The organism is Microvirga terrae, from assembly GCF_013307435.2.
In the GTDB taxonomy this organism is placed as follows: domain Bacteria; phylum Pseudomonadota; class Alphaproteobacteria; order Rhizobiales; family Beijerinckiaceae; genus Microvirga; species Microvirga terrae.
The window spans coordinates 3,194,524-3,250,757 of record NZ_CP102845.1 but is presented as its reverse complement, the minus strand read 5'-3'; the positions used below and the strand labels follow the sequence as shown (position 1 = coordinate 3,250,757).

At 65.2% G+C, this 56,234-nt stretch carries 56 protein-coding genes (2 of these 56 only partly in view); 40 read left to right on the top strand and 16 right to left on the bottom strand.

Going from position 1 to position 56,234, the window contains the following annotated elements; genetic code table 11:
* The 4 genes from HPT29_RS15290 to HPT29_RS15275 all read right to left on the bottom strand — a co-directional run.
* Positions 1-1,274: the 5' portion of a peptidase domain-containing ABC transporter gene (locus HPT29_RS15290; RefSeq protein WP_210272177.1), read on the bottom strand. The gene continues 907 nt to the left of window position 1, outside the view; 1,274 of the gene's 2,181 nt are visible here — the first part of the coding sequence; the start codon lies at positions 1,272-1,274; the stop codon falls past the left edge of the window.
* Positions 1,271-2,521 (bottom strand): beta-barrel domain-containing protein, encoded by a 1,251-nt coding sequence (locus HPT29_RS15285; RefSeq protein WP_173948210.1) that lies wholly within the window; start codon positions 2,519-2,521, stop codon positions 1,271-1,273. Before HPT29_RS15285 ends, HPT29_RS15290 begins: the two co-directional genes overlap by 4 nt.
* A 333-nt stretch (positions 2,522-2,854) precedes the next feature.
* A complete protein-coding gene (locus HPT29_RS15280) occupies positions 2,855-3,265 on the bottom strand; it encodes a hypothetical protein (RefSeq protein ID WP_173948209.1) in 411 nt (136 codons plus the stop codon).
* Between the two features lie 118 nt (positions 3,266-3,383).
* Positions 3,384-3,527, bottom strand: coding sequence for a hypothetical protein (locus HPT29_RS15275; RefSeq protein WP_173948208.1), 144 nt, complete (start codon positions 3,525-3,527; stop codon positions 3,384-3,386).
* 730 nt (positions 3,528-4,257) lie between these two features.
* Between HPT29_RS15275 and aspS the strand changes: the two genes are divergently transcribed.
* Complete coding sequence (gene aspS / locus HPT29_RS15270; RefSeq protein WP_173948245.1) at positions 4,258-6,066, top strand: aspartate--tRNA ligase; 1,809 nt, start codon at positions 4,258-4,260, stop codon at positions 6,064-6,066.
* The gene (locus HPT29_RS15265; RefSeq protein WP_173948207.1) at positions 6,063-6,917 is read left to right on the top strand and encodes a glycosyltransferase family 2 protein; all 855 of its coding nucleotides are present in this window, start codon (positions 6,063-6,065) and stop codon (positions 6,915-6,917) included. Before aspS ends, HPT29_RS15265 begins: the two co-directional genes overlap by 4 nt.
* 133 nt (positions 6,918-7,050) lie before the next feature.
* Here HPT29_RS15265 and HPT29_RS15260 read toward each other — a convergent pair whose 3' ends face one another.
* Entirely contained in the window at positions 7,051-7,671 is a 621-nt protein-coding gene (locus HPT29_RS15260) for a CatB-related O-acetyltransferase (RefSeq protein ID WP_173948206.1), read from the bottom strand.
* Positions 7,672-7,770: 99 nt separating this feature from the next.
* Here HPT29_RS15260 and HPT29_RS15255 point away from each other — a divergent pair, with 99 nt between their 5' ends.
* Positions 7,771-10,074, top strand: coding sequence for an NADP-dependent malic enzyme (locus HPT29_RS15255; protein ID WP_173948205.1), 2,304 nt, complete (start codon positions 7,771-7,773; stop codon positions 10,072-10,074).
* 246 nt (positions 10,075-10,320) lie between these two features.
* Here the strand turns inward: HPT29_RS15255 and HPT29_RS15250 are convergent, their stop codons facing one another.
* Positions 10,321-12,180, bottom strand: a complete 1,860-nt coding sequence (locus tag HPT29_RS15250) for an aq_1923 C-terminal domain (protein ID WP_173948204.1) — start codon at positions 12,178-12,180, stop codon at positions 10,321-10,323.
* An 81-nt stretch (positions 12,181-12,261) separates the two neighbouring features.
* Entirely contained in the window at positions 12,262-12,588 is a 327-nt protein-coding gene (gene erpA, locus HPT29_RS15245) for an iron-sulfur cluster insertion protein ErpA (RefSeq protein WP_173948203.1), read from the bottom strand.
* 88 nt (positions 12,589-12,676) lie between these two features.
* Between erpA and HPT29_RS15240 the strand changes: the two genes are divergently transcribed.
* The 14 genes from HPT29_RS15240 to HPT29_RS15175 all read left to right on the top strand — a co-directional run bounded on the left by HPT29_RS15240 (position 12,677) and on the right by HPT29_RS15175 (position 27,155).
* On the top strand, positions 12,677-13,891 hold the full coding sequence (locus tag HPT29_RS15240) for a deoxyguanosinetriphosphate triphosphohydrolase (RefSeq protein WP_173948202.1): 1,215 nt from the start codon (positions 12,677-12,679) through the stop codon (positions 13,889-13,891).
* 106 nt (positions 13,892-13,997) lie between these two features.
* Positions 13,998-15,758: an arginine--tRNA ligase gene (gene argS / locus HPT29_RS15235; protein WP_173948201.1), complete on the top strand. Its 1,761-nt coding sequence runs from the start codon at positions 13,998-14,000 to the stop codon at positions 15,756-15,758.
* A 107-nt stretch (positions 15,759-15,865) separates the two neighbouring features.
* On the top strand, positions 15,866-17,293 hold the full coding sequence (locus HPT29_RS15230) for an SPOR domain-containing protein (protein ID WP_173948200.1): 1,428 nt from the start codon (positions 15,866-15,868) through the stop codon (positions 17,291-17,293).
* A 58-nt stretch (positions 17,294-17,351) separates the two neighbouring features.
* Positions 17,352-18,371 carry a beta-N-acetylhexosaminidase gene (gene nagZ, locus HPT29_RS15225; RefSeq protein ID WP_173948199.1) on the top strand — a complete coding sequence of 340 codons (1,020 nt, stop codon included), beginning with the start codon at positions 17,352-17,354 and terminating at the stop codon, positions 18,369-18,371.
* 40 nt (positions 18,372-18,411) lie between these two features.
* Positions 18,412-19,212 (top strand): segregation and condensation protein A, encoded by an 801-nt coding sequence (locus tag HPT29_RS15220; protein ID WP_173948198.1) that lies wholly within the window; start codon positions 18,412-18,414, stop codon positions 19,210-19,212.
* A 13-nt stretch (positions 19,213-19,225) separates the two neighbouring features.
* Entirely contained in the window at positions 19,226-19,933 is a 708-nt protein-coding gene (scpB, locus tag HPT29_RS15215; RefSeq protein WP_371823203.1) for an SMC-Scp complex subunit ScpB, read from the top strand.
* Entirely contained in the window at positions 19,930-21,054 is a 1,125-nt protein-coding gene (locus HPT29_RS15210; RefSeq protein ID WP_173948196.1) for an ABC transporter ATP-binding protein, read from the top strand. The genes scpB and HPT29_RS15210 overlap by 4 nt, the downstream gene beginning before the upstream one ends.
* Before the next feature lie 57 nt (positions 21,055-21,111).
* Complete coding sequence (locus tag HPT29_RS15205; RefSeq protein ID WP_173948195.1) at positions 21,112-21,354, top strand: twin-arginine translocase TatA/TatE family subunit; 243 nt, start codon at positions 21,112-21,114, stop codon at positions 21,352-21,354.
* 73 nt (positions 21,355-21,427) lie between these two features.
* A complete protein-coding gene (tatB, locus tag HPT29_RS15200) occupies positions 21,428-22,054 on the top strand; it encodes a Sec-independent protein translocase protein TatB (RefSeq protein ID WP_173948194.1) in 627 nt (208 codons plus the stop codon).
* The gene (tatC, locus tag HPT29_RS15195; protein WP_173948193.1) at positions 22,051-22,854 is read left to right on the top strand and encodes a twin-arginine translocase subunit TatC; all 804 of its coding nucleotides are present in this window, start codon (positions 22,051-22,053) and stop codon (positions 22,852-22,854) included. Before tatB ends, tatC begins: the two co-directional genes overlap by 4 nt.
* Before the next feature lie 105 nt (positions 22,855-22,959).
* Complete coding sequence (gene serS, locus HPT29_RS15190) at positions 22,960-24,321, top strand: serine--tRNA ligase (protein ID WP_173948192.1); 1,362 nt, start codon at positions 22,960-22,962, stop codon at positions 24,319-24,321.
* A 1-nt stretch (position 24,322) separates the two neighbouring features.
* Positions 24,323-25,087: a 5'/3'-nucleotidase SurE gene (gene surE / locus HPT29_RS15185; RefSeq protein ID WP_173948191.1), complete on the top strand. Its 765-nt coding sequence runs from the start codon at positions 24,323-24,325 to the stop codon at positions 25,085-25,087.
* A 25-nt stretch (positions 25,088-25,112) separates the two neighbouring features.
* Entirely contained in the window at positions 25,113-25,784 is a 672-nt protein-coding gene (locus tag HPT29_RS15180; protein ID WP_247654588.1) for a protein-L-isoaspartate O-methyltransferase family protein, read from the top strand.
* A 345-nt stretch (positions 25,785-26,129) separates the two neighbouring features.
* Positions 26,130-27,155 carry a peptidoglycan DD-metalloendopeptidase family protein gene (locus HPT29_RS15175; protein ID WP_259060051.1) on the top strand — a complete coding sequence of 342 codons (1,026 nt, stop codon included), beginning with the start codon at positions 26,130-26,132 and terminating at the stop codon, positions 27,153-27,155.
* Between the two features lie 87 nt (positions 27,156-27,242).
* Here the strand turns inward: HPT29_RS15175 and HPT29_RS15170 are convergent, their stop codons facing one another.
* Positions 27,243-28,124 (bottom strand): ATP-binding protein, encoded by an 882-nt coding sequence (locus HPT29_RS15170; RefSeq protein WP_432807252.1) that lies wholly within the window; start codon positions 28,122-28,124, stop codon positions 27,243-27,245.
* A 304-nt stretch (positions 28,125-28,428) separates the two neighbouring features.
* Between HPT29_RS15170 and yajC the strand changes: the two genes are divergently transcribed.
* The 5 genes from yajC (at position 28,429) to HPT29_RS15145 (ending at position 32,645) form a co-directional block, all read left to right on the top strand.
* A complete protein-coding gene (yajC, locus tag HPT29_RS15165; RefSeq protein WP_247654589.1) occupies positions 28,429-28,761 on the top strand; it encodes a preprotein translocase subunit YajC in 333 nt (110 codons plus the stop codon).
* Positions 28,762-28,851: 90 nt separating this feature from the next.
* Positions 28,852-30,459 (top strand): protein translocase subunit SecD, encoded by a 1,608-nt coding sequence (secD, locus tag HPT29_RS15160; protein WP_173948187.1) that lies wholly within the window; start codon positions 28,852-28,854, stop codon positions 30,457-30,459.
* A gap of 12 nt (positions 30,460-30,471) precedes the next feature.
* A complete protein-coding gene (gene secF, locus HPT29_RS15155; RefSeq protein WP_173948186.1) occupies positions 30,472-31,410 on the top strand; it encodes a protein translocase subunit SecF in 939 nt (312 codons plus the stop codon).
* Positions 31,411-31,414: 4 nt separating this feature from the next.
* Positions 31,415-31,801, top strand: coding sequence for an Mth938-like domain-containing protein (locus HPT29_RS15150; protein ID WP_173948185.1), 387 nt, complete (start codon positions 31,415-31,417; stop codon positions 31,799-31,801).
* A 1-nt stretch (position 31,802) separates the two neighbouring features.
* Positions 31,803-32,645, top strand: coding sequence for a phytoene/squalene synthase family protein (locus HPT29_RS15145; protein WP_173948184.1), 843 nt, complete (start codon positions 31,803-31,805; stop codon positions 32,643-32,645).
* 166 nt (positions 32,646-32,811) lie between these two features.
* Here the strand turns inward: HPT29_RS15145 and trmFO are convergent, their stop codons facing one another.
* Complete coding sequence (gene trmFO, locus HPT29_RS15140; protein ID WP_173948183.1) at positions 32,812-34,230, bottom strand: methylenetetrahydrofolate--tRNA-(uracil(54)-C(5))-methyltransferase (FADH(2)-oxidizing) TrmFO; 1,419 nt, start codon at positions 34,228-34,230, stop codon at positions 32,812-32,814.
* A gap of 86 nt (positions 34,231-34,316) precedes the next feature.
* On the opposite strand from trmFO, the gene HPT29_RS15135 reads away from it, so the two are divergent.
* On the top strand, positions 34,317-35,075 hold the full coding sequence (locus tag HPT29_RS15135; RefSeq protein WP_173948182.1) for a glucose 1-dehydrogenase: 759 nt from the start codon (positions 34,317-34,319) through the stop codon (positions 35,073-35,075).
* A 79-nt stretch (positions 35,076-35,154) separates the two neighbouring features.
* Here HPT29_RS15135 and HPT29_RS15130 read toward each other — a convergent pair whose 3' ends face one another.
* Complete coding sequence (locus HPT29_RS15130) at positions 35,155-35,310, bottom strand: DUF1127 domain-containing protein (protein ID WP_173948181.1); 156 nt, start codon at positions 35,308-35,310, stop codon at positions 35,155-35,157.
* A 258-nt stretch (positions 35,311-35,568) separates the two neighbouring features.
* Entirely contained in the window at positions 35,569-36,453 is an 885-nt protein-coding gene (locus tag HPT29_RS15125) for a calcium-binding protein (protein WP_173948180.1), read from the bottom strand.
* A 292-nt stretch (positions 36,454-36,745) separates the two neighbouring features.
* Between HPT29_RS15125 and HPT29_RS15120 the strand changes: the two genes are divergently transcribed.
* A complete protein-coding gene (locus tag HPT29_RS15120) occupies positions 36,746-37,573 on the top strand; it encodes a hypothetical protein (RefSeq protein WP_173948179.1) in 828 nt (275 codons plus the stop codon).
* 82 nt (positions 37,574-37,655) lie between these two features.
* Positions 37,656-37,976 carry a hypothetical protein gene (locus HPT29_RS15115; RefSeq protein WP_173948178.1) on the top strand — a complete coding sequence of 107 codons (321 nt, stop codon included), beginning with the start codon at positions 37,656-37,658 and terminating at the stop codon, positions 37,974-37,976.
* A gap of 48 nt (positions 37,977-38,024) precedes the next feature.
* Here HPT29_RS15115 and HPT29_RS15110 read toward each other — a convergent pair whose 3' ends face one another.
* Together HPT29_RS15110 and HPT29_RS15105 are read right to left on the bottom strand one after the other, a co-directional pair.
* On the bottom strand, positions 38,025-38,309 hold the full coding sequence (locus HPT29_RS15110; protein ID WP_173948177.1) for a porin: 285 nt from the start codon (positions 38,307-38,309) through the stop codon (positions 38,025-38,027).
* 54 nt (positions 38,310-38,363) lie between these two features.
* Positions 38,364-38,918 (bottom strand): DUF2231 domain-containing protein, encoded by a 555-nt coding sequence (locus HPT29_RS15105; RefSeq protein ID WP_173948176.1) that lies wholly within the window; start codon positions 38,916-38,918, stop codon positions 38,364-38,366.
* Between the two features lie 224 nt (positions 38,919-39,142).
* Between HPT29_RS15105 and HPT29_RS15100 the strand changes: the two genes are divergently transcribed.
* Entirely contained in the window at positions 39,143-40,267 is a 1,125-nt protein-coding gene (locus HPT29_RS15100) for a GGDEF domain-containing protein (protein WP_173948175.1), read from the top strand.
* Between the two features lie 15 nt (positions 40,268-40,282).
* Here HPT29_RS15100 and HPT29_RS15095 read toward each other — a convergent pair whose 3' ends face one another.
* The gene (locus HPT29_RS15095) at positions 40,283-42,019 is read right to left on the bottom strand and encodes a right-handed parallel beta-helix repeat-containing protein (protein ID WP_173948174.1); all 1,737 of its coding nucleotides are present in this window, start codon (positions 42,017-42,019) and stop codon (positions 40,283-40,285) included.
* A gap of 541 nt (positions 42,020-42,560) precedes the next feature.
* Here HPT29_RS15095 and HPT29_RS15090 point away from each other — a divergent pair.
* From HPT29_RS15090 to HPT29_RS15075, 5 genes are all read left to right on the top strand, one after another.
* Positions 42,561-42,776, top strand: a complete 216-nt coding sequence (locus HPT29_RS15090) for a DUF6894 family protein (protein WP_173948173.1) — start codon at positions 42,561-42,563, stop codon at positions 42,774-42,776.
* A complete protein-coding gene (locus HPT29_RS28835; RefSeq protein ID WP_432807251.1) occupies positions 42,707-42,961 on the top strand; it encodes a DUF6894 family protein in 255 nt (84 codons plus the stop codon). Before HPT29_RS15090 ends, HPT29_RS28835 begins: the two co-directional genes overlap by 70 nt.
* 389 nt (positions 42,962-43,350) lie before the next feature.
* Entirely contained in the window at positions 43,351-43,773 is a 423-nt protein-coding gene (locus HPT29_RS15085) for a hypothetical protein (protein WP_259060048.1), read from the top strand.
* Between the two features lie 84 nt (positions 43,774-43,857).
* Entirely contained in the window at positions 43,858-44,085 is a 228-nt protein-coding gene (locus HPT29_RS15080) for a DUF6894 family protein (protein WP_259060046.1), read from the top strand.
* Positions 44,086-44,324: 239 nt separating this feature from the next.
* Complete coding sequence (locus HPT29_RS15075; RefSeq protein ID WP_173948171.1) at positions 44,325-45,326, top strand: hypothetical protein; 1,002 nt, start codon at positions 44,325-44,327, stop codon at positions 45,324-45,326.
* A gap of 75 nt (positions 45,327-45,401) precedes the next feature.
* Here the strand turns inward: HPT29_RS15075 and HPT29_RS15070 are convergent, their stop codons facing one another.
* Positions 45,402-46,211 carry a class I SAM-dependent methyltransferase gene (locus HPT29_RS15070; RefSeq protein WP_173948170.1) on the bottom strand — a complete coding sequence of 270 codons (810 nt, stop codon included), beginning with the start codon at positions 46,209-46,211 and terminating at the stop codon, positions 45,402-45,404.
* 224 nt (positions 46,212-46,435) lie between these two features.
* Here HPT29_RS15070 and HPT29_RS15065 point away from each other — a divergent pair, with 224 nt between their 5' ends.
* Complete coding sequence (locus tag HPT29_RS15065; protein ID WP_173948169.1) at positions 46,436-47,212, top strand: bestrophin-like domain; 777 nt, start codon at positions 46,436-46,438, stop codon at positions 47,210-47,212.
* 65 nt (positions 47,213-47,277) lie between these two features.
* Positions 47,278-48,348 (top strand): NAD(P)H-dependent flavin oxidoreductase, encoded by a 1,071-nt coding sequence (locus HPT29_RS15060; protein ID WP_173948168.1) that lies wholly within the window; start codon positions 47,278-47,280, stop codon positions 48,346-48,348.
* A gap of 12 nt (positions 48,349-48,360) precedes the next feature.
* Here HPT29_RS15060 and uvrA read toward each other — a convergent pair whose 3' ends face one another.
* Positions 48,361-51,342 carry an excinuclease ABC subunit UvrA gene (uvrA, locus tag HPT29_RS15055; RefSeq protein WP_173948167.1) on the bottom strand — a complete coding sequence of 994 codons (2,982 nt, stop codon included), beginning with the start codon at positions 51,340-51,342 and terminating at the stop codon, positions 48,361-48,363.
* A gap of 308 nt (positions 51,343-51,650) precedes the next feature.
* Between uvrA and HPT29_RS15050 the strand changes: the two genes are divergently transcribed.
* From HPT29_RS15050 to HPT29_RS15020, 7 genes are all read left to right on the top strand, one after another.
* Entirely contained in the window at positions 51,651-51,938 is a 288-nt protein-coding gene (locus tag HPT29_RS15050) for a hypothetical protein (protein WP_173948166.1), read from the top strand.
* A gap of 102 nt (positions 51,939-52,040) precedes the next feature.
* Positions 52,041-52,952, top strand: coding sequence for a calcium-binding protein (locus HPT29_RS15045; protein WP_173948165.1), 912 nt, complete (start codon positions 52,041-52,043; stop codon positions 52,950-52,952).
* A gap of 26 nt (positions 52,953-52,978) precedes the next feature.
* Entirely contained in the window at positions 52,979-53,311 is a 333-nt protein-coding gene (locus HPT29_RS15040; protein WP_173948164.1) for a hypothetical protein, read from the top strand.
* A gap of 224 nt (positions 53,312-53,535) precedes the next feature.
* A complete protein-coding gene (gene ssb, locus HPT29_RS15035; protein WP_285892592.1) occupies positions 53,536-54,072 on the top strand; it encodes a single-stranded DNA-binding protein in 537 nt (178 codons plus the stop codon).
* A gap of 265 nt (positions 54,073-54,337) precedes the next feature.
* The gene (locus tag HPT29_RS15030; RefSeq protein ID WP_210271867.1) at positions 54,338-54,538 is read left to right on the top strand and encodes a DUF6894 family protein; all 201 of its coding nucleotides are present in this window, start codon (positions 54,338-54,340) and stop codon (positions 54,536-54,538) included.
* A gap of 154 nt (positions 54,539-54,692) precedes the next feature.
* A complete protein-coding gene (locus tag HPT29_RS15025; RefSeq protein WP_173945041.1) occupies positions 54,693-55,811 on the top strand; it encodes a M20 family metallopeptidase in 1,119 nt (372 codons plus the stop codon).
* Positions 55,812-55,815: 4 nt separating this feature from the next.
* Positions 55,816-56,234 carry the 5' portion of an RNA pyrophosphohydrolase gene (locus HPT29_RS15020; protein WP_173945039.1) on the top strand. Its footprint extends 85 nt past the window's final position, so the window shows 419 of its 504 coding nt (coding positions 1-419); it begins with the start codon at positions 55,816-55,818; the stop codon falls past the right edge of the window.

Below are 56,234 nucleotides of genomic sequence, written 5' to 3'. Positions count from 1 at the left end.
ATCCCGACGCTCATGTCTCCCGCCATGACGGCGCGGGCGCCCAGGTAGACGACGAGCACGTTCTCAAGTCCATAGAGCAGCTGATGCGCAGAGCTGAACCCGATCGTGACCCGCGTCTGCCGGATACCCTTGTTGATGCTGTCGGCATGGCGGTTCTGCCAGAGCGCCTCCCGGTCGGCTTCGCGGCCGAAGATCTTGATGCTCTGAATGCCCCGGATGGTCTCGATGAAAATCGAGCTCTCCTTCGCGCCCGCCTCGATTGCTTCCTCCTGCAGGCGGCGCACGAAATGATACGAGGTCAGTCTCAGCAAGGCATAGAGAACGAGAACTCCGAAAACGACGAGCGAAAGGGCAGGGCTGTAGACCAGGATCATGATCAGCGTCAGAACGCCCATGATGCCGTCGACGATCGCGCCGATCAGCCCCTGCGAGAACAGATTCTGGATCGGCACGGTTGCTCCGAAGCGCGACACGACATCTCCGATATGCCGTTTCTCGAACCACTCGAGCGGAAGCCGCACGAGATGGTTGAAGAGGTTAGCGCTCATCTGGAAGTTCAGCGCGTTGCCGAGAAACATGAGCACCTGCGATCGCAGCCAGGATGCCCCGACATTGATCAGGAGCAGCAGCGTGAAGCCCAAGGCGAGAGCCGTCAGAAGTCCGCTGTCGCCCTTCAGGATCGCGTCGTCGACGACGAGTTGCATATAGAACGGGCCGGCGAGCGCAAGGATCTGCAGGATCGCGGAAAGCAGCAGCGCTTGCCCGAGGGCACGACCCAAGCCATCGAGGCGCCCCCAGAACGAAGAGAGCGGGATTTTGGTGACATCCTTTCGTTTCTCGAAGCTCTCCGTCGGGCTCAACTCAAGGGCGATGCCGGTAAAATGCCGTCCTGCCTCGCTCAAGCTGTATGAGCGAAGGCCCGAAGCCGGGTCATGAACCACGATCCGCCGGCTCGTCGCCTCCTTCAGGACCACGAAGTGATTCATGTCCCAATGAAGGATGCAGGGGGTTTTGATCTTCTTGAGCTGCTCCGGCTCCAGCCGGAGTCCTCGTCCCGTCATACCGACCCGTTGAGCCAGCGTAAGGACATCCCGCAGCGTGGTGCCTTTCAGGGAGACCGAGAACCTGGCCCGCAGGCTCACCAGATCGGTCTCATGTCCGTGATAGGACGCGATCATCGCGAGGCAGGCGAGGCCGCATTCTGCCGCCTCGGTCTGGAGAAGGACCGGTAGTCGCGGGCCATTCAGGAAATCGATCTTGTCGAGCAGGGTCACATGCGTCCCCGGAGGCTCAGGATGGGCTCGAGAAGCCAGGCCAGCAGCGAACGTTCCTCCAGAACGATGTCGGCCTGCAGCGCCATGTCCGGCTGCAGGGGCACCGCTCGTCCAAAGGCCTGGATACCCTGCTGCCTCAGCCGGACGGCCACACGGTATGTCGGCTCCTTCGGAGTCACGGCACCGAAAACCTCGCTTGGAGCGAGGACCGCCTGCGAGACGGTTTCGATGGACCCGTCCAGAGTGCCGAAGCGCTGATAGGGAAAAGCATCGATCATGAGGCGGACCTGCTGGCCCGGTTGCACGAAGCCGATCGCGCGGCTCGGAACGAAGAGTTCCGCTTTGAGCTCTGCGCCTTCGGGCACGATGGTGAGGACGGGGCGGCTCGCATCCACGAGTTGCCCGGGAGTGATCTGGAGGGCCGTGACGCGCCCGGCGACGGGGGCCCTGATCACCTGACTGCCGCGAGACTCGATTTCGGTGCGCTCGCGCTCGCGATCAGCGAGAGTCAGACCGAGTTGCGAGACACGATCGTTTTGCTGCACCGGCAATTGCTCGCGCTGGAGTTGTGCCTGCTCCAGGTCCCTGTCGATTGCGGCGAGCTGGCGGTCGAGATCGGCCAGGCTCTGGCGGCTGGAAAGGTGGACGGCTTCTTGCTCTTGAAGCGCGACCTTCGTGCCGCTGCCCTTTTGGAAAAGTTCGGCGAGGGTCTGCCGCCGCTCCGAGGCTGCCTGCACCAGTTGAGCCTGCAAATCGCGCTGGGCGAGCACGGCCAGCCGTTGTGCCTTCACGCTCTGGATGCCAGCCTCGAGCCGAACGATCTCGTTCGCAACGCGGGCCGGATCCGAAGCGATCTGCTCCTTGAGCAATCGAATTTGCGCGTCGAGAGACGCGATCAGGGCTGCCGAGACGGTGCCGCCACCCTCTAGGCCCTGCTGAGCATCAATCGTGAAGAGCGCCTGTCCTGGGGCGACGCGATCGCCGTCGCGCACCCTGAGGGCGGTGATGACGCCGACTCGCCTTGCCGAGACGCGAACAAGCCCGGCCGTGGAGATCAGTGCCCCGGTGGCCGTCTCCTTTCGCGCATAGCCGGCCGTGACGACGAAGGCAGCCGCTGCGCCCGTCGTGAGAGCCAGAAAGGTACAGAGGATCCGCCACGAGACAGGAGCAGCCGGCATCGAGGCTGCCGTATGCTCGCTGCTCGCGAAAACCTGCGGGCGAAAGAACTGATCCTTCAATGCCGTCATTCCGTTTCAAAACGAAATAAAGTTTCACAACGATGACGGTTTTGCAAGAGATCTCGCTTCATGATGGACCCGATTCATCTCACCGGAAATCCGAAGCCGCCGCCCCCGCCACCAAAGCCAAAGAAGCCCGGCGCATTCCCTTGCTGCTGAGCAGGGAAACAAGCGGGCGCGCAGCTTGACGGCGATGGTGGCGCATCCTCTTCCAGCGGGACTTCATGACCGAGTTGCTGCTTGCTCGGCTTCACCGCTCACGGCGGACAAGGACTGCGAGACGCAGATCTGCCGACGACGCCTCTCCGGCGCCGTTGTGCGTTCGCGGTGCGGTCGCCCGCTTTAGCCGGAGGGGAAGCGGTCGGTTGCCGGCGCGTGGAGCGACGCACCTTGCGCGGCCGCCTTCCTGCGCGCCTTGGCCTGACGCTCCGCGCGCCTCATGAGCCAGTCGAGGATGTTGTGCTCGACCACGAGACCGGTTTCCGCATCCTCCAGACGTTGGATCCGGTCGACCCTGAAGCCGCGATAGCTGTCCTCGGACAGGATGTCGATGCCGCCGAGCAGCATCTTGCCGGGGCCTACCTTCAGCTCGCGCGCCAGCACCCAGCGCCGGCTCGCGTTGCCAGCCTGGTCGACATAGTCGAGCTCCAGCGCGCCGTCGAACGGATAGACGTGCCAATTGCCCTCGATCCGCTCCTCGACGGGAGCGTTCCGGGCCGGTCTCAGCAGGGATGTGGCGAGGGTGTTAACCATAGGAAGAATATGGTAATTCACCCTTTGTTCTGCAAGGATTTCGGACGTCTGGGAGGGGAAAATTCCACTGGAATCCACATCCATTTCCGAAGGGACTCGCTCGGGTCCGAGTGACGCTCTAGGGCTGGTGCGACAGGCTCACGGCGTCCGTGTCCACGAGGCGTGCGACGGCCGCTAGCAGGAGAATCGCCGTGAGGACGCCGCTCGCGAGCAGGACGAACCGAAAAAAGTACTCGACGAAATCCTCAAGCGACCGCTTCATTGCACCTCACTTAGAACCCTTCTAGAGAAGCGGTCCACAGGGCGCCTTAACCTGTGTTAGGGCCAAGCCTCGAGGCGGCGCGAGCGTCGACGTGCCGGTTCGGGGCGGGACGCCTGAACCGCCTTGTCCGCGGACAGTCGTGGCTGTTCCGTTGGGCGGAGGGCGTCCTTGAAGCGGGCGATGTGCTCCGGCGCACGCGAGAACGGGGTACTCCCGGGGGGACCATTGTGAGGAATCGCCGAACAGGACAGAATTCCCGTCATCTCCTCGACAGGTGACGCCATGCAGGCCCTTTTCATCGCCTCCCTCTATCTCAGTGTGACCCTCACGACCTTCATGCTGATCGTCAGCCTGACGAACCTCGCGGGTCCGGTCCTCGGCCTGACGATCCACTGAGCGGCGTCACGGAGAGAACGCAGGGGCGGGGGCTGTGTACCCCGTTCCCCCAGCGCCTGGTCCTGCCGCAACGATGCACCCGGCGCCACGGCCTGGCTTGTCACCGCCATCGCGACAGGAAGAAACACGAGGCTTTCAGAATCGGGACCACTGAAACCTGGCCGTTGATGGCGCCGAGGGGCCGGCAGGGCTGCGGAGGTCGGATACTCTCGGCTCCGCCTGTCCCGGAGGGCGCCTGCGCCTGTCACATTTCATCCTTCCGCCTTGACTTCCCCCGCCTCCCATGGATGTTGCGCTTCAAACCGAACCAGCAGGCCTCTCCATGTCCGCCTCCATGCACCGTTACCGTTCCCACACCTGCGGCGCGCTCCGCGAATCCGATGTCGGCCAGGTCGCCCGGCTCTCCGGCTGGTGCCACCGCATCCGCGACCATGGCGGTGTGCTGTTCATCGACCTGCGCGACCATTACGGCATGACGCAATGCGTGATCGATCCGGATTCCCCGGCCTTCAAGCAGGCGGAAGCCGCGCGCTCGGAATGGGTGATCCGCGTCGACGGCAAGGTGCGCAAGCGCCCGGCCGGCACCGAGAACCCGGAACTGCCCACCGGCACGGTCGAGGTCTACATCACCGACATGGAGGTGCTTGGTCCGGCGGCCGAGCTGCCGATGCCGGTCTTCGGCGACCAGGACTACCCGGAGGAGACCCGTCTCACGTACCGGTATCTGGACCTGCGCCGCGAGAAGCTGCACGCCAACATCATGAAGCGCGGGGCGATCATCAACAGCCTGCGCTCGCGCATGCAGCAGAGCGGCTTCTTCGAGTTCACGACGCCGATCCTGACCGCCTCCTCGCCGGAGGGCGCGCGCGACTTCCTGGTGCCGTCGCGCATCCATCCCGGCAAGTTCTACGCCCTGCCGCAGGCGCCGCAGCAGTTCAAGCAGCTGATCATGATCTCCGGCTTCGACCGGTACTTCCAGATCGCGCCCTGCTTCCGCGATGAGGATCCGCGCGCCGATCGCCTGCCGGGCGAGTTCTACCAGCTCGACGTGGAAATGAGCTTCGTCACCCAGGAGGACATCTTCCAGACCATGGAGCCGGTGATCCGCGACACCTTCAAGGAGTTCGCGGACGGCAAGCCGGTCACCGACGTCTTCCCGCGCATCCCGTATTTCGAGTCCATGCTGAAATACGGCAACGACAAGCCCGACCTGCGCAACCCGCTGATCATCGCGGACGTGTCGGAGGTGTTCACCCGCGAGGACGTGACCTTCAACGCGTTCAAGAACGTGATCAAGTCGGGCGGCGTCGTGCGTGCCATCCCGGCGCCGGGTGCCGCCGCGCAGCCGCGCTCGTTCTTCGACAAGCTCAACGACTGGGCTCGCACGGAAGGCGCGCCAGGCCTCGGCTACATCGTGTTCGAGGAGGAGGGCGGCCAGATCCAGGCCAAGGGACCGATCGCCAAGTTCATCCCGGAGGCCGCTCAGGCGGTCATCCGCGAGAAGGTCGGCATCAAGGCTGGCGACGCGGTGTTCTTCTCGGCCGGGGCCGAGGACAAGGCCGCCTCGCTCGCCGGCAAGGCGCGTACCCGCATCGGCGACGAGCTCGGCCTCATCGACAAGGACCGGTTCGAGTTCTGCTGGATCGTCGACTTCCCGCAATACGAGTGGAACGACGACGAGAAGAAGATCGACTTCTCCCACAACCCGTTCTCCATGGCGGATTTCGACCATGAGGCCTTCATGGCCCTCGACCCGGCCGACAAGGACACGATCCTCAAGATCACGGCCTTCCAGTACGACATGGTCTGCAACGGCTACGAGATGGCCTCGGGGTCGATCCGCAACCATCGCCCCGACCGGATGGTGAAGGCCTTCGAGATCGCCGGCTACGGCGAGAAGGAGGTCATGGAGCGGTTCGGCGGCATGTACCGCGCGTTCCAGTACGGCGCTCCGCCCCACGGCGGCATGGCGGCCGGCGTCGACCGCATCGTGATGCTGCTCTGCGGCGCGCACAACCTGCGCGAAATCACGCTGTTCCCGATGAACCAGAAGGCGGAAGATCTCCTGCTCGGGGCGCCCTCCGAGGCGACGCCGAAGCAGCTCCGCGAGCTGCACGTCCGGCTGAACCTGCAGGAGAAATGAGCCCCCACGACGTCACCGCCATCGTCGTGACCTTCGACAGCGCCCATGCGCTGCCGGAGTGTCTCGGCGCGCTGGCGGCGGACGGAGCGCCGGCGCTCGTGGTCGACAACGCCTCGACGGACGACACGGTGGCCATCGCCCAAGGGCAGGGCGCGCGCGTCGTCCGCAATGACCGCAACCTGGGTTACGGCCGCGCCAACAACATCGGCGTGCGGGCGGCCGGAACCGCGTTCGTGCTGGTCGTCAATCCGGACTGCGTCGTCGACAGGGGCGCGGTCGTGGCCCTCGTCGACGCGGCGCGGCGTTATCCGGACGCGGCGTTCTTCGCGCCGCAGATCGTGGAGCCCAGCGGGCGCGTGTTCTACCAGCCGCGCTCGCTCCTCGCGACTTCGCTGACTAATCCCGGCGGCAAGCTCGTCGTCCCCGAGGGCGAGGCCTGCGCGCCGTTCTTCTCGGGCGCCTGCTTCCTCATCCGCCGCGACGTGTTCCTCGAGCTCGGCGGCTTCGACGAGAACATCTTTCTGTTCTACGAGGACGACGACCTGTGCCGCCGGGTGGCCGATTCCGGCTCGGCGCTGATCTACGTCCCGCAGGCCGTCGTGCGGCATGGGCGCGGCCGGTCGAGCGGGGAACGGCCCGGCCGCATCTTCACGTCCCGCTGGCACCAGGCCTGGTCGCGCGCTTACGTAAGCCGCAAGTACGGCCTGCCGAACCCGGCGCCCGGCATGGCGGCGGTCAACGGGCTGAAAGCCGTCGCGGCGAGCCTGACCTTCCGGCGCAGTCTGATCGAGCGCTATGCCGGCTCCGCCGCAGGCGCGTGGGCGGCGATGCGGGGCCGAAAAGCGTTCTGACGTCCTGCCAAATCTCCTCCCACGTCATGGCCAGGCTTGTCCCGGCCATCCCGATGATGTGAAACGCTGCGCTTCTCGGATCGAGATCACCGGCACAAAGCCGGTGATGACGAGGAGGATGGTTTCGGAAGTCTCACAAGCATTGCGTCCGCAGCACCTTCACGGCCGCGATCAGCTCGCGGATCCGGTCGCTCTGCAGCAGCGGGATGAGGGTGGCGATCTTGTCCCGGGGCAGGTCCCACCATCGCGCGTCGAGAAGCGCCGCGATGGTCTCCTGGTCGAAACGGTGCCGGATCACCCTGGCCGGATTGCCGCCGACGATGGCATAGGGCGGGACATCCTTGGTCACGATGGCATGGGCCGCCACCACCGCGCCATGCCCTATGGTCACGCCTGACATGATGATCGCGCCGGAGCCGAGCCACACGTCGTGGCCGATGGTCACGTCGCCGCGCGAGGTGTGATAATCCTCGCTCTTCGGCGCCGCGGGCCAGAGGTCGCGGAAGGCCGAAAAGGGATAGGTCGTGCCCCAGTCGGTGCGGTGGTTGCCGCCGAGCAGGATCTCCACCTTGTCGGCGATGGAGCCGTAGCGGCCGATGGTGAGCTTGCGGCCTGATTCCGGAAATCGGACCTTGGGCTTACCATAGGTGAACTCGCCGATTTCGTAACCATGGCGTTCCGCCATACGGGCAAGGTGGACGCGGGTCTGGTTGTGCGGGTTGCGCCAGTTCTTCAGGCGGTGCCGGAGCTTCATCGTGCGACCCCGCGGGCTGAGACAAGAACATTGACGGCAGGGTGAAGGGCGCGCACAAGGGCCTCCAGGTTGGTTCGGTCAGTGCAAGGAGCGTCGGGGATGGGAGACAACATCTCGCAGGATCTGAAATCGGGAGCGATGTTCTACCACCAGCATCCGCGCCCCGGAAAGCTCGAGATCCAGCCGACCAAGCCCCTCGGCAATCAGCGCGACCTGGCGCTGGCTTATTCTCCCGGCGTAGCCGCCCCCTGCGAGGCGATTGCCGCCGACCCGGCCGAGGCCGCCAACCTTACCTCCCGCCAGAACCTGGTCGCCGTGATCTCCAACGGCACAGCCGTGCTGGGGCTCGGCGACATCGGCCCGCTCGCCTCGAAGCCCGTCATGGAGGGCAAGGCGGTCCTGTTCAAGAAGTTCTCCGGCATCGACGTGTTCGACATCGAACTGGCCGAGAAGAACGTGGACAAGCTCGTCGAGGTGATCGCAGCCCTGGAGCCGACCTTCGGGGGCATCAATCTCGAGGACATCAAGGCGCCTGAATGCTTCGAGGTCGAGGAGCGTTTGAAGGCCCGGATGGGTATCCCGGTCTTCCACGACGACCAGCACGGCACCGCGATCATCGTGGGCGCGGCCGTGACAAACGCCCTGGAGCTCGCCGGCAAGAAGATCGAGGACGTGAAGATCGTCACGTCCGGCGCCGGCGCTGCGGCGCTCGCCTGCCTCAATCTCCTGGTCTCGCTGGGCGCCAAGCGCGAGAACATCTGGGTCACGGACATCAAGGGCGTGGTCCACGAGGGTCGCAACGAGCTCATGGACCGCTGGAAGTCGGCCTATGCTCAAGTCACCGATGCGCGCACGCTTGCCGACGTGATCCCCAACGCGGACGTGTTCCTGGGCCTCTCGGCCGGCGGCGTCCTCAAGCCCGAACTGCTCGCCCAGATGGCCCCGCGTCCGCTGATCATGGCGCTCGCCAACCCCTATCCGGAGATCATGCCGGAGGAGGCCGAGGCCGCGCGGCCCGACGCGATGATCTGCACCGGGCGCTCGGATTATCCGAACCAGGTCAACAACGTCCTGTGCTTCCCCTACATCTTCCGTGGCGCGCTCGACGTGGGCGCGACGACCATCAACGAGGAGATGAAGGCCGCCGCCGTGAAGGCCATCGCGGGCCTCGCCCGCGAGGCCCCGTCCGAGGTGGTGGCGCGCGCCTATGGCGGCGAGGCGCATCCCTTCGGCCGCAAGTCCCTGATTCCGAGCCCGTTCGATCCTCGGCTCATCCTGCGCATCGCGCCGGCCGTCGCAAAGGCCGCGATGGAGTCCGGGGTGGCGACGCGGCCTCTGGCGGATCTCGACGCCTATGCGGAATCCCTCGGCCGCTTCGTGTTCCGCTCGGGCTTCATCATGAAGCCGCTGTTCTCGCAGGCGAAGGCCGGTCCGAAACGCGTCATCTACGCCGAGGGCGAGGACGAGCGCGTGCTGCGGGCCGTGCAGGTCATCGTCGAGGAGGGCATCGCCAAACCGATCCTCATCGGGCGCCCCAACGTCGTCGAAGCCCGCATGAAGCGTTTCGGCCTGTCCATGGAGATCGGACGCCACTTCGAGCTGGTCAACCCGGAGGACGATCCGCGCTACCGCGATTACGTGGCCACCTACGTGGAGGCAGCCGGCCGCAAGGGCATCACGCCTGACGCGGCCCGGACCCTGGTGCGCACGAACAACACGGTCATCGGGGCCCTCGCCGTGAGGCGAGGGGACGCGGACGCGCTGATCTGCGGCCTGGAAGGCCGGTTCCAGTCCCGCGTCAAGCACATCAAGGACATCATCGGGCTTGCTCCCGGAGTGCACGAAATGGCGGCCCTGTCGCTCGTCATCACGTCGAAGGGCGCCTACTTCCTCGCCGACACCCACGTGCAGATCGATCCGACTGCGGAGCAGATCGCCGACATGACGATCGCCTGCGCGAGCCACGTGCGCCGGTTCGGCATCGAGCCCAAGATCGCGCTCCTGTCGCATTCGGATTTCGGCGCGGCCGACAGCCGCTCGGCGCTCAAGATGCGGGAGGCGCTGGCGTGCATCACCGAGCGCGCGCCCGACCTCGAGGTCGACGGCGAGATGCAGGCCGACTCGGCGCTGTCCCAGATGATCCGCGAGCGCGTCAATCCCAACTCGCGGCTGAAGGGCGAGGCGAACGTGCTCATCATGCCGAACCTCGACGCAGCCAACATCGCGTTCCAGTTCACCAAGGTGCTGGCCGATTCGCTCCCTGTCGGCCCGATCCTCATCGGTCCGGCCAAGCCCGCCCATATCCTGACCCCGTCCGTGACCGCCCGCGGCATCGTCAACATCACGGCGATCGCGGTCGTCGAGGCGCAGGCGGCCGAGGAGGATCAGCCGTCGCTGATCTGATCCCGTGCACGTCCGGATGAGCCCTCATCCGGACAGGCCGGAGCGCCATTCCCCCTCGCCATCACCGGGCTTGTCCCGGTGATCCCGATGCTGTGAAACGCCGCGCCATCTCCGATCGAGATGGCCGGCACGAGGCCGGCCATGGCGGGATCGGGTGCCATGGCCAGGAGGGCGATAGAAGACCGGTGATGACAGCGGAGCGACAGGGCCTCCGGCGGTCGCGATGCCTATGCGGAAGGGCAGGCGTTACTCCACCTTCGCGCTGACGTTCAGCTTCCCGAGGATATCTTTCGGGTCCTGCACCACCATCGCTTCTGCGATCCCGAGACCCGACGAGTCCTTGGGTGTTGCGCTGACCGAAAGCTTGCCGGGCTTGGCGATGAAGCGGGCGACGGCCTGGCTCAGGGTCTGGGCCTGCTCGGAACTGCCGATCATCGCCGGGACGACGAAAGCCGCCGCCGCCGCATAGGTGCGGCGCAGGGATTCGGGCGTCGTCTTCTGCTCCTTGGCGGCCTGGGCCATGTAGCGCTCGAACAGACCCTTGTTCTCGACCGTGAGGTCGACAGCTTTAGCCCGGGCCCCGACGAGGGCGACCGTTGCGAGCGCCGTGTCCGGGTTGAAGAGATCCTTGCCGACATTCCCGATACGGCCCGTCAGGCCGATATTGCCCATGTCCAGGCCCTGGAAAGAGACCTCGCTGAGAGCGATCTCGCTCGCGGCCTCGTTCCAGGTGGCGGCCGCCAGGAAAGAGACGTCGATGGTCTTGTAGCCGAGCGCCACGAGTTCCTTCACGCCGTCATCCGTGCTGTTCGACGGCAGCGCCATCGTCAGGTTCTGCAGACCGAACCTGAAATTGGTCGGGATGGCGTTCACGGGCTTGTCGGCGGTCAGCTCGAAGCCCTTCAGGCCGGCCTGAACCTTCACCTTCTTGCCCTCGTCGTCCGTCGTCCCGTCGATGGAGACGCCCTGCAGGCGCAGGGTCCCGAGGGTGGGGACGAGACTGCGGATCATAGCCGGATCGAGATCGTCGAAGGACTTGCCCTGGAGGGTCCGCAGACCGTCGAGGGTCTGACGGAACGAGAAACCCGTCAGGCTCAGGCCGTCGAGCTTGACGCGGTTCTCCTTGTCGGAGAACTCGAAACCTTCCCATCGCATGTCGGCAGGCTGCGTTTCCGTCCCGCCCGTATAGGCGACCCGGCCGATGCGGGCCTGGCCGGGCTTGCCCTTGGTCTTCGTGTTCACCTCGATCCCGGAGGCCTCGACGTAACCGATCTGGAAGGCATCGAGGAGGTCCGCGAGGGCCGGGAAGAAGCGTGCCTGATCCTCGGGCGAAAGCTCCTGCCTTTCGGCCATCTCGGTGAAGAGGCCGAAGGTCCCATTCCAGGAATCCCGGGTCTGCCGCCCCATGAAGTCCCGGCCGCTCATGCGCCCGACCTTGAACGTCACGTTCGTCTCGTTGTCGGTGACGTCGATGTTCTCGATTGCAAAGGCGCCGTAGATCTTCGCAAAGGGAGCCGACGTACTTTCGGCTTTCGCCTCATAGAGCCGTGCGAGTGCCGTCAGGTCGAGCTCGCTCATGGTCGCGCGGCCGTTGCTGACGACGAGGCTGCCCTTGGCGCGCTTCGTCTCGGCGCCCGTCGCCTCGATGATCGCCGAGGTGATCCGGCCCTGAACGACATCGGTCAGCGTGGTGTTGCGATAGGTCGTCGTCTGGACGTCCTGGCCGAGGGTCTGCTTCACCCGTGCTTCCGGAATCAGAATCTGCTTCACGCTGATGCGCTTCAGGCGGCTTTCCATCGGCTCGGTCGAGGAGGAAGAAAACAGCGCCTCGAGATCGGCCCGCGAGGAGGAGATCCCGGAAAACTCGATGCGCTTGGCCTCGTAGGTCGTGGACCCGAAGGTGAAGCTCACATTGTCCAGGCTGAGGCTGTCGGCCGATTGCGCGACGGCCGCGCTCCATAATGGAACCTTGACCGCGCCGACCGCGAGGCGGTGCCCGCCGGCGTCGACCACGAGGTTGCGAAGAACGGCAGGCTCGAACTGCAAAGCGGCCGAACCGGCCAGTAAGGCGAGTGCGCAGATCCCTGCGCGATAAGAAAGTCTCATCCTGTCCCCCAAGCCGGCGAATCCGTCGCCGACCAACCTGGATTGAATTCGCGGCGGACAATAAGACCTTAGGTAAAGATTTTACAACGAGAACGAGGTGCCGCAGCCGCAGGATGCGGTGGCGTGGGGGTTTTCGATCTTGAAGGACTGGCCGATCAGGTCGTCGACGAAGTCGATGACGGAGCCGTCCATGTACTGGATCGAGACCTCGTCGACCACGACGGTCGCTCCGTCCTTCTCGATCACAAGATCGTCGTCCTGCCGGGTCCGGTCGACGTCGAAGGCGTATTGGAACCCCGAACAGCCGCCTCCGTTGACGCTGATTCTCAGGTGCGAGCCGGCCGGTTCTGCAGCCATGATCTCGTTGATGCGGCGGGCGGCGCGTTCGGTCAGGGTAATACCGGTCATGGGCACTTCCAGTCCTCGGGAGGACGTATTCTTTGGACAAGGTGTTATGAGCAAGGTAAGTGCGCCCTGACAAGGCTTCAACCCGGGGATGATCGTGCGGCCCTTTGGCGAGAGATGGCGAGCCCCTTACGCCTGTGATCCTTGGGGGAGCCGCGGCCGGCTCTACCCGGAGGCGGTCTCGCCCACCCGCAGCGACTTCCAGCGCGACCGCGACCGGATCATCCATTCCTCGGCCTTCCGCCGGCTCAAGCACAAGACCCAGGTCTTCGTCTATCACGAGGGCGACCATTTCCGGACCCGCCTGACTCATACCATCGAGGTGAGCCAGATCGCCCGGGCGCTCGCCCGCTCCCTGGGGCTCGACGAGGATCTCGCCGAGGCCCTGGCGCTCTCCCACGACCTCGGCCACACCCCGTTCGGACACACCGGCGAGGATACGCTCGAGGAGTGCATGGCCGGGTTCGGCGGCTTCGACCACAACGCCCAGGCCCTGCGTGTCGTGACCCGTCTGGAGCGTCGGTACGCCGAATATGACGGGCTGAACCTCACCTGGGAGACCCTGGAGGGGCTGGTCAAGCATAACGGCCCGCTCCTGGATCCGGAGGGGCGCCCGACCCTGCGCTATGCCGCGCGCGGGGTTCCGCTGGCGATCCTGGAGTACAACTCCCAGCAGGATCTGGACCTCGCCACCCATGCCGGCGGCGAGGCTCAGGCTGCGGCGATCGCCGACGACATCGCCTACGATGCCCATGACATCGACGACGGGTTGCGGGCCGGGCTGTTCCGGATCGAGGAGCTGCGCGAGGTGCCGTTCCTCGACGGCCTCCTGAAGGAGATCGACGCGCGCTACCCGGGCCTCGATCTGTCCCGGCGCATCCACGAACTGACCCGTCGGGTCATCACCCGCTTCGTCGAGGACGTGGTGGCCGAGGGCGAGCGCAGGATCGCCGCCTTGTCTCCGCGGAATGCCGAGGATATCCGCCGCGCGGGCGACACCATGGTGTGCTTCTCGAGCGCCATGAAAGAGGCCGACGCCTCAATCAAGCGCTTCCTCTACGCCCGCATGTATCGCCACCCGGACGTCATGCGGGTCCGTGCCCAGGCAGACGACGTGCTGCGGGACCTGTTCAGGCGCTTCAAGGCCGAGCCGGATCTGATGCCCGAGGAATGGAGGGCCGATCTGCCGCGGGACGACGAACCGCGCCTGTCCCGCCGCGTGGCGGATTACATTGCAGGCATGACGGACCGCTACGCGATCCTCGAACACCGGCGCCTGTTTGACGTAACGCCGGACTTGCGTTAGGCGCGGCTGCATCCTTCGCAACGGCCCGCCGTCCTCTTCGGTCGAGGGCTCATGAAGCGTTTTGTCGGCTGCGATCAGGGCCTGTCGCCCATTGAGATGAAGTACCATGAACATTTTCGGGCTGTTTGAGAAGCGGGTTGCGGATGCGCTCGGCCGGTTGGCCGGGGAGGCCAAGATTCCCTCGGGGCTGGACGTCAGCCGCGTCGTGGTCGAGCCCCCGCGCGATCCCTCCCATGGCGACTTGGCCACCAACGCCGCCATGGTGCTGGCCAAGGAAGCACGCATGAACCCGCGCGCCCTGGCCGAGCTCCTCGTCGCCGATCTCAAGGACGACCCGCGAGTCACCCAGGTGGCGATCGCCGGGCCGGGCTTCATCAACATCCGGCTCGCGCCCTCCGTCCTGCACGAGGTTCTGCGGGCCGCGCTCGTGGACACGAACGGCTTCGGCCGGAGCGGCCAGGGGGCAGGATCGCCGATCAACGTCGAGTACGTCTCGGCCAATCCGACCGGTCCGATGCATGTGGGCCATTGCCGGGGCGCGGTCTTCGGCGACGCCCTGTCGGGTCTCCTGGATTTCGCCGGCTACAAGGTCACCCGCGAGTACTACATCAACGATGCCGGCGCGCAGGTCGATGTTCTCGCCCGCTCGGCCTATCTCCGCTACAAGGAGGCCCTGGGCCACGATATCGGGGTGATCCCGGAGGGGCTCTATCCCGGCGACTATCTGAAGCCGGTCGGCGAGCGGCTCGCCAAGGAGCACGGCACGGCGCTGCTCGATCGACCGGAATCCGAGTGGCTGCCGCTCGTGCGCCGGATCTCCATCGACGCCATGATGGACATGATCCGGGACGACCTCGCGGCGCTCAACATCCATCACGACGTGTTCTTCTCGGAGCGGTCGCTCCAGCTGGAGCCTTCCGACCAGGTCCGGGAGCTCATCACGGAGCTTCGCGGTCGCGATCTCGTCTATATGGGCCGTCTGCCCCCGCCCAAGGGCCAGAAGGATGAGGATTGGGAGGACCGGGAGCAGCTTCTCTTCCGCGCCACCGCGTTCGGCGACGAGGTGGACCGCCCGCTTCTCAAGTCCGACGGCTCCTACACGTACTTCGCCTCCGACATCGCCTATCATCGCTCCAAGTTCGAACGCGGCTTCGCGGCGATGATCGACGTGTGGGGTGCCGATCACGGCGGATACGTCAAGCGCATGCAGGCGGCCGTGAAGGCCGTTTCGGATAACAGGGCCGAGCTTGACGTGAAGCTCTGCCAGCTCGTCAAGCTGCTGCGCGGGGGCGAGCCGGTGAAGATGTCCAAGCGGTCGGGGGATTTCGTGACCCTGCGGGAGGTGGTCGACGAGGTCGGCCGGGACGCCACCCGCTTCATGATGATCTTCCGCAAGAACGACGCCACCCTGGATTTCGACCTCGCCAAGGTGGTCGAGCAGTCCAAGGACAACCCGGTCTTCTACGTCCAGTACGCCCATGCCCGCTGCGCGTCGGTGTTCCGTCAGGCGGCCGAGGCGTTCCCGGGTGTGGATTTCTCGGCGGCCCAGCTCGAGCAGGCCGATCTGTCGATCCTGAGCGACGAGGCGGAGATGGACATCATCCACCGCATCGCCCAGTTCCCGCGGATGATCGAGGCGGCAGCCGAAGCCCACGAGCCCCATCGGGTCGCATTCTACCTCTACGACCTGGCGAGCGCCTTCCATAGTTTATGGAATAAGGGCAAAGACTTGCCGCAATTACGCTTTGTTAATCTAACTGATAAAGATTCAACACAGGCGAGGCTCGCTCTCGTGCATGCCCTGAAGGGTGTGCTCGCATCTGGTCTCGCAATCCTGGGCGTCACGGCACCCGATGAAATGCGATAGTGTTTCTTGAGGCGAATCAATCGCTTACGAAGCACACGCGTCGGGTTCCGTTACGTCGTGCCGGCGGAGCAGCAGGTGCTCCTGTCGCGTAACTGGAGATCCGGCGCATGAGCGAATCACTGAAGCCCCGTTTTGCCGTCGACCTCACCGAGATCGAACGGCAACTCGCCCAGGCGGGCAGCCCGCATTCCCAGCCGGTTCCCGCCGGGCGGACCGATCCGCTCGCGGAATTGGCCCGAATCGTGGGGCAAGACGATCCTTTTCAAGCCATTTTGGCCAATGACGGTTCCGCCCGTCCGCGGCCGCAGAATTCTTCCATCGGCGATATTTTCGCCGTCCGCGACACAATGCCGCAACCAGGTCGCCCGGTAACGGCGCGGGCACCTCAGGTAGCGCCCGCGGGCTCTTCCTTCGATCAGGGCTCTTATGCCCAAAGCCACGCCCGCAGCCCTGAGCCCGGCTATGCTCATCAGTCTGTCCACCAGGATCAGGACGGGTATGGCAACGAGGCCTATGCTCAGGACTACTACGCCGATCAGGCCGGGCAGTATGCCGAACAGGACTACGACGGCGCTCCGGATTACGCACCGGCCCAGAAAGGGCGCTCCCGCAAGGGCGTGGTCGCGATGGCGGCCGTGGTCGGCGCTATCGTGCTCGGCGGCGGTGGAGCCTATCTGGCGTCCGGCTCCTCCTCGGTCACGGGTGGCGAACCTCCCCTGGTGAAGGCGAGCAGCGAGCCCACGAAGGTGCAGCCGCAGAATCCTGGCGGGGTCGAGATTCCCAACCAGAACAAGCAGATCTACGAGCGTGCCAATCAGGGTGGGGCGACCAAGGTCGTCAACCGCGAGGAGCAGCCGGTCGACGTGCAGCAGGCTGTGCGCATGAACGGAAGCGCGGTCGCGGATGCGACCGGGGGCACCGTCCCGGGCGGTGTGGTCAAGCCTCATCAGACCGCCAGCCTGAATCTCGGTGAGCCCAAGAAGGTCCGCACCGTCACGATCCGGCCCGACGGAACGGTGGCGGGATCCGAGCCGGCAGCGCAGCCCACCTCGTCCGCCGCCATGACCCTGCCGCCACAGGCCCAGCCGGCTCCGGCAGCCCGTGCGACACCGGCCCCCGTTCAGGTCGCCTCGGCCCAGCCCAGGCCGGCCGCCAGCACGCCGGCGGCGCCGACAGCCTCGGCGCCGACGCCGCGTCCGGTCGCTGCGGCCGCCACTCCCGCGGCCACGCCGGCACCCCAGCAGGTCGCTTCGGTTCAGCCCGTTGCTCCGGCGGCAGCGGAGACGACGCCGACGGGCGGATTCTCGGTTCAGCTCGGCTTGGCGAACTCGGAAACCGCCGCTCAGACGGCCTTTGCGTCCTACCAGCGCAAGTATTCCGACCTGGAGGGCAAGCCCGCTCTCATCCGCAAGGCCGAGGTGAACGGCAGCACGATTTATCGGGTCCGCGTCGGGCCGCTGTCGAAGGAGGAGGCCTCGTCCCTCTGCTCCAAGCTCCAGGGCCAGGGCGGACAGTGCTTCGTGGCGAAGAACTGACCGAGCGAGGCAGCTGAGAAATGTTGACCCTGCCGAGCAGGGGACGTAAGGCGCGGGTATGACAACCCGCGCCTTTATTGCTGGATGCTCCGGCTATGACCTCACCCCGGACGAGATCGCCTTCTTCAAGGAGGCGAACCCGTGGGGCTTCATTCTCTTCCGCCGCAACGTGGAGAGCCCGGAGCAGGTGAGGGCGCTCTGCGCTTCCTTGAGGGAGGCGGTCGGCCGCGGGGATGCTCCGATCCTGATCGACCAGGAGGGCGGCCGGGTCCAGCGCATGGGGCCGCCGCATTGGCCGAAATACCCTTCCGGCAGCACCTACGGCCGCCTTCATGCCAACGATCCGCTGGTCCAGCGTGAGATCACCCGTCTCGGAGCGCGTCTGATCGCCCACGACCTCCGGTCCGTGGGGATCACGGTGGATTGCCTGCCGGTTCTGGACGTGCCGTCACCGGGCGCGCATGACATCATCGGCGACCGGGCCTACGGCAAGACGCCCGATCAGGTCGCCATTCTGGGCCGTGCGGCCGCCGAGGGGCTCATGGCCGGAGGCGTCCTGCCGGTTGTCAAGCACATGCCGGGCCATGGCCGGGCCGGCGCCGACAGCCACCTCGCCCTCCCGGTGGTCGAAGCGACCCGCGAGGAGCTGGAAAGGCACGATTTTGCTCCCTTCCGGATGCTCACCGACATGCCGCTCGCGATGACCGCGCATGTGGTGTACACGGCGCTCGATCCGGAGCACCCGGCCACGACATCCCGCATCGTCATGGAGGAGATCATCCGGGGCCATATCGGCTATGACGGGCTGGTAATGACCGACGACCTGTCCATGCAGGCTCTCTCCGGTTCGTTCCAGGGCCGGACGGAGGCGGCTTTTGCCGCCGGCTGCGACATGGCCCTTCATTGCAACGGCAACATGGACGAAATGAGCGCGGTGGCCGAGGCCGCCCCCGCGCTGGAAGGGGATTCCCTCCGCCGAGCTAACGCTGCGTTAGATCGCATCACCCACGATCCGGAGCCTCTGGATCCTGTGGATGCCAGGTCCAGGCTCGATTCCGCGCTTGCGATGATCGCCTAAAGCTTATGAAGCTTCGAACCTCATGAGTTGAGCAAGGTCCATGGCAAACCCTTTACCCTTCGAGGATGTCGAACGCACGGAGCGGGCCGAGAGCGAGCCCGCCCTTCTCGTCGACGTGGACGGGTTCGAAGGACCGCTCGACCTGCTGCTGGAACTGGCCCGGCGCCAGAAGGTGGACCTCCACCGCATCTCGATCCTGGCGCTGGCCGAGCAGTACATCGCCTTCATCGAGGAGGCGCGCCGCATGCGCCTGGAGCTGGCGGCCGACTATCTGGTGATGGCGGCTTGGCTCGCCTACCTCAAGTCGCGCCTCCTGCTGCCCGAACCGCCCAAGGGCGAGGAGCCCAGCGCTGAGGATCTCGCCACGGCGCTTGCCCTGCGCCTGCGACGTCTGGAGGCGATCCGCGAGGCCGCCAAGAAGATGGGCGAGCGCGCCTGGCTCGGCCGGGACGTCTTCGCCCGCGGGGCGCCCGAGCCCGTGATCGTCAATCGTAATTCCCGCTACGAGGCGAGCCTCTACGATCTTCTCAAGGCCTATGCCCAGCAGCGGCAGATCCAGTTCAACGCCAGGGTGTCCCTGCACAAGCGGACTGTCTGGTCCCTGGTCGATGCGCGCGATGCCCTGGAGCGCCTGGTGGGTCACCTGAGCGACTGGGTGACCCTCGACACCTATCTCGTCGAATACATGGTCGAGCCTGCCATGCGTCCGACCGTTCTGGCCTCGGCCCTGTCCGCGACCCTGGAGATGGTGCGCGAGGGCAAGCTCACGGTCCGGCAGGACGAGGCCTTCGCTCCCGTCTGGGTCAAGCCGGTGGCGGACCCGGCCCAGGCAGGAATTTAGGATGCTGCCCGACATGCAGGACGATACCGGCCCCACGCCCGACACCGAGGCTCCCGAGGTCAGCCATGTTCCCGATCACGGCGAGGCCATGCGGATCGCCGAGGCGCTCCTGTTCGCCGCTCCCGCGCCCCTGAGCGCCCAGGAGCTGAGCGGCCGGTTGCCGGAAGGTGCGGACGTGGAGAGGATTCTCCAGGACCTGACCGAGCTCTACGCGCTGCGGGGCGTCAACCTCGTCCGGGTGGCCGGCAAATGGACCTTCCGGACGGCGAGCGACCTGTCCTTCGTGCTCGCGCGCGACGTGGTCGATCAGCGCCGGCTCTCGCGCGCCGCCATGGAAACCCTCGCGATCATCGCCTATCACCAGCCGGTGACCCGCGCGGAGATCGAGGAGATCCGCGGCGTCGCCACGTCCAAGGGGACGGTCGATACCCTGTTGGAGACGGGCTGGATCCGCCTGAGGGGGCGCAGGAAGGCGCCCGGCCGCCCGGTGACCTACGGCACGACGCCCGGCTTCCTGGAGCATTTCGGGCTCGATGCCATCGAGGATCTGCCAGGCCTCGAGGAACTCAAGGGCGCGGGCTTCATCGAGGGACGCGTTCCGTCCGACCTCTCGGTGCCCACGCCTTCCGACGCCGACGCCCTGCGCGAGGACGAGGATCCGCTCGAGGACGAGCCGCTCCAGCCCCTGGACATGCACGAGACCGAGGCGGGCCAGGAATGACCGCAAGGCCCGTCGCGTCGGCCCGCGACCGGTTCCGCCTGCCCCGATGGGGGCAGCGCGGCACCGCAGGGGCGTCGATCCCGGCCCAGCTCACCTTCGAGAACATCGTCCAGGCCTACGATACCCAGCGAGCCCTCGACGGGGTGTCGCTCACGATCGAGCCGGGAGAGATCATCTGCCTGCTGGGTCACTCCGGCTGCGGGAAGACCACCCTTCTGCGCATCGCTGCCGGTGTGGAGGCGCCCACCGCCGGCCGGGTTCTCATGGACGGCCTGGAGGTCACCGGCCCGCGGGCTTTCGTGGAGCCGGAGCGACGGGGCATCGGGCTGATGTTCCAGGATTATGCCCTGTTCCCCCACATGACGATCCTGCAGAACATCATGTTCGGTCTCAAGGGCCTCTCGGCCGCGGAAGCCGGCGTTGCCGCCCGGCGTGCCCTGTCGCGCGTCGGGCTCGAGCACTATGCCGGGGAGTATCCTCATACCCTGTCGGGCGGCGAGCAGCAGCGGGTGGCGCTGGCGCGATCGATCGCCCCGCGGCCCGGCGTCCTTCTCATGGACGAGCCATTCTCGAATCTCGACCGGCGCATGCGGGACGCCATCCGGGACGAGACGGTCGCGATCCTGAGGGAAACCGGGGCGACGACCATCGTGGTGACGCACGATCCGGAGGAGGCGATGCGGATCGCCGACCGGATCGTTCTCATGCGGGCCGGCACGATCATTCAGGAAGGCGACGCCGAGGAGATCTATCGGCGCCCGGCCAATCTGTTCGCGGCCCGCTTCTTCTGCGATTTCAACGAGCTTGAGGGCTCGGTGCGGAACGGCCGGGTTTCCTGTCCCGTGGGGGTCTTTCCGGCGCCGCATCTGGCGGACGGTCCGGCGATCGTCTGCGTGCGGCCCCAGGGGGTTAGGCTCAAACCGGCGGGCTTCTGCCTGCCGGGACGTGTGGTGTCTCGTCGCTTTCTCGGCGAGGTCGATCTCGTGCACATTGACGTGCCGGGGCTCGATCGTCCGCTTCAGGCCCGCATTCACGATCCCGCTGGCGTGACAGAGGGACAGGATGTGGGCATCGAGATCGATACGAAGGATGTCCTTGTTTTCGCCGCCTCCGACGCATAGGTTGGCGACGAGTTCACATTGAAAGACCGCGCCTTTTCGGGCGCAGGAGGAATTGCCATGGGTGGCACGAGTATTTGGCACTGGATCGTCGTGGGTCTGATCGTCGTCCTGCTGTTCGGACGCGGGAAGATCTCCGACATGATGGGAGACGTCGCGAAGGGCATCAAAGCCTTCAAGAAGGGCATGTCCGAGGACGACACCCCGGCAAAGCCGGTGCAGCCGGCGGAGCCCGTCCGGACCATCGACCATCAGGCCGGCGCTCCCACGAGCACCGCGACGACGGACCACAAGGTCGGCTGAGCTTCGTGCGCCGCCGCCATTCGCGGCGTGTCAGTACGCGTGAGTACGTAAAGGGCAGGTTCGAGGCCACGTCATGTTGGACATGAGCTGGGGTGAGATCATGGTGATCGGTGCCGTTGCGCTGATCGTGATCGGCCCGAAGGATCTGCCCAAGGCCCTGCGGACCGTCGGGCAGGTGACCGGAAAGCTTCGCCGCATGGCGGCGGAGTTCCAGGGGCAATTCAACGAGGCCATGCGCGAGGCCGAACTCGACGAGGTCAAGAAGCAGCTCCAGGGCGTGAACGATTCCGTCACCTCCATCGGCAGCACGGACTTCAACCCGATCCAGACGATCCGGGACGAGCTGAAGACCTCGATCGAGGCGCCTGAAAAGGCCCCCAAGCCGGCGAACGAGGCGGACGTTCCGCAAGTGACCTCCGGGCCCGTGACATCCGATCAGCCGGCGGTGGCCGATGCGCCGCCGCCTGTTCCTGCGGCCTCCGACGCAACGGTCCAGGCCGTCGTGGAGGGGCGGGCGCCGGATCCTGTGGATTCGCGTCCCGTGGATCCGCTCGTCGACCTGCCGGCGCCCCCGCTGGTCGATCCGGCCGCCGAGATCGCCGAGTCCCTGCGCCGCGAGGCCGAGTACGAGGCCCAGCAGGCGGCCCTCGCCGAACAACTTTCAGAACAGCCCAGAAAAGCGGACGCAAAAGCCGGATGACCACCGCCGTTGAAGAGGATGAGGTCGAGGCATCGCGCGCGCCTCTGATCGAGCATCTGACCGAGTTGCGCTCGCGCCTGATCAAGGCGCTCGCCGCCTTCGTGGTGATGTTCTTCGTCTGCTTCGCCGCCGCCAAATACATCTACAACGCGCTGGTCTGGCCCTACGTCCTGGCGGTCGGCTCGCCGGAGCGGGCTCACCTGGTCTATACGCACGGCCTCGAATATCTGTTCACCCAGATTCAGGTTGCGGCCTTCGGGGCCGGCTTCATGGCCTTTCCGGTCATCGCCATGCAGATCTACAAGTTCGTCGCGCCCGGTCTCTACAAGAACGAGCGTCGGGCCTTTGTGCCGTACCTGATCGCGACCCCGGTCCTCTTCGTCGTCGGGGCGGCCTGCGTGTATTTCATCGCCATGCCGCTGCTCATGCGGTTCTCCGTGGGCATGCAGCAATTGGCTACGGATACGAGCCCCAGCATCGAGTTCCTGCCCAAGGTCAGCGAGTACCTGTCACTGATCATGACGCTCATCTTCGCGTTCGGCATCTGCTTCCAGCTGCCGGTCGTCCTGACCCTTCTGGCCCGGGCCGGGATCATCGACTCGCAGTTCCTCAAGGACAAGCGTCGCTACGCCGTGGTCATCGTGTTCGTGATCGCGGCGGTTCTCACGCCGCCGGACGTGATCAGCCAGTTCGCCCTTGCGATCCCCACCTTGCTTCTTTACGAGGCATCCATCTTCTCCGTCACCATGGTCGAGAAGAAGCGTGCGGAGGCCGAGGCCGCGCGCGCGGCAGAGGAGTAGGGGCCTCGAAGAGGTCCCTCGCATCGGCCGCCGTCCTCGGCAAGAGTTGAAGGGGCGGTCTTGTTCTGATGGGCGGGACTGCCTGACGAAGCAGGTCCTGATCCCATGCACGACATCCGTTCCATCCGCGAGAACCCCGCGGCTTTCGACCAAGGCCTCCGGAACCGGGGCATGGAGCCCCTGTCCGCGCAGCTGATCGCCCTCGACGACCGGCGCAAGAGCGCCGTTTCCGCCCTGCAGGCCGCCACCGAGCGCCGTAACGCCCTGTCCAAGGAAATCGGCCAGGCCAAGGCGAAAAAGGACGAGGCGCGGGCCCAGGAGCTGATGGCCGAGGTCGCCCGGATCAAGGAAACGACGCCGGACCTGGAGGAGGCCGAGCGCGCCGCCGAAAAGGCCTTGTTCGAGGCCCTTTCGGCGATTCCCAACATTCCCAAAGAGGATGTCCCGTTCGGACTGGACGAGCACGGCAATGTGGAGCGTCACCGCTTCGGCACGCCGCCGACCCTCAACAGCGCCAAGCAGCATTTCGAGCTCGGCGAGGCCCTCGGTCTGATGGATTTCGAGACGGCCGCGAAGCTCTCCGGCTCGCGCTTCGTGGTGCTCAAGGGCGCACTGGCCCGGCTCGAGCGGGCGCTCGGGCAGTTCATGATCGACCTGCACACGACCGAGCACGGCTACACGGAAGTGAACCCACCGCTGCTGGTGCGCGATGACGCCATGTTCGGCACGGCGCAGCTGCCGAAATTCGAGGACGACCAGTTCTGGGCCTTCCCCGGGAATACGTTGGAACAGGTCGTGCAGGCGGCCCTCGACGGGCAGCCGCGCGAGGCCATCGGCAGGATGATCAAGGACACGCGCTACGGCATGATCCCGACCGCAGAGGTCACGCTCACCAACCTCGTGCGCGAGCAGATCCTTTCGGAGGAGCAGCTTCCGCTGCGCTTCACGGCGCTGACCCCGAGCTTCCGCGCCGAGGCCGGATCCGCCGGGCGCGACACCCGCGGCATGATCCGCCAGCACCAGTTCGTGAAGTGCGAACTCGTCTCGATCACCACGCCCGAAACGTCCGCCAACGAGCACGAGCGCATGCTCGCGAGCGCCGAGAACGTGCTGAAGAAGCTGGAGCTTCCGTTCCGCACCATGACGCTCTGCACGGGCGACATGGGTTTCTCGTCGACCAAGACCTACGACATCGAGGTGTGGCTGCCGGGGCAAGGCATGTACCGCGAGATCTCGAGCTGCTCGGTCTGTTCGGATTTCCAGGCCCGCCGCATGAATGCGCGCTACCGCGCCGCGGGCGAGAAGCAGCCGCGTTTCGTGCATACGCTCAACGGCTCCGGGCTCGCGGTCGGCCGCACGCTCGTGGCCGTTCTCGAGAACTACCAGAACGAGGACGGCAGCGTTGCGATTCCGTCGGCGCTGCAGCCCTACATGGGCGGGATGGCCCGCATCGAACGTCAGGCCTGACATGCGCATTCTCTGCACCAACGACGACGGCATTCATGCTCCTGGCCTGAAGACCCTGGAGGCGATCGCCCGCAACCTCTCGGACGACGTGTGGGTCGTCGCGCCCGAGACCGACCAGAGCGGCGTCGCCCACTCGCTGTCCCTCAATGATCCTCTGCGCCTGCGCGAGATCTCGGAGCGGCACTTCGCCGTGAAGGGAACGCCGACCGACTGCGTGATCATGGGCGTGCGTCATCTCATGCAGGACGCCAGGCCCGACCTCGTTCTCTCCGGGGTCAACCGGGGACAGAACGTGGCTGAGGACGTGACCTATTCGGGGACGGTTGCGGGAGCCATCGAGGGCACGATCCTGGGCATCCCATCCATTGCCCTATCCCAGGCCTACGGACCCGGCACGCGCAACGCGCCGCGCTGGCACTGCGCCGAGCACCACGGCCCCAAGGTCGTGCGTCGGATCCTCGAGGCCGGAATCGACAAGGGCATCCTGGTCAATGTGAATTTTCCGGATTGCGAGCCCGACGAGGTCGAGGGAACGGCTCTCGTCAACCAGGGGCAGCGCACGCAGGAGCTTCTGCGCCTCGACGAGCGCCGCGACGGACGCGGCAATCCCTATTTCTGGATCGCGTTCGAGCGCCGGCCCTTCACGCCCGGCAACGGCACCGATCTGTGGGCGATCGCCCATCGGCGCATTGCCGTGACGCCGCTGCGCATCGACATGACCGACGAGCCGACGCTGACGCGCTACGCGCAGGCTTTCGACCGATGAGGGTGCCGGCGCGATGAACCAGGACATGCCTTTCCTGCCTGAAGCGGAGCCCCGCGACGAGCAGGAGGCGATCGGTGCTGCGTCCTTCATCCTGTCCCTGCGCGCCAAAGGCATCCGCGACACGGCGCTGCTGCGCGCGATGGAGCTCGTGCCTCGCGAGGTGTTCGCGCCGCGCCGCTTCACCGACCTGGCGCGCACGGATGTCGCCCTGCCGTTGCCCTGCGGCCAGACCATGACGGGACCGGCGACGGTCGCGGCCATGCTGCTGGCGCTCGGTGTCCAGCCGGGTCAGCGCGTGCTGGAGATCGGAACCGGCAGCGGCTACGTGACGGCGCTGCTGGCGAGGCTCGGCGCCGAGGTCACCAGCGTCGAGCGCTTCAACACCTTGGCGGAGAGCGCGGCGCAGCATCTCAAGATCGTCGACGCGGACAAGGTCCGGCTGGAGGTGGGAGACGGATTGGCGGCGCGTGTCCGGGACCGCTTCGACCGCATTCTGCTCAACGGCGCACGCCCCGAGATCCCACAGACCGTCACGTCTCTCCTCGGCCCGGGCAGCCGTCTGATCGGCGCGATCACGAAGGAGAGCGGGCCCCATCTCGTGCGGATCGACCGCGACGCCGAGGGTGCGCTGACGCAGACGTTCGGCGCATCATTGCGCATTTCGCCTCTCGTCACCGGCGTTGCGGCGACCCTCTAGCGCATCGTGCGGACCCAGCGGGCCGCGTCAGTGAAAAATGGGCCCGGTTTTCCGCGCCCAGCGATGCGCTTATTCAGAAAGAAGCATCGGGTCGGTCCCAGAAGTGCAAGTCCACTCTCGCGTCCGATGCGCCAGGGAATCGGGCCAAAAACATGTCGGCTTTTGGGAGTGTTCCGAACCGAACCAAATTTTTTCGGACAAGGTTACGAGAATCCACGCAGCGTCAACCGATGCTTAACCTGAACAGGCTTTTAATGGCTCCATCGAGTTGCGTTCGGTTGGGGTTGAGTGATGCGGTTGCGTGAGTGTTCTGGGCATTGGGTTGCGGTGTCGCGGATCGCCTTGGTGGGTTTGATCGGCAGTGCGGCGGCAGCCTGCAGTACCGATAGTGCGCGGTTCGCCGAGAACCCGTTCTCAAATCCCTTCGCGGCCAGCGAGCGCATGGACACCACCGCGTCGTCCTCGCCTCAGCCGACGCCGTCCTATGCCCCAGCCCCGATGCCGACACCGTCGGTGCAGGCCCAGGCCCTGCCGCCCGTGCAGTCCCAGCCCCTGCCGCAGCCCACCCGCATCGCCGCCGCTCCCGCCCCGATCCAGCCGCGCCCCGTGCCGGTCGCTCAATCGGTCCCGGCGCAGCCGGCCGGCCAGCCGAAATTCCGCCTCGTCGACACGTCCAAGACTCCGGCCGCCACGACGCCGGTTGCCGCCGCCGAGCCGGTGAAGCGTGTTCGCCCCGGTATGACGTCGACCGCTCAGGCTCCGGCTCCTGCCGCACCCGCAAGGTCAGCTCCGATGCAGGTCGCGTCCGCCACGAACGAGCCGCTCGTGTCCGCGCCGAAGCCTCTGGCGCCCGCTCCGAAGCCGGTCGTCGAGCAGCCCAAGGTTGCCGCCCTGACCCAGCCCGAGCCGGTGAAGCCTGCCGTCGTGCAGCCGGTCGCTCCGGCGCCGCAGCCGGAAGCCGCAAAGGCTCCGGTGGCAGAGCCCGAGCAGACCGCAAGCGTCTCCGGCGATTTCCGCTGGCCGGCCCGCGGCCGCGTCATCGCCGGTTTCGGCGCCAATGGCGGCAACGAGGGCATCAATATCGCGGTTCCCGAAGGCACGCCGGTCAAGGCGGCCGAGGCCGGCACCGTGACCTATGCCGGCAGCGAAGTGAAGGGCTACGGCAACCTCGTCCTGATCAAGCACGAGAACGGCTTCGTCTCGGCCTATGCCCATAACGGTTCGCTCAACGTCAAGCGCGGCGAGCAGGTGAAGCGCGGCCAGGTGATCGCCACGTCCGGCCAGACCGGCAACGTGACCTCGCCGCAGCTCCACTTCGAGATCCGCAAGGGCGCCCAGCCGGTTGACCCCATGAAGCATCTCGGCGGCTGATCGGATCAACGGTTCAGGTCAGCTTCCGCCTGTCGAAGCTGGTCGAATGAGGGGACGGTGGAGCTCAGCCACCGTCCCCTTGCCGTTTCAGATCGCCTTGCCGAGGCGCCCGGCGAGATGCTGAATGAACTGCCAGGCCGTACGTCCCGAGCGTGCGCCGCGGGTGGTGGCCCATTCCAGGGCCTCCGCGCGGACGGCGTCACGGTCCGCCTGGAGGCCGAGATGGTCGACATAGGCGAAGACCATGTCGAGATACTCGTCCTGGCTGCATTTGTGGAAGCCGAGCCAGAGGCCGAACCGGTCGGACAGGGAGACCTTCTCCTCGACCGCCTCGCCCGGGTTGATGGCGGTCGAGCGCTCGTTCTCCATCATGTCGCGCGGCAGCAGGTGGCGCCGGTTCGAGGTGGCGTAGAAGATCACGTTGTCGGGCCGGCCCTCGATGCCGCCTTCCAGCACGGCCTTCAGCGACTTGTAGGAGGTGTCGTCCGCATCGAACGAGAGATCGTCGCAGAACACGATGAAGCGGTGGGGGTCGGCCCGCAGCAGTCCCATGAGATCGGGCAGGGTCTCGATATCCTCCCGGTGGATCTCGATCAGCTTGAGGGGGCGTGCATCGGCAGGCTTGGAGTGGTTGATCTCGGCATGGACCGCCTTGACCAGGGACGATTTGCCCATGCCGCGGGCGCCCCAGAGCAGGGCGTTGTTCGCCGGCAGGCCTCGCGCGAAGCGGTGCGTGTTCTCCGCCAGCTGGTCCCGGACCCGGTCGATGCCGCGCAGGAGGCTCATCTCGACCCGGTTCACCTTCGGCACGGGAGAAAGCCGGCGGCCGGCCGCCTGCCAGACGAAGGCATCGGCTCCGGTCACGTCGGCGTGAGCCGCGGTGGCGGGGGTGAGGCGCTCCAGGGCCTCGGCGATCCGCGTCAAAAGCGCCAGGGATTCGGGAGAGGTGAGATCGGCGGGCATGGGCATCTGACTTCAAGCATGGGTGAGGAAGCCGTGCTTAGCGCATTTTTCCACGAAGGGGATCCGGCTCCGGAGCAAAAATGCCGCCTGTCGCAGGGGAGCGCCGGGTTCGGCCCGGGGGTGCGGTCCTGCGAAACCGGCTCTGCGGCCGACCCCGGAGGGCCGCAGCCCTGCAGGAGCCTTGGGAAAGGCCTTCAACTTCATTGATTTCGGCGAGTCGATGGGTATAGTCCGCCACGCTTTGTAATCCCGTCCGGCGCGGGTGGGCCCAAAACGGGCCTGCCACGCGCCTTTATCCATGGAGAGCCGCTTGTTCATTTCACCTGCCTTCGCACAAGGGGCCCCGGCCGGGGGCGGAACGGAGATGATCCTTCAATTCGTTCCATTCATCCTCATATTCGTCATCATGTGGTTCCTGATCATCCGTCCGCAGCAGCGCCGGGTGAAGGCCCACCAGGAGATGATCAAGAACGTCCGACGCGGCGATACGGTCGTCACGTCCGGCGGCATCATCGGAAAGGTGACCAAGGTCCTCGAGGATTCGGCCGATGTCGAGGTCGAGATCGCCGACGGCGTGAAGGTGAAGGTGGCCCGTGCCATGATCTCCGAGGTCCGCTCCAAGAGCGAGCCGGTCAAGGCCTGATGTGACAAAAGGCCGGCCCTTCCATTTGGGACCAGGGCCGGTTCGCCGCTCCAGAATGCGGCCAGGTGAGTGAGAAAGGTTGAGCTGACGATGCTGCGCTTCTCGAGGTCGAAGATCATCGCCACCGTGGCGATCATTGTGATCGGCCTGCTTCTTGCGGTTCCGAGCATGATGAATCGCGAGCAGCGTCAGGCTTTCCTGAACGCCGTCCCGAGCTGGGTCCCGTCCTGGCTCGTACCGTCCCGCGCCATCGTCCTGGGACTCGACCTTCAAGGCGGGTCCCACGTCCTGCTCGAGGTCGACGCGCAGGACCTGCTGCGCGGCCAGGTCACGATCCTGCGCGACGACGTGCGCCGCATCCTGCGCGACACCCGCGTGTCGTCCCAGAACGGCATTCAGACGGTCCAGCGGGGCGTGCAGATCCGCGTGCCCGATGCCGCGGATCGCGACCGGCTGCTGCCGCGCTTGAGGGAGTTGTCGCAGCCGATCGGCAATGCCGTGATCGGCCAGAGCGGCAACAACACCATCGCGATCAACACCAGTCCGGACGGCGTGATCACGCTGACCTACACGGATGCGGGCATCAACGAGCGCGTGCGCCGCGCCGTCGACCAGTCCATCGAGGTCGTCCGTCGCCGCATCGACTTCGGCGGAACGACGGAGCCGAGCATCCAGCGCCAGGGCGCCGACCGCATTCTCGTCCAGGTTCCCGGCCTCCAGGACCCGCAGCAGCTGAAGGCTCTTCTCGGCGAGACCGGCAATCTCGAGTTCCGCCTGCTGGCCCAGCCGGGCGCGACCGACGTCGACCTGCTCCCCATGGAGGATGCCGGCGGACAGCGCGTGCCCGTCGAGCGCCGAGTGATCGCCGAAGGCGGCGATCTGACGGATGCCCAGCCGGCCTTCGACAGCCAGACCCGCCAGCCGATCGTCAACTTCCGCTTCAACATCCGCGGGGCGCAGCGCTTTGGCCAGGCCACCACGGAGAACCTGGGCCGTCAGCTCGCGATCGTGCTCGACAACCGGGTGATCTCGGCGCCGACGATCCAGTCGCCCATCACGGGCGGCTCCGGCCAGATCTCCGGCAGCTTCACGGTCGAGCAGGTCAACAATCTCGCGGTCCTGCTCCGCTCCGGCGCGCTGCCTGCCAAGCTCACCATCGTGGAAGAGCGCACCGTCGGCCCGGGCCTCGGACGCGATTCTATCGAGGCCGGCAAGATGGCCACCTATGTGGCAGCCATCTTCGTGGTGATCTTCATGTTCGCCACTTACGGCGTCTTCGGCCTCATCGCGAACATCGCGCTCCTCGTCCATGTGGGCCTGATCTTCGGTCTCATGTCCGTGCTGGAAGCGACCCTGACCCTGCCGGGCATCGCCGGCATTGTGCTCACCATCGGCACGGCCGTGGACTCGAACGTGCTCATCTACGAGCGCATCCGCGAAGAGGTGCATGCCGGCCGGTCCATCGTGTCGGGCATCCAGGCCGGCTTCGACCGGGCCTTCGCGACCATCGTGGATTCCAACAGCACCATGGCGATTGCCGCCGTGATCCTGTTCTTCCTCGGCTCCGGTCCGGTGCGCGGCTTCGCGGTCGTGTTCATTCTCGGCATCCTGACGACGGTGATCACCGCCGTTACCCTGACGCGCATGATGATCGCGCTCTGGTATCAGTGGATGCGTCCCAAAGCCCTTCCGTTTTAAGGAGTGCGTATCGTGCGCCTCATCCGCCTCTGGCCCGAAAACTCCCACTTCGACTTCATGCGCCTGCGGCGCTACTCGTTCCCGCTGTCGGCCCTGATCTCGGTGGCGACTGCCATCGTTCTGATGACGGTCGGGCTAAACTTCGGCATCGACTTCAAGGGCGGAACGCTCATGGAGATCCAGGCCAAGTCCGGTCAGGCCAACGTCGCCCAGATCCGCCAGACCGCCGAGAGCTTCGGCTTCGGCGACGTGGAGGTCCAGGAATTCGGCGGCACCGGCGAGGTCTCGCTGCGTTTCCCCATCCAATCGGGCGGCGAGGCCGCGCAGACGGCCGTGGTGCAGAAGGCCCGCGACACTTTCGGCAACGACTACGATTTCCGCCGGGTCGAGACGGTCGGCCCGCGCGTGTCGGGCGAACTCGTCCAGTCGGGCACCATCGGCATCGTGCTCTCGGTGATCGCGGTCCTGTTCTATCTCTGGTTCCGCTTCGAGCGGGAGCTGGCGGTAGCATCGATCATCGGCACGCTCCACGACATCGTGCTCACCATCGGGTTCTTCGTGATCACCCGTCACGAGTTCAACATGACGTCGATCGCCGCGATCCTCACCATCGTGGGCTATTCGCTCAACGAGACGGTGGTGGTGTTCGACAGGACCCGCGAGCTGATGCGTCGCTACAAGGCTATGCCTGCGGAAGAGCTGTTGAATCTCTCGATCAACACCACCATGTCCCGCACGATCATGACGGCGACCACGACGGCGCTGTCGCTCCTGGCTCTGGTCCTCTTCGGCGGACAGGCGATCCAGGGCTTCGCGCAGGTCATGCTCTACGGGGTCGTCATCTGTACGTACTCGGCCATCTGCATCTCGTCGCCCATGCTGATCTATATCGGCCTGCGCGGGTCGGAGACCGTCAAGGTGCCGGAGGGCAGGGCCGCCGCAGCGGAGTAGGACCATGAGCGATGGTCGCCTCTATGACGGCTTCCTGCCGGGACGCTATCCGTTGGACGCCTACGGCAACGGCGGCTTTCGCTTCGGGGACATGTCCCATCGTGGCTCCCTGCTGGCCCTGCCTTCGGGGATTCGGGCCTGGCCGGTCGGTTCCGTGGCCGAGCTGACCGACGAGGCGCTCGACCCGATCTTCGCCGAGGCCGATGCCATCGATCTCCTGCTGCTCGGCACGGGCGCCGACATCGCGGCCATTCCGGCGGGGTTCCGCACGCGCTTTCGCGAGGCCGGGATCGGGCTCGACGTGATGCAGACGGGGGCTGCCGCGCGCACGTACAACATTTTGCTCGCCGAGAACCGCAAGGTCGGCGCCGCCCTGATCGCCGTTCCCTGACATGGCGGAAGCGATTGCCAACTTCGCCCATTGCGAAGCGCTCGTGCGCGAGGCCGATCCGGACCGGTACTGGGCGAGCCTGTTCGCGCCTGCCGAGAAGCGTCCCCACCTCTATGCGCTCTACGCCTTCAACTTCGAGGTGGCCCGCGTCCGCGAAGCGGTGCGGGAGGCGCTCGTCGGCGAGATCCGCCTGCAATGGTGGCGCGACGCCCTGCAGGGCGAGGCGAGGGGCGACGTGCGGGCGAACCCCGTGGCGGCCGCGCTGGACGATACCATCGTCCAGTTCCGGCTGCCCCGTCAGTCCTTCGTCGACCTGATCGATGCCCGGATCTTCGACCTTTACGACGATCCCATGCCGAGCCTGAATGATCTCGAGGGCTATTGCGGCGAGACCTCGTCCAGCCTCATCCAGCTTGCGAGCCTCGTCCTCGCCGACGGCTCCAATCCGGGTACGGCCGATGCGGCGGGGCATGCAGGCGTGGCCTATGCCGTCACCGGGCTTCTTCGGGCCTTCCCGCATCATGCACGGCAGGGGCAGGTCTATATCCCGGCCGATCTCCTGGCCCGCCACGGGGTCGTGCGCGAGGACATCGTGACCGGACGCGGCGGGCCCGGTCTCAACCGCGCCCTAGCCGATCTCCGCGCGGTCGCCCACAGGCACCTCGAACAGGCGCGCAAGCTGCGCGCCACCATTCCCGATGCGGCCAAGCCGGCCTTTCAGCCGCTCGCCTTGGTCGAGCCCTATCTCAGGGCCATGGAGCGGCGAGGCTACGATCCGTTCCACACGCCCGTGGACCTGCCGCAATGGCGGCGGATCTGGGCGCTCTGGCGCGGACCGTTCTAGAGGGGAGCCCGTCCCGTGTCGTCACCGGCCTTGTGCCGGTGATCCCGCTTCGTTGAAGCGCCGCGCTCTTCCGTATTGGGATGGCCGGCGCAAGGCCGGCCACGACGTGAGGAGCATCTGTTCCCGGATGGCACGGAGCGGCCCGGGGAGCGTCCCGGGAGCCGGCTTACTCGGCCGCAGCGGGCAGGACCCCACCTGAGAGCCAGGCCGCCAGATCTGCCCTGGCCCTGTCCGTCAGCGCCTTCTTGCGGGCGACGGCCTTGGCGGGGCCGCGCAGGCGCTTGCCGTCCTCCGCCTTCGGAGCATGGGCCAGAGGCGGGAAGAGCCCGAAATTCACGTTCATGGGCTGGAAGGAGCGCGGCCCCTCGTCGATGGTCTCGATATGCCCGCCCGTGATGTGGTTGATCAGCGCCCCGAGCGCCGTGGTGTGCGGCAGGGGCTCGATCGGCCGGCCGAGCCGCTCGGCAGCGGCGAAGCGGCCGGTCATGAGACCGACGGCGGCGCTCTCGACGTAGCCCTCGCAGCCGGTGATCTGGCCCGCGAAGCGCAGGCGTGGCATCGCCTTCAGGCGCAGGGTCGGATCGAGAAGCTTGGGTGAGTTGAGGTAGGTGTTGCGGTGAATGCCGCCGAGGCGCGCGAACTCGGCGTTCTCCAGGCCCGGGATCATGCGCAGGATCGCGGTCTGCGCGCCGTATTTCAGCTTGGTCTGGAACCCCACCATGTTGAACAGGGTCCCGAGCGCGTTGTCCTGGCGAAGCTGCACGATGGCATAGGGCTTAATGTCGGGATTGCGCGGGTCGGTGAGGCCGACCGGCTTCATCGGTCCGTGGCGCAAGGTCTCGCGGCCGCGCTCGGCCATAACCTCGATCGGCAGGCAACCGTCGAAATACGGCGTGTCGGCCTCCCATTCCTTGAACTCGGTCTTGTCGCCGGCAATCAGCGCATCGACGAAGGCCTCGTACTGCTCCCTGGTCATGGGGCAGTTGATGTAGTCCTTGCCGGTGCCGCCCGGTCCAACCTTGTCGTAGCGCGACTGGAACCAGGCGACGTCCATGTTGATGGACTCGCGGTAGACGATCGGCGCGATGGCGTCGAAGAAGGCGAGCGACGTCTCGCCCGTGAGCGTGAGAATGGCCTCTGCGAGAGCCGGCGACGTGAGGGGCCCGGTGGCGACGATCACGGAAGACCATTCCTCCGGCGGCAGGCCGGCGATTTCGCCCCGCTCGATGGTGACGAGAGGATGTGCCTCGAGCGCGGCCGTCACCGCATTCGAGAAGCCGTCGCGATCGACCGCCAATGCGCCTCCGGCCGGAACCTGGTTGGCATCGCCCTTCGCCATGATCAGGGAGCCGAGACTGCGCATCTCCTGGTGCAGCAGTCCCACGGCATTGGCCTCGGGGTCATCCGAGCGGAAGGAATTGGAGCAGACGAGCTCCGCCAGGCCCTCGGTCTTGTGGGCATCGGTGCCGCGAACCGGGCGCATCTCGTGCAGCACGACCGGGACGCCCGCCTGGGCGATCTGCCAGGCCGCTTCCGAACCGGCGAGTCCGCCGCCGATGACATGGATGGGTTTGAGGGTGCTCATGATCATTCTCCCGAGCGGCTTTGTTGACTCCCTGGGGAGCGCTGGTCAAGTTGAGCCGAATGACTATTGGGAAGGCTTAGAACGCTATGCAATCCAGACGCCCCGTCGTCCTTATTACAGGTGGAAGCCGCGGCATAGGGGCCGCGGTGGCGCAGCTCGCCGCCGCGCGCGGCTACGATGTCGCCATCACCTACCGGTCCGAGCGCGAATCCGCCGAGCGCGTGCTTGCGGCCTGTCGCACATCGGGAGCGGCTGCCGTGGCGTGCCAAGGCGACGTTGCCATGGAGGCCGACGTGGTGCGGATGTTCGACGAGGCTCAATCTGCCCTCGGCCCGATTTCGCATGTGGTCAACAACGCGGGCATCACCGGCAAGTCGAGCCGGCTGGAGCAGGCTGACTCGGACGCCGTCCGGGCCTGCATCGAGGTGAACGTCCTGGGGGCGATCTGGGTCGCCCGAGAGGCGGCCCGGCGCCTTTCCACCAGCCGGGGCGGACCCGGAGGCGCCATCGTCAACATCTCGTCGGTTGCCGCAAGCCTGGGCAGTCCCAACGAATATGTCTGGTACGCGGCCTCGAAGGGCGCCGTCGACTCGCTGACGATCGGGATGGCGAAGGAGCTGGCCAGCGAGGGGATCCGGGTGAATGCCGTCTCGCCGGGGATGACCATGACGGACATCCACGAGCGCAGCACCCAGGATGCCGGTCGGGTGGAGCGCATTCGGCCCCACATCCCCATGAACCGGATCGGGGAGCCGGAGGAGATCGCCGAGGCCGTGCTGTTCCTGATATCGGACGCGGCGTCCTACATCGCCGGGGCCAACCTGTCGGTGTCAGGCGGCCGCTGACGTCTCACAACAGGGGCCTCGACAAGCGAAAGCCCGCCGGAGGGCGGGCTAGGGCCTTGTGCTGCGATGCAGCGTAGTTTTACGCTAAAGCGTTCTGGCGAGCGATGCTCTCGATCTGGAAGCGAGAGATGCCGAGGTCGTCGAGCTCGCGGTCGGAAAGCAGCGAAAGCTCACGGACGGTCTCGCGATAACGCATATAGCTGCGGACCTTAGACAGGATGTACGATACGAACATGGGAAGCTCCTAAACAGTGACCGGCCCCTTTGACCGGTGGCCTTTGTTCTTGCGTTTGCAGTGCGGATATAAGTGGGTGCACTGCAAAAGAGGAGTGGTGATAATGTAGGTCTGTTATGCTTTAGTAGCATAACGTCCTAATGCCACGTTAACCAATTTGCGGATGAGGAATGGCTCTCCCAAGGACGCTCGGAGCGGACAACGAAAGCGGCCCTGTTTCCAGGGCCGTCCGGCAGGCTTGTCAAGGTTCGCTTTGGCCTAGAAAATGAAGAAATCGGCCTTGGACAGGCTCAGGCCGGCGTTCAATTGGGCGAACTTCACGGCCACGACGCCGCCGACCCCGTCGGCATCGTAGAGCAGGGCGCCTGTCTGCTTGTTGTAGATGATCCGGTCGGAGACATCCCGGGCGGCTGAGCCGGTATTGAAGGCTGCGGCCGAGAGCCAGCCGTCGCGTCCCGCCCGGGTGAAGACATGGGCGTCGAGCATGATCGTGTCGTCGCTCGGCCGGAAGTCGGTGATTTTGTCGACGTTGCTCCGGGTCGGCCGCTTGTCGAAGACGAAGTAGTCCTTGCCCGAACCACCGGTCAGCGTATCGTTGTCCAAGCCACCGCTCAGGTAATCACTTCCGGCCCCGCCGCTCACGATGTCGCGGCCGGCGCCCCCGTACAGGTCGTCGTCTCCCCACAGACCGTAGAGATCGTCGGCACCGCTGTCGCCGTACACGATGTCGTCGCCGTCGTAGGAATAGACGATATCGTCGCCGGTCCCGCCGCGGATGACGTCATTGTAATCGTTGCCATAGAAGGTGTCGTTCCCTCCGTTGATCGTCACATACCAGGCATAGCCCTGAAGCTCGTCGACGGTCGTGTAGAGACTGAGATCCTCGATGGACAGGATGGTCTGGCCGTAGTTTTCGTAGACCAGGTCGTCGATCACGACGGTGTAGCCGTCGCTCCAATAGCGGGCGGTGAAGGAGTCGACGATCAGGCTGCCGTCGATTTCGTACTCGGCGACAGTGCCGTCATCGTAAACGAGATCCGTCGTCACCGAGGGGTTGGCCCCGATGAACGCCCAGCCCGAGCTGTCGGTGCTGGACATGTTGAAGCCCACACCCGCTGTGTTGAACGCCTTGAAAACCGCCATGACTGCTCTGTCCCGATGAAAACACTCGATAGCCTTAAGCTATGGCTGTGAACGTGAACTTAAGCTGTATCGCCCCGGTGAGCATTGTTCATCACGGTGGTAAAGAGTTGGTTGATGGGTGCGGGTGAGCGCTCCTGACCCGCGCTCACGATATCTCGGAAGTTCATATTCTTGAACATTTGTTCATCTTCGCCCCACCCGTGCGGGATAAAATCGGTTACTTAAAGTTATTGGGAACAGTCTCATCGGGTTGGCGTTCATCTCCCACCTTTACTGTGATGGAGATGGTCCCGTGAAGAAAATCGCTCTCGGTGCCGCCCTTCTCTTGCTGAGCAGCGCGGCCTACGCACAGACTTCGACGCAGACGGATACGAACAGCAACACCAGCACGACCTCGCAATCCTCCTCGGGTTCGAACCAGATGCTGCGCAACCAGTCCGGCGGCAGCAGAGCCCAGACGGAGACGACCGGTGCCACGCGCAGCGAAAGCTCCGGGGCTCAGATCAATGTCCGAAACCGTGAGGAATCCGGCACCCGCGTCGGTATCGAGACCCGCGAGCGCTCCGGCGTTTCCGTGCGCTCCCGGACCGTGCGCGAGATCGACGAGCCGAGCGTTTCGGTGACCCGCCGCCGCAGCGTGACCACTTATGAGGAGCCCGATACCGAGGTTCATCGCACGGTGGTGAAGAAGAAGCCCACCAAGAAGGTCGCTGTGAAGAAGACGAAGCGCACCAACAAGGTCGTGTCGAAGAAGCGCCGCTATCATGTGGTCGAGGAGCAGCCGGTGGAGGTCCGCCGCCGGACCGTGCGCCGCTACGAGGAGGTCAACGAGCCGAGCGTTTCCGTGAGGAGCCGCACGACGGTCCGCCGGACCCAGGACACCTCGCCGAGCGTCGGCGTGTCGCTCGAGCAGCGTCGCTCCAATGACGTGAATGTTTCGACCAGCCGAACCCGCTCGAGCGCTCCTGAAACGACGGGAACGGTCTCGACGCGCAGCCGGACGGACATGAGCGGCAACTCGGGCGGCAGCAGCTCGAGCTCGGGCGGCAGCTCCACGAACATGCGCCTGCCGCAGCAGGGCGGTTCCTCGTCCCAGGGCGGCAGCACCCCGAACCAGTAATCGCAACGCCCGCGTGAGCCGGGGGAGGGATCCGGAGCCAGGATGCCTCTCCCGCCGTCATTCGGAGTTCCGGAGATCAACCATGAAGAAGCTTTTGGTATCAGTGAGTGTCGCCCTTCTGGCCGCGACGTCCTTCAGCGGCGCGGCGGAAGCGCGCCCCGGCAAAGGCAGAGGCCATGCCTATGGGCATTACAAGAGCCACCAGGCTCCCCGCTACTACGTTCAGCGCCGGCACAACAACAATGCCGCCATCGCGGCCGGGGTGACGGGCGCAATCCTCGGCGGAGCGCTTGCCGCGACGGCGCGGCCCACATACCGAACCTATGAGAGGCCGGCCTACCGGACCTATGAGGCGCCGCGGCGCAGCTATTACCGGGAAGAATACTACGACGACGGGTATTGATACCGGGTCGGGAGGAGCGCCTTCGGGCGCTCCTGCCTCGGATGCCGGTCAGCGACGTTCGTTCCCGACCGAAATGAAGGCCCTGGCCGGCCCATATTCGGTCTGCTTCCTCACATCGAGCTGCACGCGTCCACCGGCATGCGTCCCGTAGCTGTCCGCGGACCGGGCGCGCGATGATCCCACCGACGTCTCTGCTCTCACGCGACCGCTGACGCGCACGCAGGTGTCGGAGGCCTGCAGCATGGCGAAGCCCGGCGGGCAGGCCGTCGCCGCCAGCGGCAGGCTGGTCGGCGCAAGGCTGAAGAAAAGAACGGCGAGGGCGCATCGCGTCATGACGGCTCGAATGTAGCGGCCCGGGCCCTGCCGTGGCAAGGCGCCCTGTCGGAATCAGACGTCGCCCCATCCGGTCTTCCGCCGGCCATAGGATGCGGCAACGTCCGCCCGGTCCACCTCCACATGGAACTGCTCGGTCTTCGGGCTGTAATCCCGGATGGCCCCGATCCCGTAGCGGTATGAGAGCTCGCCTCCGAGCCAGCCGCTGAACAGGAGAAGGGCGGTCTGAATGCCGGACAGCCAGATGCCCCATCCCTGTGCGCCGGCCGCCGGATCGTCGAGGCGGACGCCCACATTGATGAGGGCCAGGGCGACCACCACGAGATTGGCCACCATGTGGGCCCAGGAGACCCAGACGTTGCGCACCCGGTCGATGGTCACGAAGTCGATCAGACCCGGCACGGCGGCGACGAGGGCGGTCACGACCCCGGCGATCAGGAGCCAGTAGGAGACCTGCGCCCAGAACGCATCCCGAGTGGCCATGAAGGCGATGTCGGTTCCGAACGCCCCGATCAGGAAGGCCACGGGAAAGACGATCAGCATGTGGTGAATGGGGTGGCCAGCAATGGCGGCCGTGCTCTGAACGCCATGACGGTGATACATGCCCATGAAAGTCTCCCTGCCGGATATCGCGTCAGGACAAATGCTCCGGCCAACCCTTCGTTCCAGGCGCCTCCTGTCGGGGCCGCCTGGCCCGCCGCAGGGCGGGTCGTCGCAGGGCGGGGTTCTGGACATCGGAGGGCGGATGGGAGATAGCGTCCTATGCATCCTGCGGGATGGGTCGTTGGGGTTCCTCTGCGGCTATCTGGTCGAACCCTACGGCAGCCTCTCCGATGGTCCTTGATCCTGCCACGCTTACCGTTGCCTTCGTGCTGCTTTCGGCGGTGCTCGGAACGTTGTTGCTTTTTTCCTGGGTGCTGAACCGCAGGGTCAGGGCGCTCGCCTGGTGGGGCAGTGCCTTCTGGCTCATCGCCGTGGGGATCGGATCGGCCAATCTGGCTCACGGACAGCCGGCTTACGCGATCCTGCTCGTGGCAAACGCCCTGGCCCTGCTGTGCTACGGGGTTCTCTACACGGGATGCCGGGTCTTCAACGGTCGCCCCGTGTCCGCGACGGCGCTGATTGCCGGGGTGGCGATCTGGACGGCGGCTTTTCCGTTCATCTACAGCTCGCATGGCTTCCGGCTGATCGTCGCATCCCTGATCACGTTCGCCTATTCGACGTTCTCGGCCTGGGAGCTCGGTCGCCATGCTGCGCGACCGCTGGCCTCCTCACGGGTCTCAGTCGTGCTTCTGCTGGCGCTGGCCGTCTTCAACCTGTCCCGTGGAATGCTCGGAATCGGCCTGACCTCCGTGTCGTGGATCGACACCTTCGCGAGCCGGTGGTCTCCCTCCATGGCGCTCCTTCTGGTCATGTTTGGGCCGACCCTGGCGTTCATGTTTCTGTCCATGGGCAAGGAGAGCGTCGAATCCGAGTACAGGCAGGCCGCCCTCGTCGATCCGTTGACCGGAGTTCCGAACCGGCGCGCCTTCATGGAGAATGCTGCCCGGCTCCTCGGGCAGCTCGGTCCTAAGCCGGCGACCTGCCTTCTGTTCGACCTCGACAACTTCAAGGCCATTAACGACCGCTTCGGCCACGATGCAGGCGACCGGATCCTGACGATCTTCGGGGAAGTCCTGGCGGCTCACCTTCCAGGGCAGACCTATGGCCGGCTGGGCGGCGAGGAATTCGGCGCGATCCTGGCGCAGGACTCCCGGGAGGCGGCTCGCCTGGCGGATCGGATCCGACATGCCTTCTCGTCGGCCGGAGCCGCTTCTCTCGGCGGCTTGGCCGCCGCAACCGTCAGCGTCGGCTGCATCACGGATACGGGAGCCGACGCCGCCGCGTTGCTGCGCCGGGCCGATGCCGCGCTGTACCAGGCCAAGCGCGGCGGCCGCAACATCGTCATCGCGGCCTGACGGGGCGCTCCGATCTCACACCACGAAGAAGTCGTGGTAGGTCAGGGCGAGGCCCTTCTTGAGCTGGGCGAACTCCACCGGCTTGCGGGAGCCCGAGCCGTCGGAATCGTAGGAGAGAACACCGGTCTTCTTGTTGTAGAGAATGTAGTCGTTCTGATCCTTGGCCCTGGTGCCGATATGGAAGACATCGGCGTCGAGCTTGGTGGGATTCGCCGACGAGCCTAGTCCTAGCTTGCGGAAGACGGCGTTGTCGAGCCAGATGGAATCGTCCTTCGCCGAGTAGTCGAGGATCGTGTCGAAGTTGACCTTGCGATCCGTCGAAGAGTTTCCAAGTCTGCTGTCGAAGATGAAGACATCGCGGCCCGCATTGCCGCTCAGGATGTCGTTTCCGGCGCCGCCACTGATGCTGTCGTGCCCGTTGCCGCCGAAGACGTAATCCCTGCCCGAATTGCCATAGAGCTTGTCATTTCCTCCGTCCCCGGACACGTGGTCGTTGCCGCCCATTCCCCGGATGGTGTCATTGCCCGAGCGTCCGCTGAGGTCCTCATCCTGCCCGGTGCCCTTGAACGAATTGGATCTCGCGGACCCGATCCATGTCTGCTTCGATGTGAAGACGGCACCTGAATCCGTGCCCGAGATCGCGTTGCCGATGAGCCGGATGAATGTGTCGCCCCCTGCGGTATTCGAGGACTCCTCGCGGATCCCGTAGCGTGCATCGGTCGCGCCGTCGGAATAGATCGTGTTGTTCAGGATCTGTGTGTTCGTCGAGTAGTAGGTCAGCCCGGTCGTGGAATCGAGGCGCATGCGGATGCTGACCTCGTCGAGTTGGTTGTCTCCGACTTGAGCATTGTTGAAGATGAAGCTGTTCCGGACCACGGTCCCTGTGGAGCCTTCGATCCGCACCCCGTTGCCCTGATTGCCGAAGATCGTGGCGCCGTCGACGGTGACGTTGGCCGCCATGTTGAGCAGGACGCCTTCCTTGAGGTTGCCGTAGTACTGGCCGCCTACGATCCTGACGTTGCTGGGCCAACCGATGTTTTCGGAGCCTCGCTGCACGACCACGCCGGCCGATCCGTTGCCGTAGGCGATGTTGTTCTCCAGGAGCAGCCCGGTCGTCGTGGTGGTGATGTTGAACCCGTGCCGGTCGTTGCCGTAGGCGATGTTGTTCCTGTAGATGCCGTTGACGATGTAATCGGCCACGAACCCGTCGAGTCCGTTGCCGTGCGACACGCTGCTCTCGATGGTCAGGCGCAGGGTCTGCTCGTGCGGGTCGAAGCCATAGCCGGAGCAGTTCATCACCTCGACGCGCGCGACGTGGATATCGCTATCCTGCAGCGGACTTCCGGGCTTCACACCCGTATAGAAGCCGTCGATCTTGCCGGTCGTGGCGCCGCGATTGCCGTCGATGGTGAGATCGAAGACGCCCACATTGCTCGTCACGTTGTCGAAGGGGGTGCGAACCACGCCGGTGATGCTGCCGGCCCATCCATCGGCCACCTTGAGAATCGTCCGCCCCATTCCGGCGCCCTGCAGGGCCGTGCCCTCGAGCATTTCGACCGCACCGTCGCTCTTGTCGCCGTTGCCTTTGACGAGCAGGGTGCCGGCAGGCAGTACGACCGTGACGCGACCCCCGGCTGGATCATCGCGGTACGCTTCATACGCTGCTCTGACGGCTGCGTTGAGGGCGGCCGTGTCCTCCAACGCGTCATTGGCTTTCGCGCCGAAACTCGACGCGTCGATAAACAGGGCCATGCAAACAGTCCTTTTCCGACGAGGGAGGCCAGCCTGCATAACCAGCTTTTGCCGGGTTTCGGCGGGCTATTCTTGAGGATTGACCGGCATCGGGGGTAGTCATCCTGAAGCTGCCGGTGATTGTCTCATTGGATAGGAAACTACTCTAAGGTTGATGGCCGGGACCATTCGGAGAGCCCGTCTGCGATTCGGGTCCGCTGGCCCCCGCCCTCAAGCCCGAAAGCGTTGCTTGCGGCCATAATTCCGGTCTCCGACGAGGTTTTTTAAGCACAGACGGCATCAGTGGCAGTTCGTTCCTGCCTCGGGATCCAACGTCCGATTCGGCGCCTCTGATGAAAGAAAGTCGCACTCGATGCGTGGAGCATTCATCGCCCTGCCAGGGTGATCGCGCTCGAAATCGACGCGAAGCGGCCTCGATCCATCAACCTGATCGTTGGATTTCCCGGTAAAACCAATCCTCATCCGGGTCTTTCCTAACCTGCGTTAAAGCGCCCAAGCTCAGGTTGTGTCATCTAGGATGGGACGGAAGCCGGAAGGTCCGATGGCCCGCTATCATTTCCATGTTCAGCTTGCGGACCGTCTCATACCGGACAGGGAAGGCGTCGATCTGCCGAACTTGAGATCGGCCTTCGAACCCGGCAACGCGGCGGCCTGTGCCTCCTGGGATGCTCTGCTGGACGTCATCGGATGCATGCCCAACAGGATCACCGTCATCACCGACGAGGCGGGCCGGATCGTGTTCGTTCTCGCGGTATAGGTGCTCTCTCATGCTGTAAAACTGCTGATCGGATCGGAATCCGCCCTTGTGCCGAGATCACTGCGACGGAGGGAAGCGAGATGCCTCGTTACTATTTCCATCTCCGTTCCAAGGAGACATTCGTCTGGGATCGGGAAGGCGTCGAATTGCCCGATCCCTCCATGGCGTGCGGGGCGGCCTGCTGACTGACAGCAGGCATGGCTGCTATTGGATCGTCGCCGTGACGGACGAGGGCGACGAGGTCATTTATGTCGCGTCCGTGTGAAAGCGCCCCGAACGGTAGGAATAGGTCTCAATTCCCCGATTGTGCGGTCTCGACGGCATGCCGGTCCATGACGCCCGAAACGCGGCCTGATTTCGTCGGCCAGACTTGCGGGCTGATCATGGCCTGAACGTATCGAAAGGGTGCCAATATCCAGGGGGGTATTTCCTTGCCGCATCGTCCGGCAAAGTACTAAAGTTCTAGTGATCTGCCACTTCTGGGATTTAACTCGTGCATTACTCTGCGTTAAACTCTCCTCAAGCAGGTTGTGCAATGGTTCCTAAGGGTGGCGTAGATTGTCTGGGGGCGGGCGTGACAGACGAAGAGATTGAAGCCGTTGCGGAGGAACTGGCGAAGGCCGGTGGAACCTCGTGGTATCCCGGGCGCACGCGCGGCGCTCTCCTAAGGTCCGTGGGCGAGCGCTATCGCGACAGGGCGAGATTGGCGATTGCGGCCCTCGACCGTGTGAGGGCGGCGAATGGGGGCCAGAACGGTCTCCAGGGTCCAGAGCCGCCATCGGAGCCTGAATCCCCGTCTCCGAACAACTCAGACCATATCCAGGTCGGAGCGATCGTCGTGTATCGTCCTCCCGGAGACCAGCGGGCGATTGCTTGCAAAATCGAGCGCCTCGAAGATGGGCGGGCCTACCTCGTACCGGCTCCGCGGCCCGATATCGGCTGGGTCGAGCTGAACAGTTTCGACCCTGTGGGCGAGGCTTCGACCAAAGACGAATGATAGCTGGTCGGGGATGGAGTCTTCACTTCGATGGCAAAAGCCGCTAGCAGATTCCATCCTGTTCAAAGGGGTGACGGTCCCGAAATGCGCTGCTTCTTTCACCTTGTGAACGATCACGAAGAGATCGTCGACAATACAGGGATCGAAGTTCATGACCTGGAGAGCGCCAAGGATCAGGCGCTCCTTGCCGTCACCGAACTGCGCTGCGAGATCGGACAGGACGTCGAGGACTGGTCCGGATGGCGCCTCGACATCGTGTGTTCCCAAGGCACGCTTCTGCATTCCTTGACGCTGAACAGCACCGTGCATTGAATCCAGCAATCGTCTGGAACTCCCATCAACTTTTGATCCGAAGCAAAACCATCATCATTACTTGATGCGCGGTATACGATATAATGTTTTTGAAAGATTCAGACTCATGTTGTATCGTGTGTAATTTTGAATAGAAGTATTCGCAGCGATAAATATTCAGAACCGTGGAACTAACTTCCTCAGACCTGAGTCTATTCATGCGATAGCCCCGTATGGGGTAGCTCCTAGGGAGTACAGAGATGCATTCGCGTGGACGGTTGTTGGGGTTCGGCCGCGAGACTTCGGTGTGCGGCGCGGCGGTTCTTCTGATCTCTTCGTTGATGTGGCAGCCGGCTGCGGCCTGGGATCGAGGCGGGAGCGGCGGTCGCTCGGACGGTCTCGGCGGCGGGCTCGGCGTGAGCGTCGGCGGCGACAGCGGAATTTCTGCGGGCCTCGGAGCAGATATCGGTGGGAGGGGCGGGATTGCGGCTGGTCTTGGTGCAAGCATCGGGGGCTCCGGCGGAACGAGTGCCGGCCTTGGGGCGAATGTGGGCGGTTCTAGCGGCGTCACGGCCGGCGGCGGCGCCAATATAGGCGGACCGAGCGGGGTCTCTGCCGGAGCCAGCGCCAATGTCGGTGGCACGGGTGGAGCCAGTGCTGGGCTCGGAGCCAATGTGGGCGGCTCGTCCGGTGTGAGTGCGGGCGGTCGCGCCAGCATCGGCGGATCCAACGGGGTCACGGCCGCCGCCGGCGCGAGCATCGGGGGCTCGAGTGGTGTCAACGCGGGTCTGGGGGCGAATGTCGGTGGATCGGGTGGCGTGACGGCAGGCCTTGGCGCGAGCGTTGGCGGCTCGCGCGGCGTGAGTGCCGGTGTGGGCGCCGGCGTCGGAGGCTCTGATGGCATCAATGCCGGGGTCGGAATCGGTGTCGGCGGCGGCGCTGGCGCAGGGAGCGGCGCGGGCGGGACCGGTGGGACTATCGGGACGGGAGCGATCGGCAGCGGCGGGACTGGCGGTCTCGCCAATCCAAGCTCCCTGGGCACCGGCAGCGTGCGCAATCCATCCGCGACGGGAAGCGTCAATCCGGTACGGCCCGGTCGTACGGGCCAGACGGAACGCCTCCGGGCCGAGATCCGCCAGATGAGCAACGACGACCGCATGAAGCTGCGCCGCAGCTGCGCCATGGTGACAGCCTCGCCGGACGCTTACGATTCCGACATGCAGGCGCTCTGCCGCCTGATGAGCCGGATGTCGGCTCTCTGAAACGCTCCTGACTACACGCGAAGGGCGCGCTCCACAGGAGCCGCGCCTTTTGCTGTTCGGCTGTCGGAGCGACCCTCAGCGCCAGGCGGTCACGCTAAGAGCGCTCATGCGGTTCTCGACCAGCGATGAGCCGAAACGGGCCGTGAGCGCATCGGCCACCCTGTCGGTGATCTCTTCCAAGCGCTCCGAGGCTCTGGCCTCGATCTCCGCCCGCAGGGGCGTGCCCTGGCAGAGGCCGATCGCCGGATCTCGGGACGTGGAGGCGCGGATGACCTTCTCGACCACCTCGATCTCCACGTTCTCGAACCCGGCCTGCTGCACCTCGCCCCGGATCCGGTCCGGATCGGAATAGGCGAAGGGCACGCGCTCGTAGAATCGGGGCGGGTCGTCGGGGAAGAGGCTTCCCACAGTGTCCGAGACGATGCGGCTGACCTCGTTGCGATCAAGCGTGTCCCACACGCTGAACAGGAATCGTCCGCCTGGCTTGAGCACGCGCAGGGCCTCGCGATAGCCGGCCAGCTTGTCGGGGAAGAACATGACGCCGAACTGACACGCCACCGCGTCGAACGACGTATCCTCGAACGGAAGCCTCTGCGCATCGGCCTGCCGCCATGTCACGTTCGCCGCCTGCAGCCGCTCGGCGGCAAGGTCGAGCATCGCCTGGTTGAGATCGGTCGCGACGATCTCGACCTGCGGCGGCAGCGCCTTCGCGAGCGCCCGTGTGACGATGCCCGTTCCCGCGGCGGTTTCCAGGACCCGGCCCTCCGAGATGTCCTTGAGACGCGCCGCCATGTCCTCGGCATAGGGCTCGAACAGCAGGGGCCCCATGTAGCGCTCGTAGATTGCCGGGATCGAGCCCGCAAAGGCCGTATCGGTGGCGCCCATCATTTCCTCCACCGCGAAAGCCCGGGATGATCGCGCCGGGGCGCCGGGCGTGCAAGTGTCTCAAAAGGCTAAGGGGCAGTCGATCCTCCCGGCGTGACCGGGATGAGCGCCCGATACGCCGGAAAAGCCATGGAATCGGCCGCCGTTGCATGGTCTGTTGCATGGTCTCTTGGGCCGGCCCGGACCTTGCGCCGCGCACGAGGCCTGCAGGATCAGGAGCAAGCATGACGGCCATTCTCGAGTTGCCGGCCTGGCTGGGCGCGATCCTTGCGATGCTGCTCGCCATCGCGGCCTCCGCCGTGCCCTTCGTCGTGCTGCGGCGGATGCTGAGCGACGATCTTCCGACGAAAACCCGCGACGTGGCCGAAACGGTCGCGGTTCGCATCGGCACGATCCACAGCCTCATCCTGGCGCTCGTCTTCGCGGAGGCGCAGTCCACGCACACGAACCTGCAGCAGGAGGTGTCCAAGGAGGTGACGACGATCGAGCATGTCGTGCTCGAGCTGAACCAATGGAACGGGCCGGAAAAGGGTATCCTTCGCGACCAGCTTGCCGCCTACGTCTCGGCAGTGCTGCAGAACGAATGGCAGGCGGCCGCCCATCCCAGGGGCAGCCGGGAGGCGAGGCAGGCCTACAACGCGCTCGATATCGGCATTCTCAACCTGAAGGCCGAGACGCCGCAGCAGCAATCCCTGCGCGCCCGGATGATCATGAACATGGACGACCTGCAGGATCACCGGAAGGCGCGCCTCTCGCTCGCCCATCGCGGGCTTCCCAGCCTGTTCTGGTGGATGGCCCTGACCGGATTCGCCATCATCGTCGGATTCTTCCTCATCTTCCCGGCCAACCTCGCGCACATCGCGATCCTGTCCGTCTACGGAGCCTATACGGGCCTGGCGCTCTATTTCATCCTGGCCCTCAGCCACCCTTACGCCGGTCCCGCCGCCATCGACACGGCGCCCTACCAGATGGTGCTGGAGGATGAGCTGACGCCCGGCTAATCTGCGTTTCACGTCGGGAACGGTGCTCTCGCTCTCGTTTCGCCCAGACAGGAAAGGCAACGGCCATGTGGAAAGATCGACGCGTTCTCGACCTCTTCGGGATCGAACGTCCCATCATCCAGGCCCCCATGGCAGGTGCCAACCTGTCCGATATGGTCATCGCGGTCTCAGAGGCTGGAGGCCTGGGTTCGCTGCCCTGCGCGCTGCTGAGCCACGACAAGGCCAGGGAGGAATTGTCCCGAATCCGGCAGGCAACGTCGAAGCCCGTCAACGTCAACTTCTTCTGTCACCGGGCTCCCATCGTCGATGCCGGGCGGGAAGCGGCCTGGAAGCAGCGTTTGAGAGGCTATTATCTGGAACTCGGGCTCGACCCGGACCGACCGACCCCGCCGTCGACACGCGCCCCCTTCGACGAGACGTTTCTCGGCCTGGTGGAAGAGTTCAGGCCGGAGGTGGTGAGCTTCCATTTCGGGCTGCCGCAACCGGACCTGTTGAACCGGGTGAAGGACGCCGGCGCCAAAGTCATGTCCTCGGCGACGACCGTCGAGGAGGCGCGCTGGCTCGAACGCGAGGGCTGCGACGCCATCATCGCGCAGGGCTTCGAAGCGGGTGGCCATCGCGGCCTCTTCCTGACAGATGAGATCACGACCCAAGTCGGCACCCTGGCTCTGGTCCCGCAGGTGGTCGATACCGTCAAAGTACCGGTCATCGCTGCAGGCGGCATCGCCGACGCGCGCGGCATCGTGGCGGCGTTCGCCCTCGGCGCGTCGGCCGTGCAGATCGGCACCGCCTATTTGTTCACCCCGGAAGCCACCATATCGCCGGTACACAGGGAGGCCCTGAAGAGCGCCGGGGCCGAGAAGACCGCGTTGACGAATGTGTTCACCGGACGCCCGGCGAGGGGAATCCTCAACCGGATCATGCGGGAGATAGGCCCGATAGCATCGGACGCGCCCGCGTTCCCGCTTGCAGGCGGCGCACTCGCCCCCTTGCGTCAGAAGTCCGAGCCGCTCGGCTCGGGCGATTTCATGTCGCTCTGGTCAGGGCAGGCGGCCCCGCTTGCCAGAGAAATGTCTGCCGGCGAGCTGACGAAGACGCTTGCGGAAGAGGTTCTGGCACGGCTCTCGTCCCGGTGAGAACCGGCAGGCTTACTCCGCCGCCTGCCGCGTCACCTTCTTGTCTTTCTTCGCCGGAGCCTTTTTGGCGGCATCCTTCGCAGGCGCTTCCTTCTTCAAGGGCCTGCGCTCCAGCACTTCCTTGAGGAAGCGACCGGTGTGGCTCGCCTCTGCTGCGGCAATGTCCTCCGGCGTGCCCTGGGCGACGATCTGGCCGCCGCCGTTGCCGCCTTCGGGTCCCATGTCGATCACCCAGTCGGCGGTTTTGATGACCTCGAGATTGTGCTCGATGACCACGACCGTGTTGCCCTGGTCGACGAGCTCGTGCAGCACCTCGAGCAGCTTCGCCACATCGTGGAAGTGCAGACCGGTCGTCGGCTCGTCGAGGATGTAGAGCGTGCGTCCGGTGGCGCGCTTGGAGAGCTCCTTCGACAGCTTGACGCGCTGCGCTTCGCCGCCGGAGAGGGTCGTCGCCTGCTGGCCCACATGCACGTAGTCGAGGCCGACGCGGGCCAGCGTCTGCATCTTCTCGCGGATCGACGGAACCGCCTTGAACAGCTCGCGCGCTTCCTCGACGGTCATGTCGAGCACGTCGGCGATGGACTTCTCGCGGTACTTCACCTCCAGGGTCTCGCGATCGTAGCGCTTGCCCTTGCATACGTCGCAGGTGACGTAGACGTCGGGCAGGAAGTGCATCTCGATCTTGATCACGCCGTCGCCTGAGCAGGCCTCGCAGCGGCCGCCCTTGACGTTGAAGGAGAAGCGGCCCGCCTGGTAGCCGCGCGCCTTCGCCTCGGGCAGGCCCGCGAACCATTCGCGGATCGGCGTGAACGCCCCGACGTAAGTGGCCGGGTTCGAGCGTGGCGTACGGCCGATGGGCGACTGGTCGATGTCGATGACCTTGTCGAGATGCTCCAGGCCCTCGATGCGGTCGAACGGCGCGGGATGCTCCAGGGCGCCGTTGAGCTTGCGCGCCACGGCCTTGTAGAGTGTATCGATGACCAGGGTGGACTTGCCGCCGCCGGACACCCCGGTGATGCACGTGAAGGTGCCGAGCGGGATCTCCGCCGTCACGTCCTTCAGGTTGTTGCCCTTCGCGCCGACGAGCTTGATCTTGCGCTTCGGATCGGGCTTGCGGCGCTTGCCCGGCACCTTCACGGACATCTCGCCCGTGAGATACTTGCCGGTCAGCGACTTCCGATTCGACATGATCTCGTCGGGCGTGCCCTCGGCGACGATCTCGCCACCATGGATGCCGGCGCCGGGGCCTATATCGAACACGTAGTCGGCGTGCAGGATGGCATCCTCGTCATGCTCCACCACGATTACCGTGTTGCCGAGATCGCGCAGGCGCTTGAGGGTGACGAGCAGGCGCTCGTTGTCGCGCTGGTGCAGGCCGATGGAGGGCTCGTCGAGCACGTAGAGAACGCCCGTGAGGCCGGAGCCGATCTGGGACGCCAGACGGATGCGCTGGCTCTCGCCGCCCGACAAGGTGCCCGAGGAGCGGGCGAGCGTCAGGTATTCCAGGCCCACATCGACCAGGAAGGTGAGGCGCTCGCGGATCTCCTTGAGAATGCGGCCGGCAATCTCGTTCTGCTTCTTGGTGAGCTTCTTCGACAGGTCGCTGAACCAGAGATGGGCGTCCTTCACGGAGAGCGCCGTGGCGTCGCCGATATCGGAGCCCGCGATCTTCACCGCGAGCGCTTCCGGCTTCAGGCGCTTGCCGCCGCAGGCCTCGCAGGGCGTCTCGCCCATGAAGCGGCCGATTTCCTCGCGGGCCCAGTCGCTCTCGGTTTCCTTGTAGCGGCGCTCGAGATTGGGGATCACGCCCTCGAAGGGCTTTCTCACCTCGTAGGCGCGAAGCCCGTCGTCATAGGCCATGCGGATGGTCTCGCCGTTCGACCCGTAGAGGATGACGTCGCGCACCTTCTCCGGAAGCTCCGTCCAGGGCTTCGTCATGGACGCCTTGAAGTGCTTGGTGATTGCCTCGAGGGTCTGGCCGTAATAGGGCGAGGTCGACTTCGCCCAGGGGAGGATGGCTCCGCGCTTGAGCGAAAGCGTCTCGTCCACGACCAGCGCCTCGTCGATGCGCATCTCGTGGCCGATGCCGCTGCAGGTCGGGCAGGCGCCGAAGGGATTGTTGAACGAGAACAGACGCGGCTCGATCTCGGGGATCGTGAAACCGGAGACCGGGCAGGCGAACTTGGACGAGAACACGATGCGCTTCGGCTGCCCCTTCTCGTCCTTGTCGTCGGCATATTCGATGACCGCGATGCCGTCGGTGAGCTCGAGGGCCGTCTCGAAGGATTCCGACAGGCGCGCGGCGATGTCGGCCCGCACCACGATCCGGTCCACCACCACGTCGATGTCGTGCTTGAACTTCTTGTCGAGGGCAGGGGCCTCGTCGATGGCGTAGTACTCGCCGTCGATCTTCAGGCGCTGGAAGCCCTTCTTCTGGAACTCGGCGATCTCCTTGCGGTACTCGCCCTTGCGGCCGCGCACCACCGGGGCCAGAAGGTAAAGCCTCGTCTTCTCCGGCAGGTCCAGCACCCGGTCGACCATCTGGGAGACGGTCTGGCTCTCGATGGGCAGGCCGGTGGCGGGCGAATAGGGGATGCCGACGCGTGCCCAGAGCAGGCGCATGTAGTCGTAGATCTCAGTGACGGTCCCGACCGTCGAGCGCGGGTTCTTCGAGGTGGTCTTCTGCTCGATGGAGATGGCGGGCGAGAGACCGTCGATCTGGTCCACGTCCGGCTTCTGCATCATCTCCAGGAACTGGCGGGCATAGGCCGACAGGGACTCGACGTAGCGGCGCTGCCCCTCGGCATAGATCGTGTCGAAGGCGAGCGACGACTTGCCGGAGCCCGACAGCCCGGTGAAGACCACGAACCTGTCCCGCGGGACCATGAGGTCGACGTTCTTGAGATTGTGCTCCCGCGCGCCCCGGACGGAGATGACGCGCGCATCCGGGTCTCCCGCCTTCGCGCGGTTGAACAGATCGTCGAGTTTAGCCATTGCCCGCTAGCCTTTTGAGGAAATCCGGCCTCGTCAGGCCGGTCCCCGCATATGTGATGCCTCACCCGCCGGTGCAATGCGGCGGATGATTCCAGGTGTTTGATCCTAGAACAAAGAGGGTACGAGGGGCAAGCGCAACTCTTCAGGTCGAGGGAAGCCCAGCGATCCACGCCGGTCGACGTGCGATTTGTCATTGTATTGCAGAAGTGCGAGTCCCGGCCTCTTGTCGAACGGCCGAGCTCATCTAGCTTAATTGAAACGAAATAACAACACAGAGGTGGTCGGGGACTCAAGCAAAGGGCACTACAATGACCACATCTGTCGCGTGGGGGCCTGTTTTCCCCGTCTATTCCACTATAATAGGCGACCAACTTTCACAAAAGATCTACGCCTTGAAGGATGGCTCCTTCGTGGCGGTCTGGACCGATCTCAGCAATACTGGGGCGGACACGCACGGAGGCGCTATCAAGGGGCAGCTTTTCAGTGCCGACGGCAGCAGGAAGGGTGCAGAGTTCCTCATCAACACCACCACAGCTGGGTTGCAGATCTTTCCCGATGTGATCGTCCTGAACGATGGCCGGTTCGTCGTGGCATAGCAGAGCGCCGATTATGTGCGGGCCCGTGGCTACAATGCGAATGGATCGCCCATCGGCGATGAGTTCAAGGCGAGTTCGACCAGGTTCGACGACCACTTTGCGTTGACGGCTCTCACGAATGGCGGTTTCGCTGTTTCCTATTGCAATGACGATGTACAGGTCCGCGTTCAGAGCTTCGATGCCAACCTGCAGAAGAGCGGGACTGCAGCAGTGCTTGCGGAAAGTTACGGCTTTACGGAAGTCGTCGGACTGCAAGGACAGTATATCGCCTTTTACGAGAAAGGGACGTCAATCCAGGGCCAGCTTCGCAACAACGACGGAAGCATGCCAAACGGCTCGGTTGCGATCAACATCTCGACAACGGGTGATCTCAATTCCAAGCCCGTTGCGACCAAGCTCGCGGATGGTCGGATCATCGTGATCTGGACGAGCCTGACGGACAGGACTGCCGGCCCCGATCTTCACCAGATCAAGGGGCAGATCCTGAACGCCAACGGCACCAAAAGCGGGGGCGAATTGCTGCTGAGCGTGCCGGGGGCCGTCGACACAAAGGCCGCGACGGTCTCGGCCCTCGCCGGCGGCGGATTTGCCGTAGGCTACCTGGATCAGATTGCGGGCAGGAATTCGGCCGATATTCACATTTCGGCCTTTAGTGCCAACGGCGCTCGCGTGGGCACCGATACCATTCTTGATCGGGCCTACGAAGGGGACGGCACTTACGCCTTGGACATGACGATATTGGCGGACGGACGTCTGGCAGTGACCTGGACCAATACGGTCAGTGAATGGGATGATTTCGGCTCGAGTATTCATGGCCAGATTGTCGACCTGCGCCAGTCCGGAGTGACGGTCACAGGCACTGCTACGGACGACCACTATTATGGCTCGCGCTTCAATGACTCCATGAAAGGAGAGGCCGGCGACGACCGGCTGTTCGGCCACGAGGGTGACGACGTCATCGCGGGTGATGCGGGCAATGACGTGCTCCGCGGCCAGGGGGGCGCGACACTCTGATCGGCGGTGACGGCTCCGACGCATTCGTGTTCGACACCGCGCCGGTGGTGGGCAAGGCCAAGCACATCGACCGGATCGTCGATTTCAATGGCCGGGCCGATAGGATCCATCTGGACGATGCCGTCTTCAAAGACCTGAGCAAGAAGGTGGGATCTTTCGACGCGCCAGTGAAGATCGACAAGAAGGCGTTCTGGAAGGGCAACGCGGCGCACGACAAGGATGACCGGATCATCCTGAAGTCCTCGGGCGAGGTGCTCTATGATGCGGACGGGACGGGCAAGGGCAAGGCGGTCGTTATCGCCAAGCTTGACCGGCAATCCCTGAAATTCGTGGATGCCGGCGACTTCTTCGAGGTCTGACCCTCGTTCCGGGACCGGCGGGGCGGCTGCAGGCGGGTTCTGCAGCTTTCGCCTTTGAGATCCTGGCTGTTGGCCGCTGAAAGGAGACGGGTGTCCTATCGGCCCCGGTCCCTTCACCGGGGTGGCATCGAATCTGGGGACAGGCTGTGCAGAAGCTCCGGGCCGGCTTGCCGCCAGGCTCCCTTGGCCCCAGAACAGCCTCATGTGAATGAGGAGAGGCCATCATGGCTGGAAGCGTGAACAAGGTGATTTTGGTAGGGAATCTGGGGCGGGACCCTGAGGTTCGGCGTCTGTCGAACGGGGAGCCTGTGGTGAACCTTCGGATCGCCACGTCGGAGACCTGGAAGGACAAGGGCACGGGCGAGCGCAAGGAGAAGACCGAGTGGCACTCGGTGGTGATCTTCAACGAGAACTTGGCCCGGGTGGCGGAGCAGTACCTGAAGAAGGGCTCGAAGGTGTATCTTGAGGGTCAGCTGCAGACGCGCAAGTGGACCGACCAGAGCGGCCAGGAGAAGTACACCACCGAGGTGGTGCTGCAGCGCTTCCGGGGCGAGCTGACGATCCTGGACAGCCGCGGCGGCGGCGGGGCGTCGGAGTTCGGCGACGACGAGCCGGGCCAGATCAGCCGCGGCGGCGACTTCGGACGAGCCTCCCCCACGGAGCGCAGACCGGCTCCCTCCTTCTCCGGGGGTGGCAATGGCGGCGGCGGTGGCGGAGGCGGCTCGCGCTACAGCGACCTCGACGACGACATCCCGTTCTAGGGATTTGCCACTCGGGCAGGAAAGGCCGTCCGAAAATACGGCCCAACCTCCCGCGAGCCGGAGATTGGCGCAATGTCGTGCCCTCTCCGGCCTCGGTCGGGTCCTGACGCTGGAGCTTTAAGTCGATGCCATGCTGAAAACTTACCTTGCGTCATAGTATGGAAGCTGCTCATCTAAGGGTAGATTCCGGGTGCTGCTGAAGCTCGTCGGTTGAGTGAAATTTCCAGGGTTTCCTGTCGTGCACTGCTACTTTCACCTTGTGCACATGCACGAACGGATCATCGACGAGGCTGGGATCGAGGTCTCGGATGTGGAAGCGGCTCATTATCAGGCGCTCAAGGCCATCCAGGAACTGAGACAGGAAGGCGAGGCCGACGAGGTCGACTGGAGCGGGTGGCAGCTCGAGGTTGTCGACGAGTCGGGCAGGGTATTGCTGTCAATCCCGCTGAACGTGGCGCAGCACTGAGAATTCCTCTCACGAGCCGAGGCAGAGGATCACGTGCTTGCGGCATATGGCCTTCGCTCAGGCCCGCCTCGCGCCCAGTCGCGACCATCTCGGGCTTGATGTTTCGGGCGAGGAGTGGTTAGGCAGCGCGACGATCATTCAGAACGAAGACATCATGAGCCTCTCCTCACCGTCCCTCGACACGCTCTTCACCTGGATCCGCACCGAGAGCCCGACCCACGACCGGGCCGGGGTCAACCTGATGATGGACCTCGTGGTCGCCCAGATGCGGGACGCGCCGGTGGCCGTCGAGCGCATCGCCGGCGAGCAGGGCCTGGGGGATGTTCTCGTCCTGCGGACCGGCCCGCAGACGTCGGAACCGGGCATCCTGGTCATGTCGCATCTCGATACGGTGCATCCTGTGGGCACGGTCGAGACCGATCTCCCCCTGCGGGTCGAGGGCGACCGGCTCTACGGGCCGGGCATCTACGACATGAAGGGCGGCGCCTGGTTCGCCCTGGAGGCGTTCAAGGACGTGGCCCGCCGGGGCAGCGCGGCACGGCCCATGGTGTTCCTGGTCACGCCCGACGAGGAGATCGGCTCGCCGATCACCCGACCGATGATCGAGGATCTCGGCCGCCGCTCGGCCGCTGTGCTCGTGACGGAGCCTGCCCGCGACGGCGGCCAAATCGTGACGGCCCGCAAGGGAGTAGGGCGCTTCGACGTGCATGTGGAGGGACGCCCCGCCCATGCGGGCTCGCGCCACAAGGACGGGCGCAACGCCGTCTATGAGGCCGCCCGCCAGATCCTGGCCATCGAGGCCCTGACCGATTACGGGCGCGGCATCACCACAACGGTCGGCATGGTGTCGGGCGGCACGGCGGTGAACACGATTCCGCAGCATTGCCGCTTCCCGGTGGATCTGCGGGTCGAGACCGTGGCCGACGGAGAGTCCGTGACGGCCGCCATCCTCGGGCTGAAGCCGTCCAGCCCGGACTTCAAGCTCACCGTGACCGGCGGCATGAACCGGCCGCCTTACGAGCGGTCCGAGGCGACGTCGAGGCTGTTCGACCACGCCAAGTCCCTGGCCGCCGAAATCGGCTTCGACCTCGTGTCGGCACCGCGCGTGGGCGGCGGTTCGGACGGCAATTTCACCGCGGCCCTGGGCATTCCGACCCTCGACGGGCTCGGGATCGACGGCGACGGGGCGCACACCCTCCAGGAATACGGCCTGATCTCGTCGATCGCGCCGCGCCAGAAGCTCATGACGCGCCTCCTCGAAACCCTGCGCTGAGCCCGTGTCCCAGGCACGCTACCGGCCTAACGTGGGCATCGCGCTGTTCAACGGGGACGGCCTGGTCCTGATCGCCAGGCGCCTGCGCGACGACGGGCCCGAGATCATCGCGCCGGGACACGACTGGCAGATGCCGCAGGGCGGCGTCGACGACGGCGAGGACGTTCTGGCGGCGGCGAGGCGGGAACTCTGGGAGGAGACGAGCGTCACGAACGCAAGCCTGCTCGGGCTGACGCCCGAGTGGGTCGCTTATGATTTTCCGCCCTATGCCGGGCCGCCGCACCGCCTGTCCCCGTTCCGCGGCCAGAGCCAGCGCTGGGCCGCCTTCCGGTTCACGGGCACCGACGACGAGATCGAGGTCGGGGGCATCCGGGGCGGCGCCGTACCGGAATTCAGCGCCTGGCGCTGGGAACGGCTCGAGCG

Bases quoted from the DNA above. Each gene is read 5' to 3' on its own strand.
- aspS (WP_173948245.1), top strand. From the start codon at position 4,258: ATGCACCGTTACCGTTCCCACACCTGCGGCGCGCTCCGCGAATCCGAT.
- serS (WP_173948192.1), top strand. From the start codon at position 22,960: ATGCACGACATCCGTTCCATCCGCGAGAACCCCGCGGCTTTCGACCAA.
- HPT29_RS15050 (WP_173948166.1), top strand. From the start codon at position 51,651: ATGACCACATCTGTCGCGTGGGGGCCTGTTTTCCCCGTCTATTCCACT.
- scpB (WP_371823203.1), top strand. From the start codon at position 19,226: ATGCAGGACGATACCGGCCCCACGCCCGACACCGAGGCTCCCGAGGTC.
- HPT29_RS28835 (WP_432807251.1), top strand. From the start codon at position 42,707: ATGCATGCCCAACAGGATCACCGTCATCACCGACGAGGCGGGCCGGAT.
- HPT29_RS15145 (WP_173948184.1), top strand. From the start codon at position 31,803: ATGGCGGAAGCGATTGCCAACTTCGCCCATTGCGAAGCGCTCGTGCGC.
- HPT29_RS15025 (WP_173945041.1), top strand. From the start codon at position 54,693: ATGAGCCTCTCCTCACCGTCCCTCGACACGCTCTTCACCTGGATCCGC.
- HPT29_RS15230 (WP_173948200.1), top strand. From the start codon at position 15,866: ATGAGCGAATCACTGAAGCCCCGTTTTGCCGTCGACCTCACCGAGATC.
- HPT29_RS15070 (WP_173948170.1), bottom strand. From the start codon at position 46,211: ATGGGCGCCACCGATACGGCCTTTGCGGGCTCGATCCCGGCAATCTAC.
- HPT29_RS15210 (WP_173948196.1), top strand. From the start codon at position 19,930: ATGACCGCAAGGCCCGTCGCGTCGGCCCGCGACCGGTTCCGCCTGCCC.
- trmFO (WP_173948183.1), bottom strand. From the start codon at position 34,230: ATGAGCACCCTCAAACCCATCCATGTCATCGGCGGCGGACTCGCCGGT.
- tatC (WP_173948193.1), top strand. From the start codon at position 22,051: ATGACCACCGCCGTTGAAGAGGATGAGGTCGAGGCATCGCGCGCGCCT.
- HPT29_RS15100 (WP_173948175.1), top strand. From the start codon at position 39,143: ATGGTCCTTGATCCTGCCACGCTTACCGTTGCCTTCGTGCTGCTTTCG.
- HPT29_RS15260 (WP_173948206.1), bottom strand. From the start codon at position 7,671: ATGAAGCTCCGGCACCGCCTGAAGAACTGGCGCAACCCGCACAACCAG.
- argS (WP_173948201.1), top strand. From the start codon at position 13,998: ATGAACATTTTCGGGCTGTTTGAGAAGCGGGTTGCGGATGCGCTCGGC.
- HPT29_RS15285 (WP_173948210.1), bottom strand. From the start codon at position 2,521: ATGACGGCATTGAAGGATCAGTTCTTTCGCCCGCAGGTTTTCGCGAGC.
- HPT29_RS15030 (WP_210271867.1), top strand. From the start codon at position 54,338: ATGCACGAACGGATCATCGACGAGGCTGGGATCGAGGTCTCGGATGTG.
- HPT29_RS15180 (WP_247654588.1), top strand. From the start codon at position 25,113: ATGCCTTTCCTGCCTGAAGCGGAGCCCCGCGACGAGCAGGAGGCGATC.
- HPT29_RS15130 (WP_173948181.1), bottom strand. From the start codon at position 35,310: ATGTTCGTATCGTACATCCTGTCTAAGGTCCGCAGCTATATGCGTTAT.
- HPT29_RS15220 (WP_173948198.1), top strand. From the start codon at position 18,412: ATGGCAAACCCTTTACCCTTCGAGGATGTCGAACGCACGGAGCGGGCC.
- HPT29_RS15265 (WP_173948207.1), top strand. From the start codon at position 6,063: ATGAGCCCCCACGACGTCACCGCCATCGTCGTGACCTTCGACAGCGCC.
- secD (WP_173948187.1), top strand. From the start codon at position 28,852: ATGCTGCGCTTCTCGAGGTCGAAGATCATCGCCACCGTGGCGATCATT.
- surE (WP_173948191.1), top strand. From the start codon at position 24,323: ATGCGCATTCTCTGCACCAACGACGACGGCATTCATGCTCCTGGCCTG.
- HPT29_RS15065 (WP_173948169.1), top strand. From the start codon at position 46,436: ATGACGGCCATTCTCGAGTTGCCGGCCTGGCTGGGCGCGATCCTTGCG.
- HPT29_RS15075 (WP_173948171.1), top strand. From the start codon at position 44,325: ATGCATTCGCGTGGACGGTTGTTGGGGTTCGGCCGCGAGACTTCGGTG.
- HPT29_RS15205 (WP_173948195.1), top strand. From the start codon at position 21,112: ATGGGTGGCACGAGTATTTGGCACTGGATCGTCGTGGGTCTGATCGTC.
- tatB (WP_173948194.1), top strand. From the start codon at position 21,428: ATGTTGGACATGAGCTGGGGTGAGATCATGGTGATCGGTGCCGTTGCG.
- uvrA (WP_173948167.1), bottom strand. From the start codon at position 51,342: ATGGCTAAACTCGACGATCTGTTCAACCGCGCGAAGGCGGGAGACCCG.
- HPT29_RS15240 (WP_173948202.1), top strand. From the start codon at position 12,677: ATGATCGTGCGGCCCTTTGGCGAGAGATGGCGAGCCCCTTACGCCTGT.
- HPT29_RS15275 (WP_173948208.1), bottom strand. From the start codon at position 3,527: ATGAAGCGGTCGCTTGAGGATTTCGTCGAGTACTTTTTTCGGTTCGTC.
- ssb (WP_285892592.1), top strand. From the start codon at position 53,536: ATGGCTGGAAGCGTGAACAAGGTGATTTTGGTAGGGAATCTGGGGCGG.
- HPT29_RS15135 (WP_173948182.1), top strand. From the start codon at position 34,317: ATGCAATCCAGACGCCCCGTCGTCCTTATTACAGGTGGAAGCCGCGGC.
- HPT29_RS15110 (WP_173948177.1), bottom strand. From the start codon at position 38,309: ATGACGCGATGCGCCCTCGCCGTTCTTTTCTTCAGCCTTGCGCCGACC.
- HPT29_RS15095 (WP_173948174.1), bottom strand. From the start codon at position 42,019: ATGGCCCTGTTTATCGACGCGTCGAGTTTCGGCGCGAAAGCCAATGAC.
- HPT29_RS15060 (WP_173948168.1), top strand. From the start codon at position 47,278: ATGTGGAAAGATCGACGCGTTCTCGACCTCTTCGGGATCGAACGTCCC.
- nagZ (WP_173948199.1), top strand. From the start codon at position 17,352: ATGACAACCCGCGCCTTTATTGCTGGATGCTCCGGCTATGACCTCACC.
- HPT29_RS15150 (WP_173948185.1), top strand. From the start codon at position 31,415: ATGAGCGATGGTCGCCTCTATGACGGCTTCCTGCCGGGACGCTATCCG.
- HPT29_RS15080 (WP_259060046.1), top strand. From the start codon at position 43,858: ATGCGCTGCTTCTTTCACCTTGTGAACGATCACGAAGAGATCGTCGAC.
- HPT29_RS15090 (WP_173948173.1), top strand. From the start codon at position 42,561: ATGGCCCGCTATCATTTCCATGTTCAGCTTGCGGACCGTCTCATACCG.
- HPT29_RS15105 (WP_173948176.1), bottom strand. From the start codon at position 38,918: ATGGGCATGTATCACCGTCATGGCGTTCAGAGCACGGCCGCCATTGCT.
- HPT29_RS15115 (WP_173948178.1), top strand. From the start codon at position 37,656: ATGAAGAAGCTTTTGGTATCAGTGAGTGTCGCCCTTCTGGCCGCGACG.
- HPT29_RS15255 (WP_173948205.1), top strand. From the start codon at position 7,771: ATGGGAGACAACATCTCGCAGGATCTGAAATCGGGAGCGATGTTCTAC.
- erpA (WP_173948203.1), bottom strand. From the start codon at position 12,588: ATGACCGGTATTACCCTGACCGAACGCGCCGCCCGCCGCATCAACGAG.
- HPT29_RS15125 (WP_173948180.1), bottom strand. From the start codon at position 36,453: ATGGCGGTTTTCAAGGCGTTCAACACAGCGGGTGTGGGCTTCAACATG.
- HPT29_RS15170 (WP_432807252.1), bottom strand. From the start codon at position 28,124: ATGCCCATGCCCGCCGATCTCACCTCTCCCGAATCCCTGGCGCTTTTG.
- HPT29_RS15280 (WP_173948209.1), bottom strand. From the start codon at position 3,265: ATGGTTAACACCCTCGCCACATCCCTGCTGAGACCGGCCCGGAACGCT.
- HPT29_RS15250 (WP_173948204.1), bottom strand. From the start codon at position 12,180: ATGAGACTTTCTTATCGCGCAGGGATCTGCGCACTCGCCTTACTGGCC.